Source organism: Streptomyces sp. NPDC014623 (assembly GCF_043088245.1).
In the GTDB taxonomy this organism is placed as follows: Bacteria; Actinomycetota; Actinomycetes; order Streptomycetales; family Streptomycetaceae; genus Streptomyces.
On the sequence record NZ_JBIBZU010000024.1, the window covers coordinates 57672 to 113448 of the forward strand.

Below are 55777 nucleotides of genomic sequence, written 5' to 3' on the forward strand. Positions count from 1 at the left end.
CGCGGGCACGAACGCGGCCGCGCCCCGGGAGGGGGTCGGACCCGGCGTCAGGCGGACGTGGCCGACGGGACAGAGCAGCACCTGCGGCCCGGGGTCGGTCATGCTCACGGCTTCGGTACCTGTCTCCAGGCGTGAGAGAACGAACTCCTCTGGCGGAGAACAGAATTGGGTCTCACCGGCCAGTTTGGTGGGAGTGGGCCGCATGACTGCGGGTCTCATCGGAGTGCAGTCCACGGCGTGTCGATGGGTGGCGTTCATGACGCGTACCGTCTTGAGCGCGTCGTCGGTACGGAAGTAGGTGAGGTGGCCGATCCCGCCCACGTTCTCGTCCAGGCCGAGCCAGTACAGGTTGGTGCCCGCGAAGCGGAACGGCTCACCCTGCAGTGTCAGTGAGGTCCCCTCCCGCTGCACGAAGGCGTCTGCGGTCCGGCTCGGCGGATCAGCGGTGGCGGGGGACGATGCGGTGGTGACGGTGACGAGAGCGCCGACCGTCAGGAGGGCGGCAAGGGTTCTTCGGCGGTGTCGGGGCATGGCAAACCTGCCTTCGGTTCAAGAGGGCTGGGAGACGACGGCGAGCCGGCCCGGTCCGGAGTGGGTATCCGGCCCGGGCGCCGCCTTGGCCGTCGTCAGTCGGTGGGTTGCCGCGGGGGCGCGCTGCTACCGCGGGGCAGCAGTACGGGCGGAGCGGCCGGGCCGGACGACAGGTCGCGGCGGTGGACGACGTCGAACAGCCGACGGGTCACGTCGGCGCCGAAGCCGAACACGTCATGGCTCATGGCCGAGAGGGTGGGATGCGTGAGCTGGCACAGCTGCGAGTCGTCCCAGGCGATCAGGCTGACGTCCCTCGGTACGTCCAGCCCCATCTCGGCGGCGACGGACAGACCGGCGACGGCCATGATGTCGTTGTCGTAGACGATGGCCGTGGGGCGGCGCGGGGAGGCCAGCAGCGACCGGGTCGCCCGGGCACCCTGCTCCCCCGAGTAGTCGGTGGTGACGCTGCGGGCCGGCTCCAGTCCGAGTTCGGCCACGATCGTGTTCAGCGCGGCAGTGCGGATGATGGTGTGGCCGAGCGACGGATGACCGCCCACCCTTGCGATCCGTCGGTGCCCAAGGGCAGCGAGGTAGCGCACCGCCTCCTGCACGGCGGCCTCGTCATCGGTCCACACCGAAGTGAACCCGCCGGTCAGCGAAGGGTGGCCGACCGCGACGGCCGGTAGCCCGATCGCCGCCAGTTCGGTGACCCGGGGATCGTTCTGCTGGATGTCGACCAGGATGGAACCGGCGATCCGGCGCGACTGCCACCACTCGCGGTGGACGGCTATCTCCTGAGTGACGTCGCGCACCAGGTGCAGGAGCAGGGAGCACCGGTGTTCCTCCAGGACGGACTCGGCCCCGGAGATGAACTCCATGTAGAACGGCTCCAGCCCGAGCTGCCGCGCCGGCCGGGCGATGACCAGGCCGACGGTGTCCGCAGCTCCGGTAGCGGATCCGGACAGTTTGATCGCGGTCTGGCTCGGCACCCAGCCCAGCTCGGTGACTGCCTCCATGATGCGTTCACGCGTGGCTTCCGAGACACCGGGCCGGTTGTTGAACGCCAGGGACACCGCGCCTCGCGACACCCCGGCCCGGGCGGCCACATCGTTGATGGTGACGCGCCCAGACCGGCGTGCAGGTGCCTCACTCACGGCCGGCAGTCCCGTTGACGCAGAACAGCGCGCCGCCCGCGGCCTCCGCGGTGGGGCGCTCCCAGCCTGTGACATGCCAGGTGAAGGTCTCGCCGGGCAGCAGGGTGACCCGCCCGTGATCGGTGCCGGCGTCCGGGGCCAGCCGGTCGGCCTGCAGCACCAGGTCCCGTACGAGCCCGGCGGCGGTGACCGTGACCGCGACACCGTTTCCACCCCCCTCGCTCACCCGGACGTCGTAGGAGGCGGCCGGGTAGGCGAACTCACGGTCGGCGCGGGCGAAGTGCACGGCACGCGAGCCGTCCGCGTCGGCGACGAGGAACTCCCGGCGCGCGTCGCCGAACTCGGCGACCGAACGGGGCAGCGCCTCCAGAGCCACACTGTTTCCTGCGGCCTTGAGCATGACCTCGGCGCTTGCCAGCACCGTTCCGTCCGCGTCCATCCGCCGGACCGTGACGGTGGTGTCCCACGTGGCAGCGCCCTGGTTGCAGCCCGCCACGACCAGGGCACCGTCCCGGAGCTGGAGTGTCAGCAGCCGATCGGCGTACAGACGGCGCATCTCGAAGTACAGCGGCTTGAGCCGGGCGTCACCGTCGATCGCCGCCCAGGAGGTCACCGGCCAGCAGTCGTTGAGCTGCCACAGCACCGTGCCGGCGCACCGGGGCCAGTGGGAGCGCCAGTGCTCCACCCCGGTGGCGACCGCGCGCGCCTGGTTCAGTTGGGTCAGGTAGTGCCAGGCGTCGAAGTCGGCCGGCGGGGCGAAGTGGTGGTCGAGCCCCCGGTTCAGCTTGACGTTGCCGTTCTCCGCCTTCTGGTGGTGCAGCATGCCGGGGGAATCGGCGGTCAGCGGCCGTTCGGACAGAGCGCGTTCCAGGGTGGCGTGGGTCGGCGGGGCCTGCCAGCCGAACTCCGCGACGAAGCGGGGCACTGTGGTGAGGTAGTCGCCGTAGTCACGACGGTTCCACACCTCCCACGAGTGCGCGGTGCCGTGGTCGGGGTCGTTCGGAGTGTGGTTCCAGGACCCGGACCAGGGGCTGCCCGCCCAGTAGGGCCGCGTCGGGTCCGTCTGCGCCACGATGCGGGGCAGTAGGCCCAGGTAGTAGCCCTCCCCCCAGGACTCTCCGGCGAGTTCCTGCTCCCACTCCCAGTCGGCGAATCCCCAGAGGTTCTCGTTGTTGCCGTTCCACAGCACCAGCGAGGGGTGGGGCATCAGCCGGGCCACGTTCTCCCGGGCCTCGGCCTCGATCTCGGAGCGCAGCGGCTGCTCCTCCGGGTAGGCGGCGCAGGCGAACAAGAAGTCCTGCCAGACCATCAGTCCCAGCTCGTCGCAGACGTCGTAGAAGGCCCTGTCCTCGTAGATCCCACCGCCCCACACACGCACCAGGTCCACACCCGCGTCTGCGGCCTGGGTGAGGCGGGTACGGTAGCGGTCGGCTGTGACGCGTGCGGGGAAGACGTCGTCGGGTATCCAGTTCACTCCCCGGGCGAAGACCGGGGTGCCGTTGACCACCAGGGTGAAGGCGCTTCCGTGCACGTCCGGGGACGTGTCGAGTTCGATCGTGCGGAAGCCGATGCGCCGCTCCCACGCGTCCAGGGCGTGGCCGTCGTCGCCGTCCTCCAGCACGACGGTGCACGCGTACAGTGGCTGGTCGCCGTAGCCGCGCGGCCACCACAGCTTCACGTCCGGGGTCTGTACGGTCACCGTGGCGGTCCTGGCCCCAGGCGCGACGGTGATCTCCGAGGAGCCGCCACCGACCGTGGCCACCAGACGCAGCGGCCGGTTCCGACCGGTCGTCGTGCGGTCCAGATCGACGGTGATCTCGACGATGCCGCTCCCGTCACCCGCGACGGCGACCTGGGGACGGACCTCGGCCAGCCGGGCGGTGGACCACTGCTCGATGCGCGCCTCACGCCACACGCCGGCGGTCACCAGGGTGGGGCCCCAGTCCCATCCGAACGAGCAGGCCATCTTACGTATGTAGTTGAACGGCTCGGGATAGGAGTTGGGCCGATGGCCGAGCGCCTCTCGGACCGCCTCGGCCTCGGTGTACGCGGACGTGAAGGCGACTTCGAGCGGCGCCGGACCGTCGACCAGCAGGTCGGTGACGTCGAACCGGTAGGAACGGTGCATGTTCCGGGTACGCCCCAGCAGCCGGCCGGCAGCATGAACGGCGGCCACCGTGTCCAGCCCGTCGAAAACCAGTTCGGCACGCTCGAAGGTGCAGTCGCGCTGGGGCAGTTCGGTCGCGTAGGACCAGTCGGCACGGCCCACCCAGGCAGCCTCCGACTCGTTGCGGTCCAGATACGGGTCGGCGAGCAGATCCGCCGCCATGAGGTCGGTGTGGACGCAGCCGGGCACCTGTGCCGGCACGGTGGTTCCGGCCAGCTGCGGGGGCGCGTCCTCCGGGGTGCCGCGGTCGGTGTTCAGGCGCAGCGTCCAGCCCTGGGACAGCGGCGTGCGGACCTTCATGCGTACTCCTTGAGAGGTAGTGCGGGGCGCGGTGGGCGGGGAGGTCATTTGGTGGAACCGGCCGCGAATCCGCTGTAGATGAAGCGCTGCAGTGCCAGGAAGACGATCAGGGTCGGCACGATCACGACGATCGTGCCGGCGGAGATGGTCTCCCAATGAGCGCCGAAGGGGCCCTTGAACCGGAACAGGGCGGTGGAGATGGTGCCGAGTTCGGGGTCCGGCATGTAGAGGAAGGGCACGTAGAAGTCGTTGTAGATCGCGATGCCCTTGACGATGACGACAGTGGCGATGGCCGGTCGCAGCATCGGGAGGATGATTTTCCGGTAGATCGTCCAGGAGTTGGCGCCGTCGATGCGCGCGGCCTCGTCCAGGGAGACGGGGATGGACCGGATGAACTGCAGGAAGATGTAGATCGAGACGATGTCGGTGCCGGTGTACAGCAGGATCGGTGCCCACCGGCTGTTGAACGCGCCGAGATCGTCGATCACCTGGAACGTCGCGACCTGTGTGGTGACGCTGGGCACCAGCGTCGCCAGCAGGAAAAGGCCCATCACCAGCTTTTTGAGGCGGAACTGGAAGCGGTCGATGGCATAGGCGGTCATCGAGCCGATCAGCACCGTCCCCGCGGTGGAGACCACGAGGATCAGTGTCGTGTTGCCGAACGCCCTCAGCATCGCACCTTGCTCGATGGCGGTCGCGTAGTTGGTGAAGTTGAACCAGTCACCGGGCAGTGACAGCGGGCCGCTGTTCGCCACCTCCGACTCGGTCTTGAGCGAGGTCAGCAGAACGACGGCGAGGGGCACGAGGACGACTGCCGAAGCCAGGAGCAGTGACAGGTACTTCAGGACGACCGGGATTCCGGCCGGTACGGAACGGCCGCCGTTGATCCCGCGCCGGGCCGGAGCAGACAGGTCGGTGGTCATGAGAGCTCCACCCTCTCCTCGGGAAACAGCCGACGCTGGACCCAGGTGATCAGCAGGATCAGGAGCAGCAGGACGACGGCGGACGCCGAGGCCAGGCCGACCTTGTCGAACTGGAAGGCCAGCTTGACCGTCTGGATGACGAACGTCTCGGTGCCGTTGGCGCCACCGGTCATGATGTAAGGGATCTCGAAGACAGCCAGGGACCCGGAAACGGCGAGTATGAAACTCAGGCTGATGATCGGCTTGATGCCGGGCGCGATGATGTGCCGGAACTGCTGCCAGCGGTTGGCCCCGTCCAGCTCCGCCGCCTCGTACAGGTGCGGGGGGATGGACTGGATCGCACCGAGGAACAGCACCATGTTCAGGCCCATGAAGCGCCAGACAGACACCCCCGCGAGCGAGGGGTTGGCCAGGTCCGGGTCGCCGAGCCACAGGTGATCGCCCTCCGCACCGACCAGCCGCAGCAGCGTGTCGAGGGTGCCGTCGGGCTGGAAGAAGTACAGGAACACAAACCCGACGGCCACCCCGTTGATCAAGTAGGGAAAGAACAGCAGACCCTTGAACAGGTTGCGGAAGCGGGTGTTGAAACTGAGGACCGTGGCGAAGTACAGCGCAAGCGCGATCTGAAGGAACGACGCCGCCAGGTAGAACCCGCTGACGAGAAACACCTCGAACCGCGCGGGCCGCGTCACCAAATCGGTGTAGTTCTCCTCGCCCACAAAGGAGCGCGAAGGGCTGATTCCGTCCCAGTCGGTGAAGCTGTAGCCGATCATGTCCGCCACCGGCAGGAACGTGAACATCAGCAGCAGCGCCAGAGGCGCGGCCAGGAAGAGCCAGGGGGTCAGGGCCGCGGCACGGCGGCGCCTGCCGACGCTTGGCCGGCCGGGGCCGGGCTGTGACGGCGGTGCGCTTCGCCGGCCCGCAGCGAGCCCTCCTGCACGGGTCTTGTGGGCAACGGTCATCTCATGGTTCCTCGCGGTGGGTTCCCTGTCGGGCGGATCTCGGGGCGGCGGCACGGCGAGCTGCTCATGCGGGGCCCCTGCTCGGGCGGCTCGCAGCGCGGCTGACCTGGTCGGGGTCTCATCGTGCCGCAGCATGGTCAGCCGCCGAGGGTCTGCTGTGCCTCGGCCCACTTGCCGTTCAGCTCACCGAAGTAGCTGTCCATGTTCCCGTCGGCCGCACCCCGGGCGACGTCGACCAGCTTCTGCCGATAGCCCTGCGCGGTGATGCCGATCTCGGACGCCTTGTCGATCTTGTTGACGTCGGCGATGTTCTCCTGGTGCTGCGGGATCATCGTGACATCGTTGTCGGAGAACGCCTTGAGCGTGTCCGGCAGTGGAGCGCCCTTGACCGAGGAGATGGACCCTTCGCTGGCGGCCTGGCCCGACTTGGTGATGTACCAGTCGAGCCACGCCCGCGCCGCTTCCTTGTTGTCGGAGTGCGCGTTGACCGCGTACTGGTAGTCAGGGCGCAGGACGGAGCAGTACGTCCCGTCACGCTGCGCCGGGAACGGCATGAATGCGATGTCGTCGGGGTTCTTCCCGGCGGCCTCCGCTCCGGCCCGCATCTGGGAGATCGCCCAGGACCCCAGCCACATCGATGCGACCTCGCCGGATCCGATCTGCGCCTTGGAGTCCTCCCAGTTGGTGGTGGTCGGGTCGGGCTCCGACAGCTTCTTCTCGACGATCGTGTAGAGGAGCTTGTCGATCTCGTAGAGATCCGATCCGCCGCTGCTCCAGGGCTCCTTGGTCTCTGCCAGGGAGTCGTAGGACCCGGAGTCGCAGGAGGGCGAGCCGATGGCGTTGGTCCAGTTGGTGAGGGGCCAGCCGTCCTTGTAGTTCGTGTAGTACGGGACGGCATCCGTCTTCGCCTTGATCGTCGCCAGGTCCGCGACGAACTCCTCGGGCGTGGCGGGCCAGTCCTTGATGCCGGCCTTCTCCCAGACCGCCTTGTTGTAGACGAACCCGTTCGCCACCCCGATGTTGGCCAGACCGTAGACCTTGCCATCCACCGTGGCATGGTCGGTGTAGTCGAACGTCGCCGACAGTTTGATGGAACTGCCGAGCGGCGCGAAGAAGTTGGGGTACTGCTCGACGGAGAGGGAGTTGGGGATCAGGAGGACGTCCCCGTAGTTCTCGGTGTTCATCCGGATCTTGGTCTCGCCCTCGTAGTCGGTCAGCCCTTCGAACTTGACCTTCACACCCGGGTAGATCTTGTTGAACTCGGCCGCGTACTTCTTCAACGACCCGTCAGCAATCTGGTCCGTCCTGTTGGTCAGAACCGTGATGCCGCCCGACACCTTCGCGGGATCGCTCGGCGGAGCCGCGATCTCGCCACTCGTCGCATCCCCCTGGCCACTACATGCCGTGACAGCAACCATGGTCGCGGCCACCAGGACCACACCTGCTCTGCGCATTTCCTCCACCCCTCACCGCACGACTACCGACATCAAGCCCAGAGGGAAGCCTCAGGGACTCCCGTCGCCCCGGCCTGATGAGCGCTCAACGTAGACGTAACACGGAGGCAATGTCCATAGACCGGTCCACCTGGATTCCAGGGCCTCCGCAAGGCTCTGATCAGCAATTTTACTAAACTTTGACTAAATCAATCGGCTCTTGAACGCGTCGGGCGACGCACTCTCGCCGACGTCTGGACAACGTTGTCAGGCGATGGTGTGATGTGGGCGGCTCACCGAACCACGCATGTCGCCCCTACACAGAGGAGCATCACCGTGAGTAGTCATTGGTCGACGGCCCCGCCCATGAACGATGGCCTGATCGCCGCCCTCGATATCGGCGGAACCAAAATTGCGGGCGCCCTGGTCGACCGGGAAGGCGTCCTGGTTCACCGTACGCGCCGCGCCACCCCGGCGCGGGAACCCGCCGACGTACTCGTCGGTGCGGTTCACGAAGTGATGGGCGCCCTGGCCGCCAGCCCTCGGTGGGGAGAAGTTCGGGCGGTGGGCATCGGCAGCGCCGGCCCGATCGACCTGACACACGGGACCGTGAGTCCCGTCAACATTCCCGCCTGGAGGAACTTTCCCCTCGTCCAATCCGTCGCGAGGCATCCAGCTGTGGGCCATCGGCAGGTGACGCTGGCGGGTGACGCCGTGGCGATGACCGCCGCCGAGCATCGCCACGGCGCGGCACGCGGACACAGGAACGCCCTGTGCCTCGTGGTGTCGACGGGTGTGGGCGCCGGCCTGGTGCTCAACGGCAGCGTGCACCACGGGCTCACCGGCAATGCCGGTCACCTCGGCCACATCAGCATCGACTTCGACGGTGAAGCCTGCCCGTGCGGAGCGAGGGGCTGTCTGGAAGCCGTCGCCAGTGGTACGGCCATCACCCGGCACGCGCTTGCTCTCGGATGGCAAGCGTCTCTGACGGCGGACGCGGCAGGGGTCGCGGCGGCGGCTCGAACCGGAGAAGCGGCCGCCATCGCCGCGTTCGATCGGGCGGCCCGCGCATTGGCGGCGGGCATCGCCGCCACGGCGGCGCTGATCGAGATCGACATCGCCGTTGTCGGGGGCGGTGTCGCTCAGTCCGGCGAGGTGTTCTTCGAACCGCTCGCTCGCCACCTGCGGCACTACGCGGCGATGCCGTTCCTGAAGGAGCTGCGCGTCGTGCCCGCTGAACTGGGGCCCGACGCCGGTCTGGTCGGCGCCGCGGTGCTGGCGTCAGCGGGAGTGTCTTCCGTTGCGACCGTGCTCGGCCATGGCAATCGGTAGGCAAGGCCACGGAGCTCTCCTCGGGCCCGTCCGATTCGACTCCCGATCTCGTCCGGTACCCGTTCCTCATGCTGGCGAGCGCCCAAGACCCTCCACATGACCTCAGACCGGAGCCGTTCGTCAACCACCCGGCACGGTCCACGTCATACGCAGGGGGAAACAGGTCGAGAAACGACCCTGGCACAGAAAGCCGCAGGTCAAACGCCCTTCGCCACGCACTCCACGCGCGAGGTCATCGGAAAGACGTCAGTCAGCGCCACAGCAAGAAAAATTCCTGGTGGGAGCCATGCTTCAGCTCCTTTGGTCGGCCATCCGGGTGCCGGAGCGTCAGCTGACCCACTGCTCGCCAGCCGTCGAGCGCGGGCAACCCGGGCGCATCACCCTACGGAACCCTTTCATCACCGGCTCGGCTCATCCACCCGAGGAGGTCGTCCTCGCAGGATCATGGGCAACCGTCCCTATCGCGACGTCGATCCGGGTGCGACCGAGTAGGACGAGGGCAGCAGGACTCTGCATCCATGGCTCATCCGGGCAGGTCGGGATGAGCGAGAGGCTGGTCCACCGGCTCACCCTGGGAATCGTTCCATTCGCTTTCCGTGGTGTCGTCCTCGAAGAGGATCGCCCGGACGCGTCGCAGCACGTCGAGGTGGGCGCGGTTGTAGTACTCGACCAGCGCGTGCATGACGACCGACTCGGCGACCGCCGTCTCCCGGCGCGAGGACAAACCCAGGTCGGCCAGGCTGGGGTGGTCCCTGTGCTGTTGGCGGACATCGGGCGCCATTCGTTCCGCCAGCCGCTGCCGCACTTCGTCGGGGGCGTTCTCGTCGAGTGCCGCGAATTCCGCTTCGAGATCCCCGCGAGGTCCCGCGAGCTGTTCTTGGAGGGCGGCCATCGCCACGGGTGTGAGGATGCTGGAGTAGGCCATCAGCAGGGACCGCTGGGTCTCGGGCAGGTCGTCGGCGAGCGTCCTGAAGTCCTGGGGCATGTCGAGCGCGGCCCGGTTCTCCAAGACGGCCGCCAGTTCCCGCCGCATCCGCTGCCGGCGTTCGATGTCCGCCGCGAGTCCGGCGTCAAGGTCCCGGAGGATCTGCCGCGCCTCCTCGTCGCCGCTCTCGACCGAGGGGACGTCCGCGAGGGCCACGCCGAGGTCGGTCAGTCTGCGGATGCGCAGCAGGCGGACCAGATGGCTGACCCCGTACCGTTTGTAGCCGTTGGACGCCCGTTCCGGCTCGTCCAGCAAGCCGATCTCGTGGTAGTACCGGACGGTCTTGGTCGTCGTGCCCGCGAGTTCCGCCAGCTGACGCGTACTCCACGCCACCAGGAGCCCTTTCTCCAGCGTTCTTCCCGACGCCCATTCAAGACCGTGCCCCCGGGGCACGGTCAACCAACGGCCGGTTCCACGCCGGCCCCTGTTGACCCTGCCCCGAGGGCACGGAGTGGGATGGTCGCGACCACGATCACGAACCGGTATGCGGAGACTGGACATGAAACGACAAAGCAGTGCAGGCCAGAGCCTGGCCCTCTTGGCGGTCCTCGGCCTGGTCGGCTCGCTGGCCGCGGTGCCCGCCGCCGCCGAGGAGCCCAAAACGCCGCAGGTGAAGTGGGGCCAGTGCCCCGACGACGTCGTGGCCGAAGCCGCTCCGACCGAGCTGCAGTGCGCCACCGTACCCGTCCCGCTGGACTACGCCGACCCGGAGGGCGAGCGGATCGACCTCACGGTCTCCCGGCTGGCCGCCGCCGACCCGGACAAGCGGCGCGGCGTCCTCATGCTCAACCCGGGTGGCCCCGGCGGATCCGGGCTGGCGCTCTCCGCGCTGCTGGTGGCCCAGGGCCTGCCCAACAGCGTCACCGACCGCTACGACCTGATCGGCATGGACACCCGCGGGGTCGGTCATTCCACACCGGTCAGCTGCGGCTTCACCACGGACAGCCCCTATTACTCCAACATCCCGCCGTACGCGGTCGACGACGCCGCGGTCACCGCACAGGCGAGGATCGCCGAGCAGGCGGCCGAGCAGTGCGCGAACAACGACGACGGCATGCTGCGCCACCTCACCACCGCGAACACCGCCCGCGACCTGGACCGGATCCGGGCCGCGCTCGACGAGGAGGAGACCAGCTACCTGGGCTACTCCTACGGCACGGCACTCGGCGCCGCCTATGCGTCGATGTTCCCCGGGCGCGCCGACCGGATCGTGCTCGACAGCAACATCGGAGACACCCACCTCGACCGCGACGGCCTGCGCCGCTACGCGCTCGGCATGGAACAGACCCTGCCGGACTTCGCGAAGTGGGCCGCCCGCCGGCACGACAGCTACGGCCTGGGCCGCACCCCCGAACAGGTCCGAGCTTCCTACCTCACCCTCGCCGGCACACTCGACGACGCTCCGGTCGCTGGGATCGACGGCAGCCTCTTCCGGCTCCTGACGTTCGGCCACCTGTTCAAGCAGACGCAGTACCCCAAGCTGGCGCAGACCTGGCAGGCGCTGCTCGAAAACGACCATGCGGCGGCCCGCGGCCTGTCGCCCGTCCCCGAGGAATCGGCGGACGGGGCATTGTCACCGATCGACAACGCGCTGACCGTGTTCCTCTCCGTCACCTGCAACGACGTCGAGTGGCCCGAGGACGTCACCACCTACCGGCGGGGCGTCACCGAGGACCGCGAACGCTACCCGCTGTTCGGCGCCGCCACCGCCAACATCACACCGTGTGCCTTCTGGCCGTACGCCCCCGCCGAACCGCCGGTGAAGATCGACGCCGAGGGCCCGCGCAACGTGCTGCTCCTGCAGAACCGGCGGGACGCGTCGACCCCGCATCGGGGCGGGAAGATGCTGCGCGAGAAGTTCGGCGACCGGGCGCGGTTGGTCACCGTCGACGACAGTGGGCACGGCGTGTACGTCCTGGGCAAGAACTCCTGCGCGCTGAACGCCGCCACACGCTACCTCGTCGAGGGCGAGATGCCCGCGAAGGACACGTTCTGCCGCGCGGACTGACCTTCCCCGGGGGCCGTCACCGTAGATCGTCCGTATCGGACAGAAGTGTGGGGAGACGCCGCATCACGTCGGCCTGGGCCGGATCGTAGAGATCGGTAACGGCTCTGCCGATGGTGCGAGCGGTGTGCTGCCGGCCGCGCGGGGCGTCCGGGGCGAGGGCGCTCAGCCCGGGATGCCTGACCCGGAGACCTCGGACGTAAGGCACGAGACGCTCAGCGAGACTCTGGCGCGCCGGCTCGTCCGCGTCGGCGGGAAGCTCGTCGAGTTCGCGTGCCACCGGCTGCGGCTTCTCAATCTCGATGAGCGGCGCCGTCGGATCTACCTGGCCAGTGAGGCCGCCGCGCTTGGCCATGGCGGGATCCCCCTGGTCGCGGCTGCTTCTGGCGTCAGTGCGGCCACCATCGCTCCGGGGACCGCCGAGCTGTCCGAGCGCCCTTTGCCAGCCGGGCGGATCCGGGCTCCAGGAGCCGGCCGCACACCACTGACGGTCACCGCCCCCGGTCTGCTGCCCGCGCTTGAAACTCTCATCGAGCCGCATACCCGGGGCGATCCGGTCTCTCCGTTGCGCTGGACCATGCTTTCGCTGCGGTCCCTGGCCTCGGGGCTGACCATTCAGGGCCACTCGGGCAGCGCGACGGCTGTCGGGCGTCTGTTGCACGCCCTGGGATACAGCCTGCAGGACACCGCCAAGACCCATCCCTGGCTCCGGGTGCAGGTGAAGCGGCACGAAAAGCCGTGATCCCGAGTGGCACGACGCCGGGCCGGTCACCATCGTCGACAACCGGCGCGTCGGGTGCGTCCTCAAGGTGAAAGCGAGGGGCCGCACCTCGGTGTCGGCCGTGTTCGCGTACAGCTGCTGCTATCCGTCACGTAGCGGCACATGACCGGCTGCGAGATCCGTAGTGGGCACGCGAGCTCCGCGCCGAAGGCCACGAGATCCGCGACGAGGACGTTGCCCGTCTGTCCCCGCACAAGCACCGCAGCCTGAACCTGCTCGGCCGCTACAGCTTCACCGCCTCCACCCCGGCGGTCCGCGCCGGCCGACCGGCGTGAGAGCCCGTCCCGCGGTGAGGGCGTGTCCTACAGGTGCGGGTAGTCGGTGTAGCCGTGGTGGTCACCGCCGTAGAAGGTGGCGGATCCGGTGTGTTGCAGGGGCCCTGGGCGGCCAGGCGGGCGGGCAGGTCGGGGTCGGCGAGGAACAGCGCCCCGAAGGCGATCATGTCCGCGGTGCCGTCCTGGATGAGGGTGAGTGCGTCCGGGCCGGTGGGCTGTGGGTGGGTGAACGGGTTGAGTATGAATGCCGAGGGCCAGGTCTTGCGCAGGCGCGTAGTCAGTTCCCGATCGACTCCTTCGATCATGTGCAGGTAGGCCAGGTTCAACTCGCTGAGCCGGGTGACCAGCGTGGTGTAGGTGCTCTCCACGTCCGCCGCGTCGTGCTCGGCGATGTCGTTGTAGGGGTTCGCGGGCGAGATGCGGAAGCCGGTGCGGTGGCCGCCGATCGCCTGTGAGACGGCTGCGGCCACCTCCAGAGCGAAGCGGGTCCGGCCTGCCACATCACCGCCCCGGCTGTCTGCGCGTTGGTTGGTGTCGGGGGCGAGGAACTGGTGGATCAGGTAACCGCTCGCGCCGTGGATCTCGACCCCGTCGAAGCCCGCGGCGATCGCGTTGTGTGCTGCGTCGGCGAAGGCGGCGATGGTGCGGGGGATGCCGTCGGCGTCCAGTTCCTGCGGGGTGACGAAGTCCATCGGCCCCTGGTGGGTGAACACCTGGCCCTTCGCGGCGACAGGTGAGGGCGCGACGGGGTGCAGACCGGAGGGAAGCAGGCTGGGGTGGCCGATGCGGCCGGTGTGCATCAGCTGCGCGAAGACCACCCCGCCCTTGGCGTGGACGGCGTCGGTGACCTTGTGCCAGGCGCTGACCTGCTCCGGCGAGTGCAGGCCCGGCGGGTCGGGGTAGCCCTGGCCGACGGGCGAGGGCTGTCTCCCTTCGGTGACGATGGGGCCGGCGCTCGCTCGCTGGCTGTAGTAGGTCGCCATCAGGCCGGTCGCGGTGGCGCCCGGCCCGTGGGCCCGGCTGCGGGTCATCGGCGCCATCACGATGCGGTTGACCAGCGACCGGCCGGCCACGTCGACCGGGGCGAATGGATTCGTCATGTCGAAAATCTCCCTGCTGTCGCAGAAGGGTGGAAGAGAAGAGGGCCGTCTGCTACTGCGTGCGGCCCGGGCGCGGGGCTGCGCCCGCGTGGCGCTGGCGAGCCCGCAGTGGTCCAACGTGCGTACACGTGATTGCCGCCGCGGTGATACGCCACCCACAGGCGGAGTTGATCCATTTCCTCAGGCATCCTGGGCCTGGGTGGCGATGGCTGCCCTCAGGCAAGCCCTCGCTCCGCACGGGACAGAGACGGTGCCGGCAAGTAAGGCTTTCCGTGCCCGCCTACCTGACAGGTGGTTGTCGGCTGTGGTCCCTGACCGACTTCTCGACGATGTGCGCGCACGTGGTGGACTCCTGGATCTGGTCAGGGGTCAGGTCGCGCACGGAGACCTGTTCCAGAGTGCGCCACAGGTCGGCAATGGGCTCTTGGAGAGCACGGCCGGCGTCGGTGAGGTGGACCACCATGACCCGCCGGTCGTGGGAGAAGGGCTCCCGGGTGAGCAGCCTGACGCTCGAATGGACTTCAACACCCATGAGCTGTGCGGGAGGCCCTGCTGTCATTCCCCGACCACAAGCCGATCACCCAACCAGGAACCCAAGTTCGACCCGCAACCGAACCTCTCGGTACGGCAACGGCTTCTGAGGCCCTCAAGCCTGCAGAAAAGCAGATCAGAGGACCTGCCGTCACTCCGTATCCGGCCAGTGAGCGTTTTCAGCGCGGCCACTGATCGGGTGACGGGATCGGTCCTCGCACCGCACGAGGCTCCCGCTCCGCCCACCCCATGGCTTCCTGGCAGGAGAAGGACATCTACGGGGCGGGACTTCTTGCGGCTGCCTGGTCGAGCGTGACCGGACACGAGTCGGCGCCCGGGTGTGTGGCGAGGGCGATCAAGGCGTCGAGGCGTCGGCCCGCCGCCTGCAGCTCGGCGACCTTCGCCGTCGTGCGCGCCCGTTCGTCAAGCAGGCGCGCCAGCAACTCGGGACCGACGCGGCGTGCATCGATGGCCGGCAGGAGTGCGGCGATCACGCGGCTGGTGAGCCCGGCTGTGTAGAGCTCGCGGATCAGCCGTACACGGTCCTCCGCCGACTGCGGGTAGACACGCTGTCCTCCTGCCGTGCGCGAGGAATGCAGCAGGCCCTGCTCCTCGTAGTAGCGCAAAGCGCGCGTACTGACACCGGCCCGGTCGGCCAGCTCTCCGATACGCACTGTGACTCGCCCCTCGCTCTGCGGTGTCCGATTTGCCTTTGACGTTGACGTCAAGTTCTAGCGTAGGCGCGAAGGGCGGGAGTGATCGCCGCCCTTCACCCGACGAAAGGATGATCATGGATATCGCTGGTTCCACCGCGCTCGTGACCGGAGCCAACCGGGGCATCGGTCGGCGCTTCGTTGACGAATTGCTGGCCCGCGGGGCCGAGAGGGTCTACGCGGCGGCCCGCAGCCCGGAGACGATCACCGCATCCGACCCCCGCGTCAGCCCGCTGTACCTGGACCTCCTCGACGAGAAGTCGATCACGGATGCGGCCGCCCTCGCACAGGATGTGACACTGCTGGTCAACAACGCCGGCATCGCCACGGGAGCCAACCTGCTGACCGACGACCTGGACGACGTCCGGCGGGAACTGGAGACACATCTTTTCGGCACGCTCCGCGTCATCCGCGCCTTCGCTCCGGTCCTGGCCGCCCACGGCGGCGGAGCGATCGTGAACGTCCTCTCCGTACTGTCATGGATCGCCACCCCCCAGGGTTCGGGCTCCTACTCCGTCGCCAAAGCCGCCGAGTGGAACATGACCAACGGCGTACGTGTCGAGCTCGCCGGACAGAAGACCCTTGTCCAGGGTGTCCACCTGGGGGCAGCGGACACCGACATGATGGCGGGCACCGACGCCCCCAAGATCGATCCTGTCGACGTCGCACGCGCCAGCCTTGACGGTGTGCAGAGCGACTCCCTCGAAGTGCTGGTCGACGACCCCAGCCGCTTCGTCAAGGCGGCCCTGGCCGGCGACCCGGCACAGCTGTACGGTCCTGCGCCCGCCAGGTGAGTCTTTCAGCGTTGCCTCTCCAGCGTGAGCGCGGCCTTGGTGATGACGGTCATGCGGTTGGGCCGATGCGGGATCTCCGGAAGATCTGCCAGGTCTTCCGGCGTGCCATGCCGCGTTCGACCGGAGCGCGGGCTTGGGCGAGGGCGCGGTTGACGGTGCGCTGGATGGGGGTGGGTTCCCCGCCGGGCGGTCGTCCGATCCCGGTGGGGACCCGGGGGCCGACGCCTTGGCAGGCGCGGCCGGCCAGGACAGGGGCACCTTGGCGCTCGCAGATTCGGATGATGCGGTGGGCGCGGGCGGGCAGGTACGGCCTACCGCCGCACCCATGGCATCACCTACTTCCACAGCTGCTACTCGGCCGGTGACGATCAACTCCGGGGCGTCGTCCGCCGCAAGGGCGTCGACCGCACCTGGGCGGCACTGCGGTCGATTCGCGCGGACCGGCCGGCAAGGCTTCGGCGCAGTTGGGAGGCATTCGGTTCGTGGTGGTCCGTCAGCTCAGACGGCGTGATGTGCGTCGTCCGCTTCGTCAGTCATGGCGGGCAGCGGGTTCCGGCGGCCCACTGCCCGCCTACGCATGGCGCGTCGGCGTCAGTCCTTGGTCTGCGTGGCCGGGCGCGCCGTGTTCCGGTCATGACCAGCACTGGGGCCGGAGGTCCGTCGGATCGCCGCTCGGCCGACCCCTTCGCCCGCCGTGAGGAACAGCACGGCGAACAGCAGCAGGGCCGTGCCGGTGAGGACGACCGCGTTGAGCTGCTCATCGAAGACCAGGACGCCGATGACCGCCGCGGTGAGCGGCTCGGCCAGGGCGACCACGGAGGCCGTGGTCGCCCGTACGGCACCGAGGCCTACGAAGAACAACGTGTACGCCAGCGCCGTCGGCACCGCCCCCAAGTAGAGGATCAGGCCCAGGGTCCAGGCCGCACGCTCCATGTCGGGCAGCATGCCCTCCAGCAGAGCCATCGGCAGAAGGCAGACCGTGCCCACCGCGAAGCCGGTCACCGTCGCCTCGAACGCGCCACCGGCGTTCTTCCGGCCGGAGAAGCGGCCCAGCAGAGTCACGCCCGCGTAGCCGGCTGCCGAGAGCAAGGCGTACCCGATGCCCAGGAGGGGTGCGGGGCCGGTACTCCCGTCCGCGCCGCCCATCAGCAGCACCAGGCCGATGACGCCGCTCACCACGGCGGCGGTTCCGGCGGCACCGGTACGCTCGCCCAGGGTGAGCCGGGCTCCGACGACGACCAGTACGGGACCCGAGCCCAGGGTCACCACCGTGGCCACGGTCAGTCCGGCCTCCTGCACGGAGGCGAAGTAGGCCGTCTGATAAACGGCCAGCCCGAATCCTGTGAGCAGGACTCGCCGTGGATTCGCCGCGTACGTTGCGCGCAGCGAGAGCGCCGTCTCCGGCCGCCGGGTCCGCCTCACCAGATGAGCGGTCAGGAGCAGCCCGAGTCCGGTTAGGAATCGCCAGAAGGAAACGGAGAGGGGGCCGATCCCGCCGACGTCGTACAGTTCGGCGGCCACAGCACCGCCAGTACCCCACGCTGTGGCTGCGATCGCGACGTAGAGAACACCCTGCCGAACAGCCAGGGCAGAAGAGGACTGCAACTGAGATCTCCTCGAGTGATTGCCAGCACGATCTCTTCCGTGGGCAACCCACACAGCCACCCCGGCACCTCGGGATGGCTCTGAACGACTGCCCGCCTTAAGCGACGGGCGGCGGAGGCGTCAAGAACAGCTGCATGTGATCACGTTACCCGGCAACGGGGACAGGCGTCCCGGCATTCAAGTGACGCATTGAGGTTTTATCTACGCAACCCGGAACTGACCGGCGTGGCCGAAGCCGCACTGGACGAGCTCGTCGACCAACTGTCTTAAAAACTCGATGAGTTATGTGAAAACGGGCGGTCCCAGCAACGAGGAAGAGACCGCATCCGGGCTCACGGCGCCCGGGACAGACTGACCACCGCCGACCGATTCCTGGCCACCGTGCTCTACCTGGCGAACTCGGAACACGAGACCTGATCGCCCAGCTCTTCGGTGTCAACGGCAGCACCATCACCAGAGCCGTGCACCAAACCCAGCCCTTCCTCACCGACCACGGCTGCGCCCTTTCACCCTCGACAGCCAGGTTCCGCACATCCGCCGACACCACCGCGTTCCTCACGAACAGCAACCCCACAGAGATCAAGTCAGCATGTTGATTCTCTGTGAGCCCTAAACCGTCCTGAGCCGAAGCACGATGGTTGTCATCAGGGCGGGCATGTTGTCACCAGGGCCCTCGGGCGCGCGCCCCGACCGGCTGTGACTGAGCGTCCAGTTGGCGAAACCGCTGAGGACGACGGCGTGGGCAAGGGGTGGCTCGCCGGTCGCCTCCCGAGTCCACGCCCTCCGCGCGCCTCATGGACCGGCCGTGGACGTGCCGGCGGCCCGACGGAGCTGACCGCGATTCCCCAGTGGCAGGAGTGTGTGTCTGCTGCGCGTCGGTCCATGCGCATGATCGGATCGGTTCGCGACGGTCGGGTGCGCCTGGGGTGCCTGCTGCCAGGCTTGGAGTCGAAAGGGAGGCCTCATGATCTCGGCACTCAACCAGCTCGTCGATCTCGTCGAGAAACACCTCGCCGAGGAGCCCGACGTCCAGGGCTTGGCGGGGGCGCTCGGCACGACCGAATACCACTTGCGCCGGATGTTCTCGTCGTTGGCCGGCATGCCGCTGTCCGAGTACGTGCGGCGGCGGCGCATGACCGTTGCCGCCGCAGACGTCGTCCGGGGCGAGGCGGATCTGCTGAGCATCGCCGTCCGGCACGGATACGGCTCGGGTGAGGCGTTCGGACGTGCGTTCCGGGCGGTCCACGGTGTCGGCCCCAGTGACGTGCGCCGCGATGGAGGCCCCTTGCGCACACAACCGCAGCTCAGGTTCCGCCTGACCGTCGAAGGGAGTATCCCGATGGACACCCGTCTCGTCGACCGACCTGCGTTCCAGCTGGTCGGACACGCAACCCGGGTCCCGCTCATCCACCAGGGCGTCAACCCACACATCCAGGAGCACATTGCCGCACTGCCGCAAGAGGAACATCTGCGGCTGAAGGCCCTCAGCGCCACCGAACCGGAGGGCCTGCTGCAGGTCTGCGACGACCTCGATCCCGACGGCAGGGAGGGAAGCGAACTGACCTACCTGCACGGAGTCGCCCTCGCCCGGGACACACCGGCCCCGGACGGCCTCGACGCCATCGAGGTGCCGGCCGGGAGGTGGGCGGTTTTCCGTACCAGCGGACCGCATCCGCAGGCCCTGCAAAAGACCTGGGCGGCGACCGCGGCCGAGTGGTTCCCTGCCAACCCGTGGCGGCTGCGACCGGGGCCCTCGATCGTCGCGATCCTTGAGCGCGCGGACGACTTCAGCACCGCGACCTGCGAGCTGTGGCTGCCCGTCGAACCGGCGTGACGCACTACCGGCCATCGAGCGCGGCTGAAGCCCTCAGCCACAACGGCTGACGCATGGATGCTCCTGTCCGGTTCAGGGTGACCGGCGGACCGCCGGAGCAGAGTGACACCCACCGTGCCTCGCGCGCTGCTGGTGACAGGTAGCGCGCCGACCTGGTGACCCTCACTGTGCGTTGCGTAACCGAAGTCGCAGGTCAGCGGGCACCGATGGTGTCGACCACAGTGCTTCGGCCCAATTCGGCGGGCTGCCGCCAGAGCGCCGCACGGCAGCCCGCCCAACGTGCTGAGGCTCGATAAGTTGTCACCGGCGGAGCCGAACAGGCTGGCAAAAGGGCCAGACTGAAACAGTCTGGTTGTCACCTGGGAGGCGGGCTACTTGTCACAGACGCTCAGTCAGCAGCCGTCCTGTCGCCGGGTCGGGTCATGACGCGCGAGGGGCTCGCTGTGATGCTTGGCGAGCAGACCCCGGCATGTGGACCTGCACGCGACGCGTTGATGACCGGCGGGACCTTCGTCGTCTGGGACGGCCTGGTTCCTGCCGCCCGCCTCGCACACACCTACCGGACACGGTCCCGTATCACTCAAAAGCGCGGCCGGCCGACGCTGGCCCTCGGCGCCACCGTCGACCTCCTCTTCCAGGCAGGGGAGGAGCCTCTCCGCGTCGGGCGCATCGACGCACCGGACATGTCCTGGACGTTCATGCTCTTCCTCAACGCCACCGCCACGGCGGTACTGGCCTGCACAGGCGTAACCAGAAGCGAACCCCCGGATGAGCCAGCCACCGACGCGAAATGACGGGACTGCTGCAGGATTGGGTGACAGCGGAGTTTATGCAGCCAGGGCTGCGGCTGGGGTCATGATGGTCTCGTACTCGAGGGGCGATCGGGCCAGGCGTCTCTGCCGCCGGCGTCGGTGGTAAACGCTGTCCCGCCGCGGCGTGGACACTGACCGCGACCTGGCGGCTCGCCCGCTTCCCGGGCACCCCGCAGTACTGGCGGGCCACCCCGGCTGACGCACGGCCGCACTTGGGAAACGACACATCGTCGATCACCCGCACCTGCGGCGCAATCACCTCGGACAGTCTCCGGGCGATCCGCCGCCGCACCGGCAACGGATCCCACGGCGACTGGTTCACGAACTGCTGCAGGGCCTGCATGTTCCCGTCCGGCAGCCGCTCGGCCATCGGCTGGACCGACTTACGCCGACCGTCCAGCATCAGACCCCGCAGATAACACGCACCCCACCGCCGCTGATCCCGCCGCGGCAACGACCCGAACACATCATCCACGAACTTTGCCAACGCACCCCGGAGCCACTCGACATCCCCCAGTTCCGCGTTCGAAAGATGCCCACCACCAGGTGAGATCACCCAAGGTAACGAAGCACTACTACAGCCCCTCCTGCATTGGCCGATGCCGTGAGCGAGTGCTTTGTGCCGTGTCGAGGAGGCGGCGCAGTCGGAGGCCGTCCGGGGCGACGGCGGTGACGAGCGCAGCGGGTCCTGCGAGTGGAGTCAGGGCGGCGTACCCGTCCTGCGGGGTGCCGCCATGGAGCCGGGGCTCAAGAGGGCTGTTCTCGAAGGCTGGGTCGACGACGAGGACCTGCCCGGTCGCGCGGTGATCGGCGAGGACGGCTGGTCCGTCCCAGCCGGGTACGCCCGGACCGTACTCGGCTTGCTGCTCGAGGAGAACGTGACCGTCGCGCCGAACGGTGAGTCGTGTGGCCACATGGCCGGGTGGCTCTCCGGTGCGTCCGAGCATCTGTTCCTCGCGCAGCATGAGCCGTGCGGTGGGGGCGAGGTCGACGGTCCATGTCTGGCGCAGGTTGGAGCCGGCCGCGCAGATCAGAGGCTTGGGTAGCCAGTGGAGCTCCGCGTGCTCTGCGACGGTCAGGTGTACGTCGTAGGTGGCGTGTTCCTGGGTCAAGCCTCGCAGGGCGAGGGTCGCGGCGGCGGAGGTGACGTGGAGCACCGCCCCCTGTTGGACGGTGGCTTCGATGCGGAGTCGGTCACCGCCGAGTGGGGCGCTCATGGCGCCGACGACGCACACGCGGGCCTCGGTGCCGCGTGAGCGCAGGCGTCGGAGTTCGAAGGGGCCGTCGCCGTCGAGGACGGGCAAGGTGGTGGTGCCGCCTCGGACGGCCGCCATGATGCGGGCCGCGGCCTGCACGCCCACGACAGCCGATTCCTGGGCGGTCTGCACGGCCTCTTGCGTGATGAGGGTCATGCGAGGCCTGCGGCCCAGTGGACGAGACGCTCGCGGACCCAGTCGGCGACCGGTTTTACGCCACCTTCCTCCTTGAGGGAGGTGAAGGTGACGGGAAGGTCGCCGCGCTGGGCCTTGGCGTCCCGGGCCATGCTCTCGAGGTCGGAACCGACGTGGGGGGCGAGGTCCGTCTTGTTGACCACCAGGAGGTCGGCGGTGGTCACGCCGGGACCGCCCTTGCGCGGGATGTCATCGCCGCCGGCCACATCGATGACGAAGATCTGCCCGTCCACGAGGCCCTTGGAGAAGGTGGCGGTGAGATTGTCGCCGCCGGACTCCACCAGGATCAGGTCGAGCGGACCCACCTCCTTCTCCAGGTCCTCGACGGCTTCGAGGTTCGCGGAGATGTCGTCGCGGATCGCCGTGTGCGGACAGGCACCCGTCTCGACGGCCTGGATGCGCTCGGGCGGCAGGACCGCTTCGCGCAGCAGGAAGTCGGCGTCCTCCCGGGTGTAGATGTCGTTGGTGACCACGGCGATGGACATCTCGGCGCGCAGCGTTCGGCACAGGGCGGCGACGGTGGCGGTCTTGCCGGAGCCGACCGGCCCGCCCAGGCCGATCCGCAGGGCGCGCCTCGTGCCGTCGGGGTGCTCGGAGGCGGCGGCCGTGCAGGTGTGGCGGTGGGGGAACTTCTCGTCGAGATCGTGACCGAGGTGCATACGTACTCCTTGTGTGATGTCTCGTTGTCCCGTTGTGGATGGTCAGGACGCGAACAGACGTACCGGCCAGGCGGCGTGCTGCTGTGCGCTGATGTCCAGCAGTGGTGCGGAGGCGGCGGGCAGGGCGCCGGCCCCGTCTTGAGGGATGCGCTGGGCGGCCTGGGTGGCTGCTGTGGCGACCTGGTCCAGCTCCGGTGCCAGGCGGGCCAGGACGACGGTGGCATCGAACGGGTCGAGGCTCAGGAGTCTGACCGTTGCGGTGGCCGGCCCGCTGACGGATTCGTACGCCGCGGCGTACGCGGCGTCCAGTGGGGACAGCCCGGCCGACCGGGCGGCCAAGCCCAGGACCACGGGCTGGTGAGCGCCTTGGGGGCGTGCCGCGGCCAGGTGGTCCAGCTCGGCCGACGGCCAGGTGGCGCGGGCCGCGCGCATCATCTGCCGCCCGAGTTTGCGGGCGGTGGTCCGGAGGGCCTGCACCGGGGCGCGGGCGTCTGCGGCCTCGTCCAGTGCCAGTGGATCGTGGCCGGCCGCGGCTGCGGCGGCCAGCGCCGCCGCGACCAGGCCCGCGGTGTGCAGCCTTCCCCGGCAGAAGCCCTCCAGCGAGTCCGCGTCCTTGATGCGGCCCGCGGCCACAGCTGGTTCGGTGCCGCCGGAGTGAGCGTGCCCTCCGGCGGGGAACCGGCCGTCGGCCAGGACGAACAACGCGGCACGGTTCATAGGATGCAGGCCAGCTTTCTTCATCTCTTCCTCTGCCTTAGGGCTGTCCCGCAATTCCTGGCGGGACAGCCCTTTGCCTTCTGGGTCACTGGGGGCGCTGTGGCAAGGGCTCAGAAGAGGAAGTACCGCTGGGCCATGGGCAGCTCGGAGACGTAGGCGCGGTCGACGATCTGGTCGTCGACGAAGGTCGTCACGTCCGTGACCTTGGCCCCGCCGATGACGACCTCGTAGGTGTCGGGGTCGATACGGACGTCTGGGGTGGCGCTGTTCTCCTTCATGTCGGCCTTCTGGACGGAACGCGTGTCCTTGATGGCCTTGAACCGCTTGTTCAGCTTGCGCCCTTCGGCCAGGCCCTTCTTGATGGCCCGCTCAGTGACGAAGTTGTACGAGAGGGAGCCTGGCGCCTGGCCGGTGGCCCCCCACATGGGGCGCGGCAGGAGCGGCTGTGGGGTGGGGATGGACGCGTTGGCGTCACCCACCTGTGCGTAGGCGATCTGCCCGCCCTTGATGACCAGGTGCGGCTTGACGCCGAAGAACTTCGGTTCCCACAGCACGAGGTCGGCCAGCTTGCCGGTCTCCACCGATCCGACGACGGCACCGATCCCCTGGGCGAGGGCCGGGTTGATGGTGTACTTCGCGACGTACCGGCGGGCACGCCTGTTGTCGGCCAAGAGCGGCTCGGCCTCCGGCGTCGTGTCCACCGGCGTTCCGCCCTTGGCCTTCTTGCCCTTCGGCGCGCTCTCCGGCCTGTCCTCCTCCAGGAAACCGCGGCGCGTCTTCATGACGTGCGCGGTCTGCCAGGTACGCATGATCATCTCACCGATGCGTCCCATGGCCTGGGCATCCGAGGACATGATCGAGATGGCGCCGAGGTCGTGGAGGATGTCCTCGGCGGCCATCGTGGAGGGCCGGATCCGGGAGTCCGCGAACGCCAGGTCCTCAGGGACAGCGGGGTTGAGATGATGGCAGACCATCACCATGTCGAAGTGCTCCTTGACCGTGTTGACGGTCAGCGGCCGGGTGGGGTTCGTGGAGGCGGGCAGTACGTTCGGCTCGCTCACCATCTTGATCATGTCGGGAGCGTGGCCGCCTCCGGCGCCCTCCACGTGGAAGATGTGAATGGGGCGGCCCTTGATGGCTTTGATGGTGTCCTGGACGAAGCCGGCCTCGTTCAGCGAGTCGGCGTGCAGGGCGAGCTGGACACCGGTCTTCTCGCAAACCTCGAGGCAGGCGTTGATGACGGCCGGGGTGGCACCCCAGTCCTCATGGACCTTGAGTCCGATGACACCGGCTTCCACCTGGTCGAACATGGACTCCTTGGACATGGTGGCGCCCTTGCCGAGCAGCCCGATGTTGACCGGGAAGCCGTCCAGCGCCTCAAACATCCGGTCGATATGCCAAGAACCCGGCGTGACGGTGGTGGCCTTGCTGCCTTCCGCCGGACCCGTTCCGCCCCCGATGAGGGTGGTTACCCCAGCGGCCAGCGCCTCATCGATCTGACTGGGACAGACGAAGTGGACGTGCGTGTCGATCCCGCCGGCGGTCAGGATCCGGCCGTTGCCGGCGATGACCTCGGTATCGGGACCGATGACGAAGTCGGTGGGCTTCGGACCGACGCCGTTGTGACTGACCGGATCCTTGTGCAGCGGGTTCATGGTCTCGGGGTTGTACGCCTTGCCGAGTGCGACGATGTGACCGTCACGGATGGCGACATCGGCTTTCACCACGCCCCAGTGGTCCAGCACGACGGCGCCGGTGATGACGGTGTCGGGAGGCAGAACGACGCTTCCGTCGGCAGCGGTGGCGTTCCTGCCTCTGCCGGGGTCGCGCGGGGCGATGGACTGCCCCATCGACTCCCGGATCACCTTGCCACCGCCGAAGACCATCTCGTTGCCACTGCGTCCGGGACCGCCCGACCAGTCGTCCTCGATCTTGATCTGCAGCGCCGTGTCGGCGAGCCGGATCCGGTCGCGGACCGTCGGACCGAACCGGTCCGCGTAATCGGCACGAGGGAGCGGGGCGTGGGGTGCCGGCTTCGTCTGGCAGCAGGAACAGTCAGGGCAATCGGTCATGGAATTCACACCTGCTCCTTGCCGGACGGCCCTTTGATGTTGTCGAGGGAGCCCTTGGTCTTCTCGGGCAGGCCCCTGACCTTGCCGCGCAGACCGTGGACCACGCGCTCACCTTCGATGGGCACGAGTTCGACCTCTTCGGTGATTCCGGGCTCGAAACGTACGGAGCTGCCGGCAGGGACGTTCAGGCGTCTGCCCCACGCCTTCATGCGGGGGAACTTCAGTCCGTCGTTGGCCTCGGCGAAGTGATAGTGGGAACCGACCTGCACAGGACGGTCGGTCGGATTCTCGACCGTCAGCTTCGTCACCTGGCCCTCCTGCCGGTTACGTTCGTTGAAGACCACCACCTCGTCCCCCTCGCGCGTGGAGAAGTCCACCTTCCCCGGCCAGACCATCGGCTCCTCGTCCTTGCCCACTTCGGAGAACGGACTGTGGATGGTGACCAACTTCGTGCCGTCAGGGAACGTGGCCTCCACCTGCACGTTCTCGATCATCTCCGGGACACCCTCCATCACCTCCTCCCGGGACAACACCTTCCGCCCCGAAGACATCAGGTCGGCGACGGTCCTGCCGTCCCGGGCCCCTTCCAGCACATGTGCACTCAACAGCGCCATGCTCTCCGGATAGTTGAGCCGCACCCCCCGGGCCCGCCGCCTCTCGGCGACATCCGCCGCCACGTGCAACATCAAGCGTTCCTGCTCATGCGGAGTCAGGTGCACAGCCACTTCCCTGCGTTCGCTCATGCTCAGGACGTCTGTCCTGGGCCTCACGAGCTCGGACCTGCTCCACGCAGCAGTCGGCAGCCAAGGCAAGGTCTCTGGCCCTCGCCCCGGCCTCCAGCGCAGCAGACCGCCCCTCTGGGCAGTGCAGGCCGAACCCGAAGTAGTGCAGCCATCTTGATCACGCCGACGGGCCGAGTATGGGTTCTTCGTCCGGTCGGCACCCAGATGAGTGATTGTGTGCAGTACGCCCGGAGGAAATGGTGTAGAGGCTGTCATAGCAGTGGTCGACACGCGGGCTGAAGGGCAGTTCTCCGGATGCCAGGTGACGGGCCGGGCCCGCCCCCGCTCAGGCGGGGGCGGGCCCGGTGTGATGGACCTACTGACGTCGGCCTGTGTCGTTGATCTTCTTGCCGTCAGCGCGGGTGTCGGCCTCCCTGCCCCCTCGCGTGTGCGAGTCCCGGTCGGCATGCCTGTCCGGGCTCTGTGGCTACGGCGGAGAGCTCAATGGCGACGTCGTAAAGGCCCGGGCTTGCCGTGACCGGTGTCCGCGGGTCCTCGCGGGCGGCTCGCGTGCGTGTCGGTGTGATCGGCTGCCAGGTCCCACCGAGCGGAACGCCTCGACGCACAGCTTGACGGCCTGCGGGTCCTCGGTGTGGTCGGGCTCCAGGGCCTCGCCGTCACCGGAGAAGATGTCCCACCGCACGATCCGGTCGCCTATGAGCCAGAAGTCGTTGGCCGGTAAGGCGAGGGGGGAGGCGCGGTGGCAGGAAAGCCGGCGGATCTGTTCGCCGACGCGGAGGCTGGCCTCGGTGATGGCGTGTTCGAAGCGGATGCAGCCGGTGACGGACTCGGACACGATCCGGACCCGGCGGGCCTTCAGCACGGAGCTCGAGGTGTTCCGGCCCTACGCACTACGCAGCTCGGGCATTGCCCGGCCCGTCCTTCGCGCTCCGCCGTCCGCGGCCACAGCCGTCCGCCTTCGAGTGTTCGCGTGACCTTCGCCCCTCACCGAGCGGGGTCCTGAGGGACCGCCTTCCAACGGTCGTCGGCGAACATGTTCCCGCTGCGGTGGCCGCTTCCTTGTCGCTGGCCTCAGACGAGGCGCGACTGCTGCCGCAGCGGGCTGCTTGCCTGGTGCAGGCTCCTGAGTGCCTGTCCGTAGGAGGCGAGGAGCGAGGTCTGAAGGTAGGCCACGTCCAGCTCGTCGCAGTAACGGTGCACGAGGAGCTGTGCCTTGCGCAGATTCGGCGAGGGCATGCTCGGGAACAGGTGGTGCTCAATCTGGTAGTTCAGCCCGCCCAGCGCCACGTCCGTGAACCAGTTTCCGCGCACGTTGCGGGAAGTGAGGACCTGACGGCGCAGGAAGTCGGGCCGGTCGCCGCCGGTGAGCGTCGGCATGCCCTTGTGGTTCGGGGCGAAGATGGCTCCGAGGTAGACCCCGAACAGGCACTGGTGCACGACGAGGAACACCACGGCCTTCCCCGGGGACACCACGAGGAACAGCGCGCCGAGATACAGGACGAAGTGAGCGACGAGAAGAGTTCCCTCTGTCCGGCGCTGTTTCAGCGTACGGTCTGCCAACGCCCGCACTCCCGCGACGTGCAGGTTGAAGCCCTCCAGCGTCAGCAGCGGAAAGAACAGGTACGCCTGCACCTTCCCAAGCAGGCGAGGGAGACCGGTGGCCTTGCGGGCTTGAGCCTGACTCCAGACCAGGATGTCGGGCGCCACGTCCGGATCGAGCTCTTCGTGGTTGGGGTTCGCGTGGTGGCGGGAGTGCTTGTCCTGCCACCAGCCGTACCCCATGCCGATCCCCATGTTGGCGGCGAGCCGCCCGATCAGTGCGCTCGAACGGCTGCGCCGGAACACCTGCCGGTGACCGACATCGTGCGCGACGAGCGCGACCTGCCCGAAGACCGCAGCGAGGAACACAGCGGTGAGCAGCGTCCACCAGCTGTCGCCGACCGCCACGAAGGCCAGCCAGCCCACCGCGTAGGCCGCGGTCACCAGTGCCATGCGCACGCCGTAGTAGAAGGGGCGACGCCGCATCAGTCCAGCGTCCTTGATCTGCTTGGAGAGCCGCGAGAAGTCACTGCCTGCCCGGCGTTCCCGAATCGGTGCGGTGTCACTCGCGCGTTGGGTCGTGTCTGTGGTCATCGTCGGTCCTGTCGTTCGCGAACAGAGCGGAGACAGGCGGTCGTCGAAGGACTACGGGTGATCGGCATGATGCCTCAATCTCCGGCGCCGGCCCGCACGCGGACGACGTCACAACAGCACGTCGCACACGGAATCGGGGCGGGGCGGTAGGGGTATTTGATCTGTCACATCGCCGTGGGGAGGTGTCCGACAGATTCGTTGCACACGGTGCTGGCACAGCACTGGGATTCAGCGCGCGTCACGAACTCGGCGCGGACACCAGTACCTCTCCCCAAGATCCGGGAAGAACAGCCATGCGCCGGGGCATCCTGACTTCAGGGTACACAAGCCGGTGTAGGGGTCAGGTGTGGCCGGATCTCGACCACGCCTCTGCCCACGCACGATCCACGTCCGTGCCGAAGCCGCCCCTGTGTGCGATGGCGAGCGACCGGCTCAGGGTCTTGACCTATGTCCCGGCCCTCCTCAGCTGCGCTCACGGCCAGGCGGTGCTGCCGGTCGTCGAGCGGTTCCACCAGCCCCCGTTATGTTTTTCGCGGTCCTGCAAGAGGGCCGCTGGCCTCCGGGCCCGGCATGACTGTGCCCCCCTGTCGAAGGCATGATCTGGGGGGTGTCACCGGCCGTCGGAGACGCTGATGAGAGGTCCGGACACCGTCCGGTCCGGCGCAGTGCCGGGCAGTTCGCGGGCGGCAGGTCTGCATGACGTGGATGCGCGCGTACGACACCGATGCCGAGGCCGGCACCGTGAACACCCCTTGGGGAGAGGGAGGGCAACGATGCTCCGGATGTCCCGCTTACCGTTCCTCCTCGCGGGGTCGGCTCCTTGACACCGCGGCGCCTTTTTGGCCTTTCCGGCCCTCGGTCATAGTCGGCGCCATGGACTATGACGTAGTGGTGGCCGGAGGCGGCCCGGTCGGACTGATGCTGGCCTGCGAGCTCCGGCTCGGAGGCGCGCGGGTCGCCGTCTTGGAGCGCCTCACCGAAGTGGACCCGACGATCAAGGGCGGGGCGATCACCACGCCCAGCGCCGAGGCGCTCTACCGCCGGGGCATGCTGCCCGCGCTGGCCGAGCTGCAGCGGCAGGCGATGGACCGCTTCCAGGCATTCATGCGCGAGCGGAACGGCGGAGACTGGGCCGCGGGCCAAGGGCTCGGGTTCGTCGGGCACTTCGCCGGAATCATGCTGCGCGCCGACCTGGTCGACCGTGCGGAGCCGGGCCTCGGCGACACCGGACCCGCCGCCGAGATCGCTTTCGTGGCGCAGCAGGACATCGAGCGGTTGCTCGGCGGGCGGGCCGGCGAGCTCGGCGTCGACGTGCGCCGAGGAGTGGAGCTGACCGGCTTCGACGCGGACGACGCGGCCGTCACGGTGCGGACCAGCCACGGGGACGTACGCGCCGGCTGGCTCGTGGGTTGCGACGGCGGCCGCAGCACGGTCCGCAAGCTCGCGGGGTTCGCGTTCCCCGGCACGGATCCGGAGATCACCTGCCACCAGGCGGTCGTGGAGATGACCGGCGCTGAGGACCTGACGGTCGGCTGGGCCGCCACGGCCACCGGGGTCTACGCCCACGGGCCGATGCCGGGCCGCATCGTCACCGTGGAGTTCGACGGCCCGCCGGCCGACCGCTACGCGCCGGTCACCGCCGAGGACCTCCAGGCGAGGCTGCGCCGCGTCTCCGGCGTGGACGTCACGATCACCGGGGTGCGGACCGCGACCCGCTTCACCGACCACGCCCGCCAGGTCACCGAGTACCGCAAAGGCCGAGTGCTGCTGGCGGGTGACGCGGCGCACGTGCACTCCGCGTTCGGCAGCCAAGGGCTGAGCCTGGGTATCGGGGACGCGATGAACCTCGGCTGGAAGCTCGCCGCGGTGATCGGCGGCCGGGCACCGGAAGGACTGCTGGACACCTATACCGCCGAACGGCACCCGGTCGGTGCGAGGATCCTTGAATGGACCCGTTCCCAGGTCGCGGCCATGCGCCCGGACCCGCAGTCCCGGGCCCTGCGCGAGATCGTCAGCGACCTGGCGGAAACGGTCACGGGCACCACGTACCTCACCGCCCGGCTCAACAGCGCCGGGGTGCGCTACGAGCTGCCGGGCGAGCACCCGCTGACCGGCCGCAGCGCCCCGGACCTCGAGCTCGCCGACGGTAGCCGCCTCGCGGACCACCTCCACGGCGGCCGGGCGCTCCTGCTCGACCTCACCGACGACCCGGAGCTCCGGAACCTCACCGCGGGGTATGCCGACCGCGTCGACACCCTGACGGCCGGCTGTCCGTCCCGTCCGGAACTAGCGGCGGTCCTCGTCCGTCCGGACGGCTTCACCGCCTGGGCGGCCGACACGGGGGCGCAGGCGCCGACGGCCGGGCCCGCGGAGGTGCTGGAGGAGTGGTTCGGAGTGCCAGAGGGTGCGGTGACGCCGGACTGACCCGCCGCTTCGCCGACTGGCTCGCACCACAAGCCGGGTCCACCCACGGCCGCCGCACCTACCCGGTGTGGCGGCAACCCGCACCCCAGTCCCGGCCCAGCAGCAGCCCGGAGCTCTCACCGGCCGTCACGCATAACCGCCACGACCTCCGCCGGTGTTACGGCTCCCGGCACCCTGCGAGCCGGTGACCAGTGCAGACGTCTCCGCCGAGAGAACCCCGGCGGAGAAGGTCACCGCGGCATCCGTATACCGCGTGTTGAACAAGTGGACGTCGTGGGAGTCCTCACTCGTACGCGTGCACGCGCGCCGTGGACCCGGCGATTCACCGGAGCGCGGCGGTGATGACGAACCGGTGGACACCGGCCGCCGCCCACTGGGCACCGGACCGGCCCGCAGCGGCCCAACGTCTCCGGAGGGCACCGGATCACAGCTGGAACCGGCGCCGCGTACCGGGCTCGCCACCGAACACCTTGTCTTCGTCCAGGCCGCCGCCGCACCACCGGTCTGGACGAACAGACGAACAGACGAACAGACGGACAGACGGACAGACGGACAGCCCCGGACCTTACGGATCAAGCCGTAGGGCGGCGGCGTGCGCGGAGGAGGTGAACGCCCTTCACGGAGTAGACGGCGGCCATGAGCGCGAAGCCGACGAGGGAGAGCCAGATCCACACTTCCCTTACCGCGAGATGCAGCAACAGGCCACCGATGAGCAGCAGGCTCGCGACGGTATCCAGCAGGTCCAGACGTGCTTGGGCACGCACCGTGGGGTCGGGCCCGCGCAACCGGCGGACACCGGGAACAAGGGCGAGGGCCTGCAGAACAGCCAGAGCGAGAGCGATCCAGACCAACCAGTCAGGTATGTCCACGGCGCGCACTGTAGCGCTTGGGCCGGGCTGCTTCGCAGGGCGCCCCGCCGGCTTGGTCCGGCGGTCGGCCAGGGGACATTGTTCACGACCGGCCGCATCAGAATCCTTATACCTGAGACAGCATCACCTGCCCGAGGCAAAGCCCTACGCCAGCGATGTCCCACCCGAATCCCTCGCCCTACGACAGTGACGACCCCACCACTGACATCCCACTGACCAGCGCTGGAGGACCACAGGCCCGGACCGGCACCACTGACTCCCACCACCACCGGCACCAAACCGAGGGATTGCACGTGCCTGTGCCCTGGCCTGCGGTTTCCGCCCGCATTCCGCCTCCTCCATCAGGGCGGCCCGGAGATACTCCTGCGGGGCCGTCGACTTCCCGGCGCGGTAGCGCTCCACCGCGCGGCGTAAGACGCCCAGGCGCTCCGCCACGGTCTTGGTCGACCCCTCGGCCCGCGTGAGAAGGAATTTCACCTGTGCCTTTGCGGATTTCGGCGCGGGCCGGGTGAAGACCTTCCGCTCCGCCGCGCGAGGGCCTCCAGGACCTTGCCGCGGTGCGGGGCCGGCTGGCTGGCTGCTGCTCGTGATCGCTCATTCCACCTATGAGGTCGGCGGACCCTTGCGGAGAGCGGCCGGCCGTCCGGGCCGGTGGCTACGGCGGTTGCGGGTGTCCGTCCGTACGGTGGAAGGCATGACGATGTCCTCCGCCCCGCGCCGGTGCCCATACGGGTGCTGCCGCCCGGGGACCAGGAGGTCGTCGCCCCCCTGTGATCCCGGTGACAGACGCACGACCACTGGCGGTACGAAGCCGGGCCCCCCGCCTACCGCAACGGCCCCGGAGACGCGGTGGAGCCTGCCGAGTACCTGCAACTGTCCTTACCCCTCCAGGATGCGCTGGGGCCGTGCTGCGCACCCTGCCGCAGTTTCGACAAGGGGAGTTGCGGATCTGTCGTGGTGAGTGGCCGTGCCCGCCCCTGACCTGCCGTGGTGAGTCGACAGCCGGGAAACCCACCACGACCCGGAGGTCTGCTTTCCGCAGCCGTGCGCACTCACCACGGCAGGTCAGCGGGCAGCCGGTCAGCCGGCGTCGACGGCCTGGACCTCGTGGACGTCGACGCCAGGACCCGTCATCAGGTGGTCCAGGCACGAGGACGGGTCAGTTCTTCCCATTCGGGGCGGAGCAGTGAGAACACGGCGAGGTCGTGGCGGCTGCCGCGGTGGAGGCAGGCGGCGCGGCTGATCCCTTCCTGGGTGAAGCCGGATCTGGCGAGGACGGCGAGTGCGGGGGCGTTGTCGGTGTGGGTTTCCGCCGTGAGCCGGTACATCGGGAGTTCGCCGAAGGCCAGGTCCACCACAGCGTCGAGGGCGGCGGAGCCGTGGCCGTGCCGGCGGTGCTGAGCAGCGAGCATCAACTCGATCCGGGCCGTGCCGTCGACGATGTTCTGGCCGGTCAGCGCAATATGACCGACAGGGGTGCTGTCAGGAAGAAGGATGAGGAAGTCGTCGCGGTCGTCGTCCTCGACGTCGCGCTCGATGCGCTCGCGCATAGCGGTGAGTGAGCGTGGCCATATGCCCATGTGGTGGGCAACTGTGGGGTCGGACCGCCAGCCGTGCATGAGCTCGGCGTCGTCTGTGTCCAGTGCCGCAAGACCGACGGACCTGGCCCGCCAGGAGAACTCCCTCTCAGCCTCTGCGTCATGTTCGCCGCCTGTAACCCTGATGTCTTCGCTCATAGGCGGATGCTATGAGCGCCTCCAAGCCGGGACCACCAAGTTTCTCCACTCAGCAGCACGTGGTTGCGAGCAGCCGTCTCCATGACAGCCGGCCCACCCGATGCCGACCGGGCAGCAGCAGCCACCTGGTCACCTCATGACAGCAGACCGACCCGCATACGCACCCCGCTGTCAGGCAGCCAGCACTCCGCGCTGCTGACGCCCGCCTGCTGTCACGAGCCCACCCACTCACACGCGCTACGGGATGTGCGCCCGGCCTGTCCTGGATCGGCGCACCGGCGAGCGGGACGGCAGGACCCGCACGGGCAGTCCTGCTCCTTCCGCAGGGTGCCAGATACCCGGCGGCCAGCATCCTCACCTTGTCGGGAGAAGCCCTACGTATGTGCGCAGCTCTACCTGAGTGGCCGGAAGTCCGTAGGCGGTGAGGGTTTCGCCGATGCTCGCCGCGGTGTTCCACCACCCTTCGGAGAGGGCGGAGAGGGCGCACAGCGGCTGTTGCCGGGGGCGATGGAGACTCGCGCACGGGGACTGGGCAGGGGGGCGGGAAACAGGGCCGGCAGGACGGCCTTCGCCTTGAACAGCGTCTGCGAGGGGCCGATGGACGGCAGGCAGGCGGCGACGGCGGCGCGCGAGGCCGCGGAAGGAGGAAGGGCGATCAGGATGTCGGCGCTGAGGCCGCGGAAGTCGCCGTCGTCGTAATCGGTCACGAGTACAGGCGCAGGGGCTGCAGCCGCGGCAGCGAATTCTGCAACAGCCCGCTCGAGAAGCGAGTGGTCGGCAGCGTCGGCGCTTCGTGCGCTCTGGGCGATCGCCGTGGCAGCCGCCCAGCGTACGAGGGCGTCCTCGGCATCCGGCTCGGTGGCGAGAGCAGGTGCAAGAGCGGGCGTGCCGAGGATGCCGGCCGCCATGAGTGAGGTGGCCTCGGCGACGCCGTCGTGTTCGCGCGCAGCAAGGTCCGGCAGGAGAGGCACGGAGATATCCGCCGGTTCGGGAAACCAGGCCAGCAGATAGGCGGCGCGGGTCCGGACTCGCAGGTTTTCCTCATTCAAGAGGCCCAACAGAGCGGAAAGCTCGGCAAGGGCGGCGTCGTACGAACGCATCGACGAGTCCTGGGCATCGACCGGGTCGCCGGCCGCCATCCAGTCCCGGGTCTCTCGCGGATCGCGGCGACGCTGCTCGTCCCGCTCGGTGGCCAGTGCTTCGTCGTAGTCCGGAGAAAGCTTGCCGCAGGAGTGCTCGGCGGCTTCCGCCCCGCCAGGCGGCGATGTCGGTCCCGTCGATGACCTCGCGCTCCTCATCCCGGAGTTGGCCGCGAGGCCGGTCAGACGGCGCACCGTGTCCTCACGCGCCGGGTCCGGGCCGACGCGTGCGATCCGGGCAAGGACGGCACCGCGTACGGGGGCGCCTGACAGCGGTTGCCCTGATGCGCGAGGTGATCGAACAGACCGGTGACGGCCTGCCGTCCCCCTCCACCATGGTCGACCCCGGAGACCGTCTCACCCGGTCAGCCGGCGTGACAGTGCCTCACGGCAGGTTGAGGGTTACCAGGGGATGACGCCATCGTCCTCGAAGAACGAGCCGGTGGGGCCTCCGTCGGGCAGTGAGGCGAGCCGGATCGCCGTGGCTGCGCCTTGCTCGGGAGTACGGGGTCCGTGGAAGCCGGTGAAGTCGGTCGCGACCAGGCCCGGGCAGACGGCGTTGATCAGGATGCCCGTGTCGGCGAACTGCCGGGCGTACTGCACGGTCACGGCGTTGAGAAACGACTTCGAGGGCGCGTAGGCCGCCATGACGGGGCCTGTCTCGATGTCCGGGTCGACCTGCCGGGTCAGGGAGGCGACGGCACTGGAGACATTGACGATGCGTGGCGACGTCGAGCGCTGCAGCAGCGGCAGCATCGCGTTGGTCACCCGGATGACGCCGATGACGTTGGTCTCCACGACCCTGCGGACCACGTCGAGGTCGAGCGTGGTTGGGTCCTGCGCCCACCCCGGCCCCGTCTCTCCTGAGATGCCGGCGTTGTTGACCAGGACGTCCAGGCGCCCGGCCTGCCGTTCGATCAGTTCCGTGGCATCGCTGACGCTCTGGGCGCCGGTCACGTCCAGCGGCACCGCGAACGCGTCCGCCCCGGCGGCACGCAGCTTCTCGACGGCGGACTCGCGCCGTGCCTCGTCGCGGGCTCCCACGCCCACGCGGTAGCCGAGGGCGCCCAGCCCGGTCGCGATTTCGTACCCGATTCCCTTGTTCGCGCCGGTCACCAGCGCGATCTTCGTTTCGCTCATGCCGTTGATGTTCGCTCGCGGACAAGCGGTGCATCCAACACCGATACGGTGCCCTGCCATACCCGGTAGGTATCACCGAGGTATGTTGTGGCCATGGATACCTTGGAGACCCGCGAGTTGAGATACTTCCTGGCCGTCGCCGAGGAACTGCACTTCGGCCGCGCCGCCGAGCGCCTCGGCATGACACAGCCGCCGCTGTCCCGGGCGATCCAGCAGCTCGAGCGGCGCCTCGGCGTCTCCCTGCTGATACGCAACCGCCGTGGTGTTGCCCTGACCGGTGCCGGAGAGGTGCTGCTGCACGAGGGCCGCGCAGCCCTCGACGCGACCACCGCCGCCGCTCGCCGCACTCGTCGCGCCGGTGGTGCCGACAGTCCGGGCGGCCCCCGCAACCGCCTGGTGCTGGCAGTGAAGGCCGCCGCGTCTCACGAGCTGCTGCAGAAACTCCTCGACGCCTACGCGGCCGAACCCGACGCCGCCGAGATCGAGGTGCTGCCGAGCGGCATGTGTGAGCAGGCAGAGCTGCTGCGCGATGGCCGCGCTGACGTGGCGCTCATGCACGCGCCGTTCAACTCCCTCGCCGGGTTCGACAGCGAGGAACTGCTGACCGAGGGGCAGATCGCCATCCTGCCCGCCGGGCACCCCCTCGCCGCGCACAAGACGTTGTCCCTGGCCGACGTCAGCGACATCCCCGGTCTTCCGCTCGCCCGCTGGTCCCGCCACGGCACTTACCCACCCGGCCCGGGCCCGGAGATCCACGACCAGACGCAGTTGGCCCAGCTAATCGCCCTCGGACGCACAGTGGCCGTTTTCCCCGACTCCGCCCGCGCCTGGCTATGGGCCGAGCACACCGCCGTCCCCCTGACCGACGCAACTCCTGTGGTCACCCACATCGCCTGGCCCGCGCACAGCCGCTCCCTCGCCCTCGCCGGGCTGATCCGCACGGCCACACAGCTATGACCAGGGTGGTCGGGGCTACTGACGGGCTACGGAGAACCGATCGTCAAAGGTGACGCCGAAGGCGTTCAGGGCGGTCTTCCAGCGCAGGGCCCAGCGGGTCCGCCCCTTGCCGGTGGGGTCCAGGGACATGATCGGTTTGCAGACGCATTTCAGGGCGGCGGTCTCTCCGGCCCCACGTGCCGGCGACCACGGCGAACCGTTCGAGCGAGGCTTCCTCGGTCGGCACCGTGCAGACGGGCCTGAGGATCTCGGCGATCTCGTCCCGGTCCTGGCGGGCGGCACAGCGGAAGAAGTTCCGCAGCAGGTGGACGACTCAGGTCTGCACGATCGGTCATCGGTCATCGGCGCAGCCTCCATGATCAGGAGTTGCACCGAACGGTTTACGGTCCCTCGTCCGGTGCGCGGCCGGTGTGCCGACGACGGTAGGACTGGGCGAGGTGCCGCTGCAGCCGGTCATGGCGGAACTGATAGACGGCACCGGCTTGGCGCAGCACACCTCGTTGGTAGGCGTCTTCCAGGAAGGCGACCGTGTCCCAGGGCAGTTTGCGGGTCATCGGCAGCCAGACCCGGGACAGGGTCAGCCACTGTCCCCACGCGGTGAACGCGAGCACGTAGGACGTCGCCCCGCCCAGCCCCCCGGTCGCCCCGAGGAGAACAGCTTCCTGCAGCGGCCAGCGCAGTGTTCCCAGCAGTCCCTGGAACAGGTAGACCATGGCGTACCCGCACAGGACTGCTCCGAGACCGAGTGCCGGAACGAGCACGAGGAGCTGTCGGCCCGCCGTCGTACGGTTGACGGAAAGCAGCCGGATCGGCGTGGCGGCGGCGGTGATGTCCATGGGCGCTTCGAACGCCGCCAGGAGCCCGAAGACCAGCCCGGCCGTCAGGCCGATGATCAGCCCGTAGAGCAGCGTGTTGATGAGCACGATCTTCATCAGTTCCGTGTGCGACAGGGTGAGCTCGCTGTTCAGCACACTCACCAGGGCGACCGCCCAGGAGTACCCGATTCCCAGCACCGAGCCCCCCAGCAGCATGAACCCGAAGCGGGTGAAGAACGTGCGGAGGGGTCTCCGTCCGGCCCGACGGTCCGCGGCGGACAGCCTGAGCCGCACCCGGGACGGAACGGTGGCGGTTCGCCCGGACACGGCCAGCGCAAAGTACGTGACGCCGAAGGCGGTACCGGAGAACGCCCCGACCAGCACCCCGTACAGCAAGGACGGCCCCAGCCCCGCCGGCTCGGCGTGCCCGGAGGCGATGGCAAGCAGTTGCACGAGCCAGGTGGCCATGGCCATGCACAGCGCGGAGACCAGCACGGTGTGCAGGACGCGTGTGGAGACCCGCAGGTTCTGGCCGAGCCGCCACCAGGCGAGGTCCTGCTGGTCGTGCGCGCCCTGGGTCAGACTGTGCGCCAGATAGCCGAGCCAGCGCCGGGCCTGGTCCGGGTCCCGGTTTCGCTGCCCGCGGCCGGCGTCGGCCCGTTCGGGAGCGCGGCGCCGGTAGACCGTGGGTACGAAGCCTGCCAGCAGGTGTTCCTCAAGGTGGCTCGCGGTGGGAAAGCGTGCGGTGTCGAGCAGCTCCGCCGGGTCCTTTCCGGGTGCTTCGCTGTACATCGTCCGCACCAGGATGACCATCAAGGGGGTGCGCAGCACCTTGGCGAGCTGGGTGCTCGCCGGCGCGTCACGGACCCGCAGCCGCTCCAGGACGGCATCCCACACGCCCGCGCCACCGCCCTCGCCGCCGTGGGCGACGAGCCGGTCGGTCCGGGGGAGGTAAGCGGCGAGGTCCTCGACCGTGAGGTCGGTGAGTTCGATGCCGGCGGCCCACACCAACGGTGCGTGCACCGCGCGGACCGCACGAGCGTACTCGTCCCGGCGGCTGGTCAGGACCAGCGGAAGTGAGGTTGCGTTGAGCGTTTCGAGTGCCGCTGCGCGCAGGGCTTCTGCGATCTCGTCGAACCCGTCCAGGACCGGCAGTATCAGGTCGGCGTCGACCAGCGCGGCGGCCAGCGTCGAGCCGCTGGGGACCCGGCGGCCCAGGTGCGGGTGATCCCGTAGGAGCCGGTCGACCAGGAGGTCGCGCAACGTGGTGGTGGTCGGGTCCCACGACCCGATGCTGAAGATCACCGGTACCCGGGCCGGAGCGGCGGGGGCCGCGAGGAGGCCAAGGGCGAACTTGACGGCCAGCACCGACTTTCCGGAGCCGGCCCGGCCGAGTACCACCAGTCTCCTTGAGGCGATGCTCCGGTAGGTCTCGACCACGCTCCGCAGGTCACCGCTCAGATTCAGGCCCTGAGGCGTGGCTCCCGGTTGCAGGCGCTGGATGTTCTCCGGGTGATCCATCAACTCGGCCGGAACCGGCTGCCATCGAACGGGGAGCGGAAAAGGATCGTGGACGCGGCGGTGTCCCTCCTCGCGCTGCCAGCGGCGCCTGACCTCACGGGCCAGCGAGGCAGCGGCGTCGGCGAGCCCGCCGGCCGGCGGATCGGCCGGTGCGGCCGGTGCCGGTTCTGGAGGTGCGGCCGGTGCGGCCGGTGCCGGTCGCGGCGGCTCGACGGCCGCTGCCTGCTGCGCCCTGTCCAGCGTGCCCGTCAGCTGCCGCCGTTCCTCCGTCCCGGCCTCGAGGGCGTCCGCCAGCAGGTGCAGTGTTCTCAGCCGGTGGTCGGTGGACCTGCCCGTCTCCAGCCTGCGAATGGTGCGCACACTCACCGTGGACCGCTCCGCCAACTGCTCCTGCGTGAGGCGGGTGCGCTTGCGCAACCGGCGTAGGAGCGCGCCTAGTTCGTCCGTCAATCCGGGCTCCCAGCTCACACGGGTACCGAAGGCCAGCTAGAGCGTAGCGTGACGACCGGTCACACATGGCCGGTCTCCTGGCCTGTTCCCTGAGCTGCGCGAACGCCACCGTTGTCGAGCCGGCGGCCTCGCCGGCCCCATCACGCAGAGGAGACACCAGGTTGAGCTCTCTGACGCCTCGCCGCCTTCGCGCCATCGGCGTACTGCTCGCGGCCTTGGTACCGACCGCACTCATCGGCCCCGCCGCCCGGGCGGACACACCGGTCATCCCCGACTTCACCGACGGCTTCGGCCTGACGGAGGCCGCCGATGCGACCGAGGTGCACTCCAGCACCGACTTCACGATCACCGTGACCACACCGCAGGTGTCCGGCCCGCACAAGATCCGCGTTTTCCTGCCTCGCGGATATGCCACCGACCCGGACAAGCGGTGGCCCGTCACGTACTTCCTGCACGGAGGCGGCGGCAGCGTGAACGACGCGGTGGCCGCTCCCGCCCTGCGCTCCGACAAGATGATCACCGTCGTCCCGGACGGCGGCCTCAAAGGCTGGTACACCGACTGGCTGATGCAGAACACCGCGGTGGGAGCGGCCAGGTGGGAGACCTTCCATCTGGAGCAGGTCATCCCCTATGTCGACGCCAACCTGCGCACCGTTCCCGACCGTGCGCACCGGGCAGTCGTCGGCCTGTCCATGGGCGGCTCCGGCGCGCTGCACTACGCCCAGGCCCGGCCCGGCCTGTTCGGCCACACAGCTTCGCTGTCCGGCGGGATCGACTTCGCCAAGGCCGAGGTCCGCGCGGCGGTCCTGGCCACAGAGCTCAACCTCACGGGCGCCTGGTGCGCGGTGAGCAGTTCCTCCAGCCCGTCCGGCACCGGCAAGTGCACCGGCTACGGCCCGTACGTCGACAGCGACGCGGTCTTCGGCTCGCCGTACCCGTTTCTGGGTGCCGACCACCTTTGGAACGCCTACGATCCCGCCGCTCCGGCCAACCTGTCCAAGCTCCACGACACCGAGGTCACGCTCTACACCGGGGACCGGGGCCTGATCGACGCCCACACCGCGACTGCCGCCGCCACCGTCAAGGCACGTCTGGACCGGCTCGGCATCCCCAGCCGGCTCGTCGACTACGGCAACGGGGCATCGCTCTCCCCCGGTTGCGACGGTGGCCACACCTACGGCTGCTGGGCCCCCGCGTTCGCGGACTACGTCCCGCGCCTGGAAGCCGCCTTCGCGACAGCGGCGACGAACTGACGTCACAGTGACCTTTCTCCGAGGAGTGCACACCATGGTGATCAAACGGAACAGGACCAAACTCTCCCTCGTGGCCGGTGCCGTGTGCGCGATGCTGCTGACGCTGGCGGCCCCGGCGGCGCATGCCCGGACGGCCGAGGACGACCACACCGCCACACTCGCGGCGCTCAAGGCGTTCCAGGCGAGCGCGGGGCCGGGCGCCGCGATCCGCGCCGGGGACGCCGGCGAATCCTGGACGCTGTCGGCCGGCACGGGCACCGTCAACAGCGTCCGGCCCATCCAGCCGGACGAACACTTCCGCATCGGCAGCCAGACCAAGACCTTCACCGCGGCGGTGGTGCTGCAACTGGTCGACGAGGGCAAGGTCTCGCTGGACGCGGCCATCGCGAACTACCTGCCCGGTGTAGTCACCGGCAACGGCTACGACGGCACCCGCATCACCGTACGCCAGCTGCTCCAGCACACCAGCGGCCTCGCGGCGTACACCCCTCAGCTGGTCGTCGACAAGCCCGTATCCAACCCGGACGGTACGTACGACCTGGCCGAGTTGGTGCGCAAGGGGCTGAGCTACGCACCGGTCTCCGCACCCGGGGCCGGCTTCACGTACTCCAACACCAACTACCTGGTCCTCGGCATGCTCGTCGAGAAGGTGACGGGGCAGCCGGTGCACGAGACCGTCACCAGCCGCGTCATCGAACCGCTGGGCCTGAGCCGAACCTTCTTCCCCGCACCCGGCGACCGCGCCCTGCCCACCCCGGCCGTCAACGGCTATCACGGCGTACGCGCCGGGAGCTTCTACTTCTGGACGCCCGCCCTCACCTACGACCCGTCCCTTTTCAGCAGCGCGGGGGCGATGACCTCGACGCTGGAGGACCTCACCGCCTTCTATCAGGCGCTGGTCGCGGGCAGGGTCGTCTCGGCCGTGGGCCTGGCCGAGATGCAGAAGGTGCGAGAGGCCGGACCCGGTGTCAGCTTCGGCCTCGGCATCGGCAGGAAGGAGCTGTCCTGCGGCATCGTGGCCTGGGGCCACAGCGGCGGGGTGCCCGGCTACCTGTCGCAGACCATGGTCGCCGGGAACGGCCGGCACGCATCCGTCGTGACCAACGCACTGTTCCAGATCAACCCACCGGCCGACCAACTGCACGAACTCCTGGACACGGCTCTGTGCGAGGACGCGGCACAGCGCCCCTGATCCCCCGTCCCGCACAGAACGGCACGGGGCGGGGGCGGCCCGGCCGGGCCGCCCCCGCCCCTCCCCCCGGCTCCCGGTGCCAACCGGCCAGGTCCCGGCCCGCCCCTCCTACGGCTGGGCACTGCGCGGACAGCGCCCCACCACGGCCGCCCCCGGGCCGGACGTTCATGACGGCCCCACCGGCCGTCCCTCCGGCCCGCCCCCCGTGCCACGCCGAGGCAGGCGTGACACCACCCTCCACCCCTACCCACGGCATCAAGGAGCCGACATGGCATACCGCTACCGGTGCGGCGAGTGTGGTTTCTCCACACGGTGGACCACCGAGTCCGAGGCCGAGGATCTCTCGGCCGCCCACTATGCCGACCGCCACCCCCAACTCGTCCCGGGCGGCAGCGTCGAGATCAACCGGAAGAACCCCGAAACCGTCGGCTGCCTCCCGATGATCGGCATCGCACTCCTCCTGCTCCTGGTCATCGCCTCGTGCCAGCGGTAGGCGACGGGCCGCCGGCCCTACGAAGGACCGACCGATCGAAGGGAACGACATGACCTAGCCGACCCCCACGGAAGGCGCAAAGCCCGGGTCACCGCCGGCCACACCACCCCGGCCCGGTCATCTGCCGAGGCAGAGACGGGGAGCCGGGTTCCGCCGGCTCCAGGAGCCGACCAGCCGTCCAGGACTTGTGCTGCTGGGCGGCATTCCGACCCTCGTCCTGGCGCTGGTTGCCGGACTGCTGGCACTGGACGGGCATAACTCCGGATCCGACGAGCGGCAGGCCAGGACACAACGGAACCTGCAACCGTTCAGGGAAGCTGTCGAGTCCCTGGCCGATGCCCCTGGCCTGCGCTACAAGGACACCTCGACTCCCGGCATCACCGAGAACGACATCACCGTCACCGCCGGCGGCAGCCAGTTCGGCACCACGTCCTCCGGCCGGAGCGACAACGGCCGGGACCCGCTGCGCATCGGTGGCAAGAAGTTCACGCGGTGGCAGGTCGACCCCGCCCCCAGGAAGGACGTGGGGGCCGGCGAGAAGGCGCCGCCCAGCGAGTGGACCGTGGGGCTGGACGACGGCTCCGAGCCGATGGACGAGGCGCTGGCCCGCACCATCGCCCCGTCAGCGCTGGCGGCCGTGCTGGACAAGGCCCTGGCTGACCTGGAGAAGTCACCGCTGCCGACAGCGAACGGCTCGAAGGCGTCGGGCGCGTCCGGGCAGCGGCCGTTGAGCGTGAACGGAACGCCCGCATCGGGCATCGACACCTCGGCGGGCCGCCTGCTGGTGACGAAGGGGAAGCCGCACCGGGTGCTGCGGCTGGAGGCGTACGGCCTTCGCGATGGCCTCGCCGGCATGGGGGACCAGCTGGAGAACGGTGAAACGCCGGCAGCCCCCCGCACGGTGACCACCGGGCCCCTGGCGGCCGGTGGCGCCGAGGGCATGGACCTGTCCCCGGTCCTCGCCGACGCTGCCGACAAGATGTTCGGCACCCTGGCACAGCACTGCTTCCGTTCGGTGTCCAGGCCCTGGGTGCAGCACCGGCAGGTGGTACGGAGCCGGTCGAGGAAGGTGCGGACGTCCTTGGTGGTCAGCCGTGCGGCCTTCTTGGTGCCGGGGAGGAGGTGGACGAGCAGGTGCTGCTGCGCTCCCGGCAGGGAACAGACATGACGGCATCGTTTCCCGGGAGGGGTGTCTCAGCCCCGCAGGTGTCTCAGGCGGCGCAGCTTCCATGGGCGAGACGTGACGGGCGTCACGGCCACGTGCCGCAGCGGCCGCTCAGAGGTGGCCGTCCAGGAACCTCCGTACCTCGGCAAGGGTCATAGGCCCCGTGCCGTGCGCCACCACCTCTCCCTCCTTCAGCAGGACCCAGGACGGGGCACCGGTGATCCCGTATCGCTCGGTTGCGGCTGGACAACGCGTGATGTCGGCACGGACGACCGTCAGGCGGCTCGTGCAGTCGTCGACGATGCCACCCACGGCGAGGTCCATCACCCGGCAGGGCTCGATTGCCTTGGGCCATGTCCCGGTGAAGTACGCGAGGACCGGAACTCCGCTCATCCCGAGGATGAAGTCGAACTCCGCGTCCTCACGGGGCCGGTGAACCCACTTCGCCATGCGAGCTCCTGATCTCACGTCCGTTGTTCCATCCCCATCATCCCTCGCGCGGTGTACCCAGGCCGGCCCGGTCGGTTGGCCTGTCGGAAGGGAGGCACGGGGGGCCGTCGCAGAACCACGGTGGTCCCCCGCGCGAGCCGCCCGGCCCCGCCTCTGGTGACCCGGCCTGGCCGCCCCGCCGGTCACCCAGCTGCAGCCCGCCGCGCGCCCGTGGGTCAGCTCGTGCCGGAACAGCGCCCTCCACGACGAAATGAAAGCCGTTTTCCAGGGCGTAGCGGACCGGATCACCGACCAGATGCTCGATGAGTGCGTCGACGAGCGGACCGGTACGCATCGTCCACCGGCTCCAGTCGAGCCGTGTTCGCCACCGCGCTTCTCAGGGACAGCGCTCCCGACGGGCTTCCCGAGACCTTGTCCGGTCTTCGCATCAGCCCCCCGTCTCAGCTGGCCGATACCGCTCTTCCCCGGGCCGCATGAGCCATCTGGTGGCACCGGGAACGAGGAAGTACTCGTCAGCCGGCCCCAAGGCCGACCGCCAGCGTCAGTTCAAGGACCCGGTGTGGCGATGCGAGATCCGGAAACAGCTCCCGCAGCTGCGACATCCGGTACCGGACTGTCTGGGGATGAACGAACAACGCCGCCGCCACCTCCTCCCGCCTGCCCTGGTGCAGCAGCCACGCCCGCAACGTCTCCTCCAGCCGCCGCGCGGTCGCGACTGGCAAGGTCCGCAACGGTGCCAGGGCCCGGGTACGCAGGTCCGCGAACGCCTCCACGTCGGCGCTCAGCACCAGCTCAGGCAGGTGGTCCTCGGTGTCGCGAACATCAGAGGAGAGGGAGCGCGCGCGTACGGCTCGTGCGTACGAGGCGGACGCACGCGTCCATGGCCGGGCCGGGCCGACCACGGCAGTGCGGCCGGTCAGCTGCCTCAAGAGGTGTGAGCGGTCCGCATCGGGGACGAACAGCACACCGGTGGCGTCCGGCAGATCGTCCAGGACGAGGGTGCTCGGGTCGAGCGCGCGGTAGGCAGGCCGGGCCTGGGCGGCGGGCAGCAGGACCGCGGTCAGCGAGACCGGGGGCTGCCACCCGGCCCGTTGGGCAGAGGCCAGCAGCACGTCCTGGCTCGCGTCGGCGAGGAGGTCGCGGGTCAGGTGTTCCAGGTGGCGCTCGTGGGCCCTGCCCCGGGCGGCCAGTTCGTCGGCGTGGCCCGCGGCGCTCGCGGCGGAGAGCTCGTCGATGTAGGCGAAGGTCAGCTCGGCGAACTTGGCGACCTCGGCGGCGGGCAGACCCGCGGGTACGGCCCCAGCTGCCAGGCATCGCCAGGCCACGCGGGCGCCGACGCGGTATGCGCCGAGTAGGGCGTCCATCGAACGGCCGTCGCGCACCTCGCCGCGGCCCAGCTCGTAGGCTGCGTCACCGGCGTCGCCGCCTGTGGCGTTCCCGCTCGCGAGGTCCAGGTAGTGCCCCAGGGCGGTGCGGACGGCTCGGCGGATGGTGGCGCCCATGTGGCCCGAAAGGGCGTTGGCGTAGGGAGGGACCTCGTCGATGATCGCCTGGACGACCTCGTCGGCGGTGGTCTTCAGCGCGGCCCGAAGTGCGGTGATTGTTGTTTCGTCCAGGGCCAGTTCGCTGGCCCTCCGGATTGCATGGCTCACTTTTTGTTTCCCGCGAACAATTCAGCCGATCAGATTTACGTCCTACGGTCAGGACTTTACGCCTTGTGGCACAGCAAGCTGGAGCCATGACGAGTGCAGCCCTGCGCAGCAGGGCGTGGAAACTGCTGGAGATGGTCACGACGCCGCTGTTGCCGTCGGACTACCTCGACCTGGTCAGCCCGCTGCGTGCGGGCGCTGACCTACGTGGGCGCATCGAGGCCGTGCATCCCGAGACGGGTGACGCCGCGACCATCGTGATCAGACCGGGACGGGGCTGGCGCAGCCACACAGCCGGTCAGTACGTGCGGATCGGGGTCGATGTCGACGGGGTGCGCCTGTGGCGTGCCTACTCCATCACCTCGCCGACGAACCGCCGGGACGGCCGCTTCACGATCACCGTGAAGGCGATCGTGGGCGGCAAGGTCAGCAACCACCTGGTCCGCAGGGCGAAACCGGGCACGCTGATCCAGCTCGACCAGGCGACCGGTGACTTCGTGCTGCCGCGGGCCAAGCCCGCCAAGGTGCTCTACCTGACGGCCGGCAGCGGCATCACGCCTGTGATGGGCATGCTGCGCGACACCGAGTTCGACGACGTCGTCATGGTCCACTGCGCGCCACAGCCGCAAGACGTGATCTTCCGCAGCGAACTGCACGACCTGGTCGCGGACAAGAAGCTGCGGCTCACCGAGGTGCACACCGCCACGGACGGCATGCTCGACATCGCCCGTCTCGACGAACTCGTGCCCGACTGGGCCGAGCGCGAGACCTGGGCTTGCGGACCCGCGGGCCTGCTCGACGCCGCCGAAGAGCACTGGACCGAGCACGGCGTACGAGAGCTCCTGCACACCGAACGCTTCCGCCCCGGCATCGTCGCCGTCGGCGCCGGCGGCGAGGTCACGTTCAGCGCCACCGGCAAGACCGTCGGCGCGGACGGCGCCACGCCGTTGCTGGACGTCGGCGAGGAGGCCGGCGTGCTCATGCCCTCCGGATGCCGCATGGGCATCTGCTTCGGCTGCGTCACGCCGCTCAAGGCGGGCGCCGTCCGCGACCTGCGCACCGGCGAGATCACCGAGGCCGAGCCGGGCGTCCTCATCCAGACCTGCGTGTCCGCCGCGGCGGGCCCCTGCGACATCGAACGGTAGGAGCACCTTGACCGCCATCGACCCCACCGCCCACCTGACCGCGGAGCAGATCGAGGAGCTGGGCCGCGAGCTCGACGCCATTCGCGACGAGGTGATCGCCGACCGCGGCGAGAAGGACGCCGCCTACATCCGTAAAGTCATCTCGGCGCAGCGCAAGCTCGAGCTGGTCAGCAGGGGCGTGCTGCTGTTCTCGATCTTCCCGCCCGCGTGGGTGCTCGGCACCGCCGGGCTGTCCGTGGCGAAGATCATGGACAACATGGAGATCGGCCACAACATCCTGCACGGCCAGTGGGACTGGATGCGGGACCCGAAGATCCACTCCACCACCTGGGAGTGGGATCACGTCTCGCCGGCCGAGCAGTGGAAGCACTCGCACAACGAGCTGCACCACACGTACACCAACGTGATCGGCAAGGACAACGATCTCGGCTACGGCATCATGCGCGTCGACGAGGACCAGAAGTGGCACCCGTTCCACCTCGGCCAGCCGCTGTGGAACTTCATCAACGCCTGCTTCTTCGAGTACGGCATCGCAGCGTACGACCTGGAGCTCGGCAAGAACCTGCACAAGCGCCGCCGCACGAACCCGGAGTTCCGCGCGCGGGCCAAGGCCGTGGGCCGCAAGATCCGCAGGCAGGTGCTCAAGGACTACGTGGTCCACCCGCTGCTGTCGGGCCCGTCCTTCCTCACCACGCTCGCCGCCACGTTCACCGCGAACGTGGTCCGCAACCTCTGGACCCACTCGGTGATCATGTGCGGGCACTTCCCCGAGGGCGTGCAGGTCTTCGAGCGCAGGTCGATCAAGGGCGAGACGCGCGGCCAGTGGTACCTGCGCCAGATGATGGGCTCGGCGAACATCAGCGGCAGCAGGGCCATGCACTTCATGACCGGCAATCTGTCGCACCAGATCGAGCACCACCTGTTCCCGGACCTGCCGAGCAACCGGTACGCCGAGGTCGCGGTGAAGGTGCGCGCGCTGTTCGAGAAGTACGAGCTGGAGTACGTCACCGGACCGCTGCCCAAGCAGGTGTTCTCCGCGTGGCACAAGGTCTTCCGGCTCTCGCTGCCGAACAAGAAGCCCAAGGTCAAGACGCCGGACCGCGAGCAGGAGCTCGTCGCGGCCTGATTCCCGGTGGTGGTTCAGATCTTTCGGCCGTACCGGTGGCACCGTCTGGTTCGGTGAGATCCGTTGCGGACGGTGGGCGGCCGCGACATCAGACCGTACGAAACGGGGTCCGGGCAGCCCGGTGTCCGGCTGCGCTGCCTGGACGTGTGCCAGGAGCTCAGCACACAGCCCCGGCGAGGTGGTGCAGTGCGCCGACCTGCCGTGGCCGGGCCGGTGGCCGGGGGCGTACGCGCACTCGGTTTGCCGGCGGGCGGGCTGGGTGGAAGGCATGGACACTGCCGGAACCGGTGCTTGCCGCCCCTCGGTCCGGCCTCGCACTGCCACAGGGATGGGCGGATGAGCCGAAGGGGGAGGGCTACCGTGCTCAGCTCGCCGTGTACGCGGGCGGGTGCTGCTGCCTCGCGGCACGGACATGACGGCCGCGTTCCCCGGGATCCGGGCGGGCCGGTGTTCGAGCGGCTGCAGCGGCGGTTCGCCCGGCGCGGGGCAGCTGCCGCCCAGGCGGCGCGGGAGTGGCCGGCGCACTTCATGGCCTTCGACCTGGTCCAGCGAGGCGGTGAGGCTGATCCTTCGGAGTGGACACCCTGACCATGGATCTTGGTGGTTCAAGGAGGGAGTCCAAGTGGGAGGTCAGTCCCCGTACCGGAGGAGTTCCGGAAAAGCGCCGTCACGTTGTATTGCGCGGGCGGTGGCAAGCGCACGTACGCGGCTGGGGCCGCCGGGCTCGGGATCACCGGGGAGACACTGCGCACATGGGTCCGCCAGGACACCGGGGCGAACGTGCCGGCCGTCCGGGGCGGCATCCGCCGCAGCGTGGGGCACGTCGGGCCCAGCTATGGCAACGCCCTCGCCGAGTCGTTCCTCCAGGGCCTCGAGCGAGAACTGCCGCACGGCCGGCGCTGGACGTGGAAGGCCCGGGCCCGCCTGGAACTGTTCCGCCGGATGTCGTACCGCGACCGACGCCGCCGGCACTCCGTACTCGGCTGCCTCACACCGGCCGAGTACGGACAGCGCCTGATCGCGTCACGCACTCTGTCACTCGCCGCATGGAACCCGGTGTCCACTCCCGGGGATCGGCCTCACCCCAAGATCCGTGCCAGAACCGGATCACGACGGCGATCGTCCAGCACTCCGGGAAGCGCCCGCCCGGGGCCGAGGCCAATGTTCCCGAGAACGGGTTCCGGCACGTGTTCCGTGGTCCGGCTTCACCGGGCTCGTTCCGGCCTCCAGCCGGTGCTGGTCATGCGTCCCGCTCCTCCGGCAGACGTCAATCCGACGCGACCGTTCACGCCCTGTGTGCCGGATCCCGAGAAGGGACAGCACCACCCGTCGACCGGCTCCCCGTCCCGGGCAGGGGTGGCCTTCCTGTGCCTCGACACCCGTAGCACCCGTTGTCCGACCGGCCGGTATTCGGCCTGGTGACCGCTGCAGTTCCCGGCGGACAGGCAAGGCGGACCGGCCGGGTCCTCGGTCCCTGGGTACCGGTAGACCTTTCGCCTCGCCCGCCGCGCACGCCCGTGGTGCGATGGAGCAGGGAGCCGGGAAGGAGAGAGCAATGATCCCACCAGCAGGGGAGCCCAGGAGTGGCACGGGTCCTGCGTCGGTCCGCCCGCTGGGTGAGGCGGACCTGGACCGGGCCGACGAGATCTTCAGGGTCGCCTTCGGGACGTTCCTCGGGATCCCTGAGCCGAAGACGTTCCTCGGGACCGCCGACTACGTCCGCACTCGCTGGGCGGCCGACCCACAGGCGGCCTTCGCCGCGACGGTCGACGGCGAAGTCGCCGGATCGAACTTCGCCGTCAACTGGGGCAGCGTCGGGTACTTCGGTCCGCTGACCGTACGTCCGGACCTGTGGGACCAGGGCGTCGGCAGGCGCCTCATGGAGCCGGTCATGGACTGCTTCGACGCCTGGGAGAACCGCCACCTGGGCCTGTTCACCTTTTCGCACAGTCCGAAGCACCTCGAGCTCTACCGCCGGTACGGTTTCTGGCCCCGCTTCCTCACCGCCGTCATGAGGAAGCAGGTCGCAGGCAGTGCCGCGGCCCCCCGCCAAGTGCTGTACGGCCGGCTGCCCGCCGCCGAGCAGCCCGACGCCCTGAGCCGCTGTCGCGCACTGACCGGGGCAGTGCACGAGGGCCTGAGCCTGGAACGCGAGATCGTGGCCACGCACACGCAAGAGCTCGGTGACACCATCCTGCTCCAGGACGCCGACTCCGAACTCGATGGTCTGGCCGTCTGCCACTGCGGAGCCGGATCAGAGGCCGGCGAGGACGTGTGCTTCGTCAAGTTCGGAGCCGTACGCCCTGGCCCGGAGGCCGCCGATCGGTTCGAACAACTACTTGGCGCGTGCGAGCAGCTGGCCTCCGAGCGCGGACTGGGCCAACTGGACGCCGGGGTCAACCTGGGACGCCCGGATGCCTACCGTCGAATGGCCGACCGCGGTTTCCGCACCTGGTTGCAGGGCGTGGCTATGCACAGGCCCAACGAACCCGGCTACAGCCGCCCCGATGCCTACGTGATCGACGACTGGCGCTGAGGGCCCGCCACACTCAGCCCGCGAGGAGGATCGGTGCTGCCCGAGAACGGGTTCCGGCACGCGTTCCGTGGTCCGGCTCCACCGGGCTCGTTCCAGCCTCCGGCCGGTGCTGGTCACGCGTCCCGCTCCTCCGGCAGACGTCAATCCGACGCGACCGTTCACGCCCTGTGTACCGGAGCTCGGCTTCGGGAGATGCTGCAGCCGTGTCGTGTTCGATCGTCATTGCTTCGAGGTGATGCTTGCGGCCTTCGCGGGGTGGCCGCTGCCGTGGTCCGCGGAGTCGCGTGGCCCGTCGGGTGAGGGGCGGGTGGATGTGGGGGTGGTGAGGGCGGCGAGACAGGTGATGACGAGGGTGATGCCGGCCCAGCCGGTCGCGGGGAGGCGTTCGCCGACGACCAGGACGGCGAGGACCGCGGCAACGGCTGGTTCGAGCAGGGAGAGGGTGGTGGCGGTGCTGGCGGGTACGTGGGCGAGGCCCCAGCCGAACAGGACGTAGCCGGCGAACATCGGGATGAGCGCCATGTATGTGCCGACGGCGGCGTTGGACCAGGAGGCGATCAGCGGCGCGCCCGTGACGGCGAGAACGGGCAGGAGGAGGAGCCCGCCGATTCCGAAGACCGCGCCCATCGCCGCACGGGAGGGGATCTGGCGGCTGATGAGCCGGTGGGCCGCCCAGGAGTACAGGGCGTAGGTGGCGGCGGCGATGATCCCGAGGCCGATGCCGAGCAGCGTGCGGGCCGTGGAGGCGCGGCCGGCGCCGTCGGTGGTGTGGGCGGCTTCGGCGACGCAGAGCAGGACGGTGCCGAGGAGGCCCAGCGTGGCTGCGAGCATCCAGCGCCGGGTGAGCCGGCGGCCGTCCACGACGCGTTCGATCAGCGCGGAGGCGAGCGGGGCGGCGCCGATCGAGACGACGGTGCCGGCGGCGACTCCGGCCAGATGCATGGAGCTGTAGAACGCCAGGGGGTAGACCGCCACCGAGGCGGCGCCCAGCAGGACCGCGCCGCGCTGCTTGCGCAGACCGACGGTGTGGCGGGTGATCTGCGGAGCGGCTGTCAGGGCCTGGAGGAGCCCGCCTGATCCCATGGCCGCAGCGCCGATGGCCAGCGGACCCACGTCCGGGGCGAAGGTGGCGGCCGTGCCGGTCGTGCCCCACAGCACGGAGGCAGTCAGTACGCACAGGGCCCCGGTCCTCGCGGGCCGGTCACGGCCGACACCGGTCACAGCCGGTCCAGCAGCGCCGCGGCCATCGAGCGGGCGCGCTGGACGCGCTCGCCGTCGCCCTCCAGGCCGGCACGGGCCATCGCGCCCTCGACCAGGAAGGACAGGTGCTCGGCCGCCGAGCGGACCTCGCCGGCCCGACCGGGCAGCAACTGCTCCAGGTGACCGGTGATCAGCTGCTCGACCTCCTCCTTGTGGGCGCGTACCACGGCCCGGCCCTCGTCGCCGGCCGGGAGCTCGGCGGCAGCGTTGAGCAGCCCGCAGCCGCGAAAGCCGTGCTCGTACGCGAACGCCGCGTGGTCCGCGTAGGCGTCGAAGACGGCCAGCACACCTCCACGGGGGCCGTCGGCCTGCTCGAGCCGGGTCCTGTACAGGCCGAGCCACTCCTCGTGCCGGGCGTCCAGGTAGGCCCGGACCAGGTCGGCCTTGGAGGAGAAGTTGTTGTACAGGCTCATCTTCGCCACGCCGGCCTCGGCCGTGATCGTGTCGATGCCCGTGGCGGCCACGCCGTCGGCGTAGAAGCGCCGGGCCGCCGCCTCCAGAAGCCGTTCCCGGGCGGGCCGCCGCCGTCCCGGGTTCACATCGGTCTCGCTCATCACAATCCAAACTAGGTAGGTAGGTCTACCTAGTTTAGGGAGCGGGGTGGAACTGGGGGAAGTCGGGAAGGTGCTCCTCGGCCAGACCCGGAATGGCCGCTCAGTTCCGTCTCAGCCTGCCCGATGTCCCCCTGGCGATCGGGGACGGCAACGCCCTGCCGATGGCCTCCGCCTCTATCGGCGTCCTCACACACGCCCCATCCTGGCATTGGACCGATCAGCGCAAATCCGTTCCGGAGGCTCTCCGAGTCCTGCGCACCGGCGGTGCACTCGCCCTCTGGTGGAACAACTCCGACACCCGCGTGCCATGGGTCGCCGGCCAGGACGCCCGCCTGCGCCGACTTTTCGGAGCCGGCGACAGCCCCCACGACCCCACGGCACGGTTCCACGGACTGCCGCCCGAGCTCGGCTTCACCCACCGGCACGTGCCGTGGACCCGGAGCGCCCCTCTCGACATGCACCTCGCCAACCTCGCCGGCTACTCCGACGTCCTCGTCCTCGGCAAGGAGGCGACGAACGCCTACATGGCCGAGGAGCGCGACTTCCTGACCGAGGTCTTCCCGGACCGGATCGTCAAGGAGCGCTACGTGGTCAGCTCGGCGGTCGCCGCCTGTTGACACAGCGATACGTCACGTTGGTGGCAGCCAGTGGACAGAGGGGCCGTCAGTTCTCAGGTTCTGGCTCAACTTCTGTGATGGTCACCCGGGGCTTGGTGTCTCGGGTCAGCGAGCACGGGAAACCAGCAGGTCAGCGGTTCGGATTGACGCAGGCCCGAGCCCGTCTGGCGCGCCTTCGCAGAAGTTGAGCCAGAACCCGTTCTCGTGGACAGAGCCGCCGAAGCCGTGATCACACCAGACATCAGGGGATCATTTTACTCGTCACCGGATGTCCTCTTTCACCGCAGCTCTGGACGGTCTCACCGAACCTTGTACGGTGCTCCTCGCAGGCCCCGGTGGCCTGAGTCAGTCGAAGAGGGCAACGAGTCCATTCACCCAGATCGCGAGGAACACAAGGACCGCCACCAGACAGCCGACGCCCGCCAGCACACCGCCGACCGTCCACGACTCGGAGGGCGCCTCGTACTTCCCTTCCAGGTCGTCCCCGTAGGAGGTGGGGTCGTCCCAGTCGACGGGGTGTCCTAGTTCTTCGGCGCAGGCGGTCCGTACCGCGACCAGTTGTCCCTCTGAGAAGGCGGTGGCGGCCTTCGCCTCAGGGCCGTGCCAGGCGAGGGCCTTCATCCGCCACCCGGGAGACCCGTATCGCGCTTCGAAGGCGGCGGTCTCGTCGGTATTCCGGTCCTCTTCGAGGTACATCCAGCGTCCAGCCTCGGCGGCGTCGCCGTAAAGCCGGTACATCTCGGCCAGACGACGGCGGAGTGTCAGGTCGTGCGGGAAGGACGAGATGAGACCGCGTAGGCGCTGGCGCGCGACGGGAACCCGGCCGGCGGCCAGGTCTGCATCGACTCGGGCAAGTGTCTCTCTCAGGGGCATGAACGCATGATCGTGTACCGCACTGACCTACGTCGACCTGGTTTTGTCGCTCAGCACTCGCTCGCTCTCAACGGCATCGGCATCGGCTGAACCTCACTCGGACGGGACACTTGCCAGTTACGGGAGAGCCTTTACGAGTTGGTGCGTGATAGCGGGCGGGGTGTCGTGCCTGGCAGGTGGCATGATTCGGTTGTGGCGATCATGGTCAATCGGGCGGTGCTGGCGCATCGACTGTTCACGGGAATCTCTCGGCGTCATCTCGCGCGTCCGGTTGAGGAGTTGGCGGTGCCGTGGCAAGCCGGTCCTGAGGGCCGCCGTCATGCTGCACGAGGCGGGGCCAGGAAGCGGGCCGCGGGTGCTGGTGCCCGTCACCAGCTGGTGTTCGTCGACCGGCTGGTGGCCACGCTGCTCCACCTGCGCCACGACCTGCCGCACTCGGTGCTGGGGCTGCTGTTCGGCGTCGACCGCTCCACCGCCACCCGCGCGATCGCAGAAGTACACACGCTCCTGGCCGAGCGGGGGTGCGCGGTCCCCGACCGCCCCGGCCTGCGCCTTCGGACACTGACCGACGTGTCCGCCTACGCCCAGGCCGAGAACATCGAGCTGCGGCTGGACGCCACCGAGATCCAGGTCCGCCGGCCACCGGCCGGACGTGGTGGCCGGCGCGCGTTCGTCTCCGGCAAGAAGAAGCAGAACACGATGAAGGCCACCGTGATCGCCGACCGGCAAGGACGCACACTATGGACCGACGCCCTGCGGCCCGGACGTATGCACGACGCCACCGCCGCCCGCAACGAAGGCATCGCCATCTGCTTCCAGCACTTTCCCGACGTCGAGGTCCTCCTGGACGACGGCTACCTCGGCCTGAGCCGCGACCACCGCGGGCAAGCGATCACACCGCCCAGAAAACCCCGGCCGGGAGCACTGCCCGGCAGAGTCGAACAGTGGGAACGCGACCACCACGACCACTCCTCCGACCGCATCACCGTCCAACACGCCCTCGCCGACCACAAACGCCGGAAGCAACTGACGCGCTGGACCCACCGCCGCGACCGCCTCCCCGACACCTACCGCACCATCGCCGACCCCGGCTCCGACCGCACCACCAACACCTGAGAACAGGCCCCGAACAGGTCAAACACGCCTCACCCGCTATCACGCACCAACTCGTTAGACCGGGGGACGTGTACAACAGCAGGTACTTCGGGGAACCGCAAGACAACATGTAACCTTCGAAGCAATACCTTCACGAGCCATGCCGCTAGGGCGATGAAGGTGGTCTTCGCCCACCGGTCCGACTCAGACTCGGGTGACGGGCGACCTGTAGGCATCATCACCGCCTTCTACACCGAGTGCGCTTGCTGAGTGGAGGGACATGTCGCTACAAGAACGGTATGCGGAATGGCTGGACGAGTTCGATTCCGACGTGCGCGTCGGAATCACTGAGTCGCTACAGCAAGGCGAGTACGGAACCCTGAAGGCGCTGATCTTCCGAGAAGATGAGCGTGGAGTATGGGTCGAAGCAGAGATTCAACGGCGGGGCAACGACACGCCCTGGACGTGCCGCCGTGTAGTGATCACGCCTCAGGGACCGCTGGACTCAGCACTGCTGGCTTCGACCATCTTCAGCTCAGCGGTGATCGAGGACCTCGATACCCAACCCTGATCACCAAGCTGACGAGCTCTCCACGTGTCGGTTTTGGATGTCGTCTCCAACGAGCCGGTCTGTACCGGAGAAATCATCAGGCCACTCCCACGGCTCAAGTTTTCGGGAGTGGCCGCGTGGTCACTCACCCAGCGGCGCTGTCACGTTGGTTGGTCGGGTGGGATGATCTTCTGGTTGATTGTGCTGGAGGGGACTGTCTGTGGGGGCCGTGTCGCCGTCGTACAAGGGGCATCGGTATCCGGTCGAGGTCATCTCCCACTGTGTGTGGCTGTACTTCCGCTTCCCGCTGTCGTTCCGCGAGATCGAGGAGCTCATGCTCGAGCGCGGGATCGTCGTCTCCTACGAGACGATCCGCCGCTGGTGCGCCAAGTTCGGGCAGACCTATGCCAACGCGCTGCGCCGCCGGCAGCCCCAGCCCGGGGACAAGCGGCACCTGGACGAAGTCTTCATCAAGATCAATGGGGAACAGAAGTACCTGTGGCGGGCTGTCGACCAGGACGGCAATGTCCTGGACATCCTGGTGCAGAACCGGCGGGACAAGGCTGCGGCCAGGCGTTTCTACCGCAGGCCGATGAAGAGGACCGGTGCGGTGCCGCGGGTGGTCGTCACCGACAAGCTCCGCTCCTACGGCGCGGCTCATCGCGAGGTCATGCCCTGCGTCGAGCACCGGCAGTCGAAGTATCTGAACAACCGGGCGGAGAACAGCCACCAGCCGACCAGGCAGCGCGAACGGGC

The 55777-nt window shown here is 69.0% G+C and carries 45 protein-coding genes and 7 pseudogenes (1 of these 52 running past the window's edge); 21 read left to right on the plus strand and 31 right to left on the minus strand.

Going from position 1 to position 55777, the window contains the following annotated elements:
- The 6 genes from ACF1FZ_RS30020 to ACF1FZ_RS30045 form a co-directional block, all read right to left on the minus strand.
- On the minus strand, positions 1-531 hold the 5' portion of the coding sequence (locus ACF1FZ_RS30020) for a hypothetical protein (RefSeq protein WP_391776532.1). 75 nt of this gene lie to the left of the window's left edge; 531 of the gene's 606 nt are visible here — the first part of the coding sequence; it begins with the start codon at positions 529-531; its stop codon lies off the left edge, out of view.
- 95 nt (positions 532-626) lie between these two features.
- Entirely contained in the window at positions 627-1685 is a 1059-nt protein-coding gene (locus ACF1FZ_RS30025; RefSeq protein WP_391776533.1) for a LacI family DNA-binding transcriptional regulator, read from the minus strand.
- Complete coding sequence (locus tag ACF1FZ_RS30030) at positions 1678-4152, minus strand: glycoside hydrolase family 2 protein (protein ID WP_391776534.1); 2475 nt, start codon at positions 4150-4152, stop codon at positions 1678-1680. Before ACF1FZ_RS30030 ends, ACF1FZ_RS30025 begins: the two co-directional genes overlap by 8 nt.
- Before the next feature lie 44 nt (positions 4153-4196).
- Complete coding sequence (locus ACF1FZ_RS30035; protein WP_391776535.1) at positions 4197-5075, minus strand: carbohydrate ABC transporter permease; 879 nt, start codon at positions 5073-5075, stop codon at positions 4197-4199.
- A complete protein-coding gene (locus ACF1FZ_RS30040) occupies positions 5072-6037 on the minus strand; it encodes a carbohydrate ABC transporter permease (protein WP_391776536.1) in 966 nt (321 codons plus the stop codon). Before ACF1FZ_RS30040 ends, ACF1FZ_RS30035 begins: the two co-directional genes overlap by 4 nt.
- 137 nt (positions 6038-6174) lie before the next feature.
- Positions 6175-7491: an ABC transporter substrate-binding protein gene (locus tag ACF1FZ_RS30045; RefSeq protein WP_391776537.1), complete on the minus strand. Its 1317-nt coding sequence runs from the start codon at positions 7489-7491 to the stop codon at positions 6175-6177.
- 345 nt (positions 7492-7836) lie between these two features.
- Here ACF1FZ_RS30045 and ACF1FZ_RS30050 point away from each other — a divergent pair, with 345 nt between their 5' ends.
- Positions 7837-8802: an ROK family protein gene (locus ACF1FZ_RS30050; protein ID WP_391776538.1), complete on the plus strand. Its 966-nt coding sequence runs from the start codon at positions 7837-7839 to the stop codon at positions 8800-8802.
- A 523-nt stretch (positions 8803-9325) separates the two neighbouring features.
- Here the strand turns inward: ACF1FZ_RS30050 and ACF1FZ_RS30055 are convergent.
- The gene (locus ACF1FZ_RS30055; RefSeq protein ID WP_391776539.1) at positions 9326-10120 is read right to left on the minus strand and encodes a MerR family transcriptional regulator; all 795 of its coding nucleotides are present in this window, start codon (positions 10118-10120) and stop codon (positions 9326-9328) included.
- A 166-nt stretch (positions 10121-10286) separates the two neighbouring features.
- Here ACF1FZ_RS30055 and ACF1FZ_RS30060 point away from each other — a divergent pair, with 166 nt between their 5' ends.
- A complete protein-coding gene (locus tag ACF1FZ_RS30060) occupies positions 10287-11795 on the plus strand; it encodes an alpha/beta hydrolase (protein ID WP_391776540.1) in 1509 nt (502 codons plus the stop codon).
- Positions 11796-12075: 280 nt separating this feature from the next.
- Positions 12076-12489 (plus strand): annotated as a pseudogene (locus tag ACF1FZ_RS30065) (ISAzo13 family transposase); the annotation flags it as partial.
- 386 nt (positions 12490-12875) lie between these two features.
- On the opposite strand, the pseudogene ACF1FZ_RS30070 reads toward ACF1FZ_RS30065, so the two are convergent.
- The 3 genes and pseudogenes from ACF1FZ_RS30070 to ACF1FZ_RS30080 all read right to left on the minus strand — a co-directional run bounded on the left by ACF1FZ_RS30070 (position 12876) and on the right by ACF1FZ_RS30080 (position 15153).
- Positions 12876-13948, minus strand: a pseudogene (locus tag ACF1FZ_RS30070) (alkene reductase).
- A gap of 280 nt (positions 13949-14228) precedes the next feature.
- Positions 14229-14507 carry a hypothetical protein gene (locus ACF1FZ_RS30075; RefSeq protein WP_391776541.1) on the minus strand — a complete coding sequence of 93 codons (279 nt, stop codon included), beginning with the start codon at positions 14505-14507 and terminating at the stop codon, positions 14229-14231.
- A gap of 247 nt (positions 14508-14754) precedes the next feature.
- Positions 14755-15153, minus strand: coding sequence for a MerR family transcriptional regulator (locus ACF1FZ_RS30080; RefSeq protein ID WP_391776542.1), 399 nt, complete (start codon positions 15151-15153; stop codon positions 14755-14757).
- A gap of 116 nt (positions 15154-15269) precedes the next feature.
- Here ACF1FZ_RS30080 and ACF1FZ_RS30085 point away from each other — a divergent pair, with 116 nt between their 5' ends.
- Positions 15270-15986: an SDR family oxidoreductase gene (locus ACF1FZ_RS30085; RefSeq protein WP_391776543.1), complete on the plus strand. Its 717-nt coding sequence runs from the start codon at positions 15270-15272 to the stop codon at positions 15984-15986.
- Between the two features lie 5 nt (positions 15987-15991).
- Here the strand turns inward: ACF1FZ_RS30085 and ACF1FZ_RS30090 are convergent.
- Positions 15992-16284: pseudogene (locus ACF1FZ_RS30090) on the minus strand (transposase family protein); the annotation flags it as partial.
- On the opposite strand from ACF1FZ_RS30090, the pseudogene ACF1FZ_RS30095 reads away from it, so the two are divergent.
- Positions 16284-16433 (plus strand): annotated as a pseudogene (locus tag ACF1FZ_RS30095) (IS630 family transposase); the annotation flags it as partial. The pseudogenes ACF1FZ_RS30090 and ACF1FZ_RS30095 sit on opposite strands and share 1 nt — an antisense overlap.
- Positions 16434-16577: 144 nt before the next feature.
- Here ACF1FZ_RS30095 and ACF1FZ_RS30100 read toward each other — a convergent pair.
- Positions 16578-17507, minus strand: a complete 930-nt coding sequence (locus ACF1FZ_RS30100) for a DMT family transporter (protein ID WP_391776544.1) — start codon at positions 17505-17507, stop codon at positions 16578-16580.
- A gap of 285 nt (positions 17508-17792) precedes the next feature.
- Here ACF1FZ_RS30100 and ACF1FZ_RS30105 point away from each other — a divergent pair.
- The 3 genes and pseudogenes from ACF1FZ_RS30105 to ACF1FZ_RS30115 all read left to right on the plus strand — a co-directional run.
- Positions 17793-18187 (plus strand): annotated as a pseudogene (locus tag ACF1FZ_RS30105) (transposase family protein); the annotation flags it as partial.
- Positions 18188-18555: 368 nt separating this feature from the next.
- Positions 18556-19425, plus strand: coding sequence for a GyrI-like domain-containing protein (locus ACF1FZ_RS30110; protein ID WP_391776545.1), 870 nt, complete (start codon positions 18556-18558; stop codon positions 19423-19425).
- 494 nt (positions 19426-19919) lie between these two features.
- A complete protein-coding gene (locus tag ACF1FZ_RS30115) occupies positions 19920-20219 on the plus strand; it encodes a hypothetical protein (protein WP_391776546.1) in 300 nt (99 codons plus the stop codon).
- A 133-nt stretch (positions 20220-20352) separates the two neighbouring features.
- Here ACF1FZ_RS30115 and ACF1FZ_RS30120 read toward each other — a convergent pair.
- From ACF1FZ_RS30120 to ACF1FZ_RS30155, 8 genes and pseudogenes are all read right to left on the minus strand, one after another.
- Positions 20353-20754, minus strand: a pseudogene (locus tag ACF1FZ_RS30120) (transposase); the annotation flags it as partial.
- Positions 20755-20812: 58 nt separating this feature from the next.
- Positions 20813-21649, minus strand: coding sequence for an urease accessory protein UreD (locus tag ACF1FZ_RS30125; RefSeq protein ID WP_391776547.1), 837 nt, complete (start codon positions 21647-21649; stop codon positions 20813-20815).
- A complete protein-coding gene (gene ureG / locus ACF1FZ_RS30130; protein WP_391776548.1) occupies positions 21646-22347 on the minus strand; it encodes an urease accessory protein UreG in 702 nt (233 codons plus the stop codon). The genes ACF1FZ_RS30125 and ureG overlap by 4 nt, the downstream gene beginning before the upstream one ends.
- Before the next feature lie 42 nt (positions 22348-22389).
- On the minus strand, positions 22390-23064 hold the full coding sequence (locus tag ACF1FZ_RS30135; protein WP_391776577.1) for an urease accessory protein UreF: 675 nt from the start codon (positions 23062-23064) through the stop codon (positions 22390-22392).
- A 110-nt stretch (positions 23065-23174) separates the two neighbouring features.
- Positions 23175-25136 (minus strand): urease subunit alpha, encoded by a 1962-nt coding sequence (locus ACF1FZ_RS30140; protein ID WP_391776549.1) that lies wholly within the window; start codon positions 25134-25136, stop codon positions 23175-23177.
- A 5-nt stretch (positions 25137-25141) separates the two neighbouring features.
- Entirely contained in the window at positions 25142-26326 is a 1185-nt protein-coding gene (locus tag ACF1FZ_RS30145; protein WP_391776550.1) for an urease subunit gamma, read from the minus strand.
- A gap of 19 nt (positions 26327-26345) precedes the next feature.
- Positions 26346-26741 (minus strand): DUF6879 family protein, encoded by a 396-nt coding sequence (locus ACF1FZ_RS30150; RefSeq protein WP_391776551.1) that lies wholly within the window; start codon positions 26739-26741, stop codon positions 26346-26348.
- 209 nt (positions 26742-26950) lie between these two features.
- Entirely contained in the window at positions 26951-28012 is a 1062-nt protein-coding gene (locus ACF1FZ_RS30155) for a fatty acid desaturase family protein (protein WP_391776552.1), read from the minus strand.
- An 873-nt stretch (positions 28013-28885) separates the two neighbouring features.
- Here ACF1FZ_RS30155 and ACF1FZ_RS30160 point away from each other — a divergent pair.
- Positions 28886-30436 (plus strand): FAD-dependent monooxygenase, encoded by a 1551-nt coding sequence (locus ACF1FZ_RS30160; protein ID WP_391776553.1) that lies wholly within the window; start codon positions 28886-28888, stop codon positions 30434-30436.
- Positions 30437-31008: 572 nt separating this feature from the next.
- Here the strand turns inward: ACF1FZ_RS30160 and ACF1FZ_RS30165 are convergent.
- The 4 genes from ACF1FZ_RS30165 to ACF1FZ_RS30180 form a co-directional block, all read right to left on the minus strand.
- Entirely contained in the window at positions 31009-31305 is a 297-nt protein-coding gene (locus tag ACF1FZ_RS30165; RefSeq protein ID WP_391776554.1) for a hypothetical protein, read from the minus strand.
- A gap of 1133 nt (positions 31306-32438) precedes the next feature.
- Positions 32439-33041, minus strand: coding sequence for a GNAT family N-acetyltransferase (locus tag ACF1FZ_RS30170; protein ID WP_391776555.1), 603 nt, complete (start codon positions 33039-33041; stop codon positions 32439-32441).
- Positions 33042-33433: 392 nt separating this feature from the next.
- Positions 33434-34375, minus strand: a complete 942-nt coding sequence (locus tag ACF1FZ_RS30175) for a hypothetical protein (RefSeq protein ID WP_391776556.1) — start codon at positions 34373-34375, stop codon at positions 33434-33436.
- A 207-nt stretch (positions 34376-34582) separates the two neighbouring features.
- Entirely contained in the window at positions 34583-35320 is a 738-nt protein-coding gene (locus ACF1FZ_RS30180) for an SDR family oxidoreductase (RefSeq protein WP_391776557.1), read from the minus strand.
- 93 nt (positions 35321-35413) lie between these two features.
- Between ACF1FZ_RS30180 and ACF1FZ_RS30185 the strand changes: the two genes are divergently transcribed.
- Positions 35414-36277, plus strand: a complete 864-nt coding sequence (locus ACF1FZ_RS30185) for a LysR family transcriptional regulator (protein ID WP_391776558.1) — start codon at positions 35414-35416, stop codon at positions 36275-36277.
- A gap of 15 nt (positions 36278-36292) precedes the next feature.
- On the opposite strand, the pseudogene ACF1FZ_RS30190 reads toward ACF1FZ_RS30185, so the two are convergent.
- A pseudogene (locus ACF1FZ_RS30190) lies at positions 36293-36442 on the minus strand (IS256 family transposase); the annotation flags it as partial.
- Between the two features lie 215 nt (positions 36443-36657).
- Positions 36658-39063 (minus strand): helix-turn-helix domain-containing protein, encoded by a 2406-nt coding sequence (locus ACF1FZ_RS30195; RefSeq protein ID WP_391776559.1) that lies wholly within the window; start codon positions 39061-39063, stop codon positions 36658-36660.
- A gap of 161 nt (positions 39064-39224) precedes the next feature.
- Between ACF1FZ_RS30195 and ACF1FZ_RS30200 the strand changes: the two genes are divergently transcribed.
- From ACF1FZ_RS30200 to ACF1FZ_RS30215, 4 genes are all read left to right on the plus strand, one after another.
- Positions 39225-40316, plus strand: coding sequence for an alpha/beta hydrolase (locus ACF1FZ_RS30200; protein WP_391776560.1), 1092 nt, complete (start codon positions 39225-39227; stop codon positions 40314-40316).
- A gap of 34 nt (positions 40317-40350) precedes the next feature.
- Positions 40351-41508, plus strand: a complete 1158-nt coding sequence (locus tag ACF1FZ_RS30205) for a serine hydrolase domain-containing protein (protein ID WP_391776561.1) — start codon at positions 40351-40353, stop codon at positions 41506-41508.
- Positions 41509-41776: 268 nt separating this feature from the next.
- On the plus strand, positions 41777-42001 hold the full coding sequence (locus ACF1FZ_RS30210) for a hypothetical protein (RefSeq protein ID WP_391776562.1): 225 nt from the start codon (positions 41777-41779) through the stop codon (positions 41999-42001).
- Between the two features lie 187 nt (positions 42002-42188).
- The gene (locus ACF1FZ_RS30215) at positions 42189-43169 is read left to right on the plus strand and encodes a hypothetical protein (RefSeq protein WP_391776563.1); all 981 of its coding nucleotides are present in this window, start codon (positions 42189-42191) and stop codon (positions 43167-43169) included.
- A 108-nt stretch (positions 43170-43277) separates the two neighbouring features.
- On the opposite strand, the gene ACF1FZ_RS30220 is transcribed toward ACF1FZ_RS30215, so the two are convergent.
- The gene (locus ACF1FZ_RS30220) at positions 43278-43616 is read right to left on the minus strand and encodes a thioredoxin family protein (RefSeq protein WP_391776564.1); all 339 of its coding nucleotides are present in this window, start codon (positions 43614-43616) and stop codon (positions 43278-43280) included.
- A 512-nt stretch (positions 43617-44128) separates the two neighbouring features.
- On the minus strand, positions 44129-45268 hold the full coding sequence (locus tag ACF1FZ_RS30225; protein ID WP_391776565.1) for a PucR family transcriptional regulator: 1140 nt from the start codon (positions 45266-45268) through the stop codon (positions 44129-44131).
- 86 nt (positions 45269-45354) lie between these two features.
- On the opposite strand from ACF1FZ_RS30225, the gene ACF1FZ_RS30230 reads away from it, so the two are divergent.
- The 3 genes from ACF1FZ_RS30230 to ACF1FZ_RS30240 all read left to right on the plus strand — a co-directional run bounded on the left by ACF1FZ_RS30230 (position 45355) and on the right by ACF1FZ_RS30240 (position 50072).
- Positions 45355-46410 carry a ferredoxin reductase gene (locus ACF1FZ_RS30230; protein WP_391776566.1) on the plus strand — a complete coding sequence of 352 codons (1056 nt, stop codon included), beginning with the start codon at positions 45355-45357 and terminating at the stop codon, positions 46408-46410.
- A gap of 7 nt (positions 46411-46417) precedes the next feature.
- Positions 46418-47536: a fatty acid desaturase family protein gene (locus tag ACF1FZ_RS30235; protein ID WP_391776567.1), complete on the plus strand. Its 1119-nt coding sequence runs from the start codon at positions 46418-46420 to the stop codon at positions 47534-47536.
- 1555 nt (positions 47537-49091) lie between these two features.
- Positions 49092-50072, plus strand: a complete 981-nt coding sequence (locus tag ACF1FZ_RS30240) for a GNAT family N-acetyltransferase (RefSeq protein WP_391776568.1) — start codon at positions 49092-49094, stop codon at positions 50070-50072.
- Between the two features lie 219 nt (positions 50073-50291).
- Here the strand turns inward: ACF1FZ_RS30240 and ACF1FZ_RS30245 are convergent, their stop codons facing one another.
- Positions 50292-51293, minus strand: a complete 1002-nt coding sequence (locus tag ACF1FZ_RS30245) for a DMT family transporter (RefSeq protein ID WP_391776569.1) — start codon at positions 51291-51293, stop codon at positions 50292-50294.
- A complete protein-coding gene (locus ACF1FZ_RS30250) occupies positions 51290-51886 on the minus strand; it encodes a TetR/AcrR family transcriptional regulator (protein ID WP_391776570.1) in 597 nt (198 codons plus the stop codon). Before ACF1FZ_RS30250 ends, ACF1FZ_RS30245 begins: the two co-directional genes overlap by 4 nt.
- 92 nt (positions 51887-51978) lie before the next feature.
- Here ACF1FZ_RS30250 and ACF1FZ_RS30255 point away from each other — a divergent pair, with 92 nt between their 5' ends.
- Complete coding sequence (locus ACF1FZ_RS30255; protein WP_391776571.1) at positions 51979-52503, plus strand: SAM-dependent methyltransferase; 525 nt, start codon at positions 51979-51981, stop codon at positions 52501-52503.
- Positions 52504-52848: 345 nt separating this feature from the next.
- Here ACF1FZ_RS30255 and ACF1FZ_RS30260 read toward each other — a convergent pair whose 3' ends face one another.
- Complete coding sequence (locus tag ACF1FZ_RS30260; protein WP_391776572.1) at positions 52849-53376, minus strand: DUF6584 family protein; 528 nt, start codon at positions 53374-53376, stop codon at positions 52849-52851.
- A gap of 201 nt (positions 53377-53577) precedes the next feature.
- Between ACF1FZ_RS30260 and ACF1FZ_RS30265 the strand changes: the two genes are divergently transcribed.
- From ACF1FZ_RS30265 to ACF1FZ_RS30275, 3 genes are all read left to right on the plus strand, one after another.
- A complete protein-coding gene (locus ACF1FZ_RS30265) occupies positions 53578-54492 on the plus strand; it encodes a transposase family protein (RefSeq protein WP_391776578.1) in 915 nt (304 codons plus the stop codon).
- A 259-nt stretch (positions 54493-54751) separates the two neighbouring features.
- Positions 54752-55042, plus strand: a complete 291-nt coding sequence (locus tag ACF1FZ_RS30270) for a hypothetical protein (RefSeq protein WP_391776573.1) — start codon at positions 54752-54754, stop codon at positions 55040-55042.
- A gap of 199 nt (positions 55043-55241) precedes the next feature.
- The coding region (locus ACF1FZ_RS30275) for an IS6 family transposase (protein WP_391776574.1) at positions 55242-55777 on the plus strand (536 nt) is incomplete at its 3' end.

Bases quoted from the DNA above. Each gene is read 5' to 3' on its own strand.
- ACF1FZ_RS30220 (WP_391776564.1), bottom strand. From the start codon at position 43,616: ATGGCGAAGTGGGTTCACCGGCCCCGTGAGGACGCGGAGTTCGACTTC.
- ACF1FZ_RS30085 (WP_391776543.1), top strand. From the start codon at position 15,270: ATGGATATCGCTGGTTCCACCGCGCTCGTGACCGGAGCCAACCGGGGC.
- ACF1FZ_RS30135 (WP_391776577.1), bottom strand. From the start codon at position 23,064: ATGAACCGTGCCGCGTTGTTCGTCCTGGCCGACGGCCGGTTCCCCGCC.
- ACF1FZ_RS30035 (WP_391776535.1), bottom strand. From the start codon at position 5,075: ATGACCACCGACCTGTCTGCTCCGGCCCGGCGCGGGATCAACGGCGGC.
- ACF1FZ_RS30040 (WP_391776536.1), bottom strand. From the start codon at position 6,037: ATGACCGTTGCCCACAAGACCCGTGCAGGAGGGCTCGCTGCGGGCCGG.
- ACF1FZ_RS30170 (WP_391776555.1), bottom strand. From the start codon at position 33,041: ATGAGCGAAGACATCAGGGTTACAGGCGGCGAACATGACGCAGAGGCT.
- ureG (WP_391776548.1), bottom strand. From the start codon at position 22,347: ATGCACCTCGGTCACGATCTCGACGAGAAGTTCCCCCACCGCCACACC.
- ACF1FZ_RS30060 (WP_391776540.1), top strand. From the start codon at position 10,287: ATGAAACGACAAAGCAGTGCAGGCCAGAGCCTGGCCCTCTTGGCGGTC.
- ACF1FZ_RS30240 (WP_391776568.1), top strand. From the start codon at position 49,092: ATGATCCCACCAGCAGGGGAGCCCAGGAGTGGCACGGGTCCTGCGTCG.
- ACF1FZ_RS30250 (WP_391776570.1), bottom strand. From the start codon at position 51,886: ATGAGCGAGACCGATGTGAACCCGGGACGGCGGCGGCCCGCCCGGGAA.
- ACF1FZ_RS30270 (WP_391776573.1), top strand. From the start codon at position 54,752: ATGTCGCTACAAGAACGGTATGCGGAATGGCTGGACGAGTTCGATTCC.
- ACF1FZ_RS30030 (WP_391776534.1), bottom strand. From the start codon at position 4,152: ATGAAGGTCCGCACGCCGCTGTCCCAGGGCTGGACGCTGCGCCTGAAC.
- ACF1FZ_RS30110 (WP_391776545.1), top strand. From the start codon at position 18,556: ATGATCTCGGCACTCAACCAGCTCGTCGATCTCGTCGAGAAACACCTC.
- ACF1FZ_RS30210 (WP_391776562.1), top strand. From the start codon at position 41,777: ATGGCATACCGCTACCGGTGCGGCGAGTGTGGTTTCTCCACACGGTGG.
- ACF1FZ_RS30265 (WP_391776578.1), top strand. From the start codon at position 53,578: ATGGTCAATCGGGCGGTGCTGGCGCATCGACTGTTCACGGGAATCTCT.
- ACF1FZ_RS30145 (WP_391776550.1), bottom strand. From the start codon at position 26,326: ATGCCGACCGGGACTCGCACACGCGAGGGGGCAGGGAGGCCGACACCC.
- ACF1FZ_RS30230 (WP_391776566.1), top strand. From the start codon at position 45,355: ATGACGAGTGCAGCCCTGCGCAGCAGGGCGTGGAAACTGCTGGAGATG.
- ACF1FZ_RS30050 (WP_391776538.1), top strand. From the start codon at position 7,837: ATGAACGATGGCCTGATCGCCGCCCTCGATATCGGCGGAACCAAAATT.
- ACF1FZ_RS30185 (WP_391776558.1), top strand. From the start codon at position 35,414: ATGGATACCTTGGAGACCCGCGAGTTGAGATACTTCCTGGCCGTCGCC.
- ACF1FZ_RS30180 (WP_391776557.1), bottom strand. From the start codon at position 35,320: ATGAGCGAAACGAAGATCGCGCTGGTGACCGGCGCGAACAAGGGAATC.
- ACF1FZ_RS30045 (WP_391776537.1), bottom strand. From the start codon at position 7,491: ATGCGCAGAGCAGGTGTGGTCCTGGTGGCCGCGACCATGGTTGCTGTC.
- ACF1FZ_RS30125 (WP_391776547.1), bottom strand. From the start codon at position 21,649: ATGACCCTCATCACGCAAGAGGCCGTGCAGACCGCCCAGGAATCGGCT.
- ACF1FZ_RS30205 (WP_391776561.1), top strand. From the start codon at position 40,351: ATGGTGATCAAACGGAACAGGACCAAACTCTCCCTCGTGGCCGGTGCC.
- ACF1FZ_RS30155 (WP_391776552.1), bottom strand. From the start codon at position 28,012: ATGACCACAGACACGACCCAACGCGCGAGTGACACCGCACCGATTCGG.
- ACF1FZ_RS30260 (WP_391776572.1), bottom strand. From the start codon at position 53,376: ATGCCCCTGAGAGAGACACTTGCCCGAGTCGATGCAGACCTGGCCGCC.
- ACF1FZ_RS30160 (WP_391776553.1), top strand. From the start codon at position 28,886: ATGGACTATGACGTAGTGGTGGCCGGAGGCGGCCCGGTCGGACTGATG.
- ACF1FZ_RS30255 (WP_391776571.1), top strand. From the start codon at position 51,979: ATGGCCGCTCAGTTCCGTCTCAGCCTGCCCGATGTCCCCCTGGCGATC.
- ACF1FZ_RS30075 (WP_391776541.1), bottom strand. From the start codon at position 14,507: ATGACAGCAGGGCCTCCCGCACAGCTCATGGGTGTTGAAGTCCATTCG.
- ACF1FZ_RS30115 (WP_391776546.1), top strand. From the start codon at position 19,920: ATGACCGGCGGGACCTTCGTCGTCTGGGACGGCCTGGTTCCTGCCGCC.
- ACF1FZ_RS30140 (WP_391776549.1), bottom strand. From the start codon at position 25,136: ATGACCGATTGCCCTGACTGTTCCTGCTGCCAGACGAAGCCGGCACCC.